Annotated in this window: 38 protein-coding genes, 1 pseudogene and 1 riboswitch; of the genes and pseudogenes, 24 read left to right on the plus strand and 15 right to left on the minus strand. The window is 62.6% G+C overall.

Annotated features, from left to right (window positions below; genetic code table 11):
* The 7 genes and pseudogenes from NCT04_RS24195 to NCT04_RS24230 all read right to left on the minus strand — a co-directional run.
* Window positions 1-188 (minus strand): annotated as a pseudogene (locus tag NCT04_RS24195) (hypothetical protein); the annotation flags it as partial.
* A 106-nt stretch (window positions 189-294) separates the two neighbouring features.
* Complete coding sequence (locus tag NCT04_RS24200) at window positions 295-1,245, minus strand: DUF4123 domain-containing protein (RefSeq protein WP_250468076.1); 951 nt, start codon at window positions 1,243-1,245, stop codon at window positions 295-297.
* Between the two features lie 43 nt (window positions 1,246-1,288).
* Window positions 1,289-3,598 (minus strand): type VI secretion system Vgr family protein, encoded by a 2,310-nt coding sequence (locus tag NCT04_RS24205; RefSeq protein ID WP_250468051.1) that lies wholly within the window; start codon window positions 3,596-3,598, stop codon window positions 1,289-1,291.
* Between the two features lie 439 nt (window positions 3,599-4,037).
* Window positions 4,038-5,069 carry an alpha/beta fold hydrolase gene (locus NCT04_RS24210; RefSeq protein WP_250468052.1) on the minus strand — a complete coding sequence of 344 codons (1,032 nt, stop codon included), beginning with the start codon at window positions 5,067-5,069 and terminating at the stop codon, window positions 4,038-4,040.
* A gap of 152 nt (window positions 5,070-5,221) precedes the next feature.
* A complete protein-coding gene (locus NCT04_RS24215; RefSeq protein WP_244831831.1) occupies window positions 5,222-6,472 on the minus strand; it encodes an acetamidase/formamidase family protein in 1,251 nt (416 codons plus the stop codon).
* Between the two features lie 24 nt (window positions 6,473-6,496).
* Window positions 6,497-8,071 (minus strand): amino acid ABC transporter permease/ATP-binding protein, encoded by a 1,575-nt coding sequence (locus NCT04_RS34495; RefSeq protein WP_284503553.1) that lies wholly within the window; start codon window positions 8,069-8,071, stop codon window positions 6,497-6,499.
* 19 nt (window positions 8,072-8,090) lie between these two features.
* The gene (locus tag NCT04_RS24230) at window positions 8,091-8,972 is read right to left on the minus strand and encodes an ABC transporter substrate-binding protein (protein WP_244831832.1); all 882 of its coding nucleotides are present in this window, start codon (window positions 8,970-8,972) and stop codon (window positions 8,091-8,093) included.
* 301 nt (window positions 8,973-9,273) lie between these two features.
* Between NCT04_RS24230 and NCT04_RS24235 the strand changes: the two genes are divergently transcribed.
* Window positions 9,274-11,634: an acetamidase/formamidase family protein gene (locus NCT04_RS24235; RefSeq protein ID WP_250468053.1), complete on the plus strand. Its 2,361-nt coding sequence runs from the start codon at window positions 9,274-9,276 to the stop codon at window positions 11,632-11,634.
* A 23-nt stretch (window positions 11,635-11,657) separates the two neighbouring features.
* On the opposite strand, the gene NCT04_RS24240 is transcribed toward NCT04_RS24235, so the two are convergent.
* On the minus strand, window positions 11,658-12,563 hold the full coding sequence (locus NCT04_RS24240; RefSeq protein WP_250468054.1) for a LysR family transcriptional regulator: 906 nt from the start codon (window positions 12,561-12,563) through the stop codon (window positions 11,658-11,660).
* A 128-nt stretch (window positions 12,564-12,691) separates the two neighbouring features.
* Here NCT04_RS24240 and NCT04_RS24245 point away from each other — a divergent pair, with 128 nt between their 5' ends.
* The 6 genes from NCT04_RS24245 to NCT04_RS24270 all read left to right on the plus strand — a co-directional run bounded on the left by NCT04_RS24245 (window position 12,692) and on the right by NCT04_RS24270 (window position 19,944).
* Window positions 12,692-14,113: a M20 family metallopeptidase gene (locus tag NCT04_RS24245; protein ID WP_250468055.1), complete on the plus strand. Its 1,422-nt coding sequence runs from the start codon at window positions 12,692-12,694 to the stop codon at window positions 14,111-14,113.
* Window positions 14,103-15,395: an MFS transporter gene (locus tag NCT04_RS24250; RefSeq protein WP_250468056.1), complete on the plus strand. Its 1,293-nt coding sequence runs from the start codon at window positions 14,103-14,105 to the stop codon at window positions 15,393-15,395. The genes NCT04_RS24245 and NCT04_RS24250 overlap by 11 nt, the downstream gene beginning before the upstream one ends.
* Window positions 15,396-15,418: 23 nt before the next feature.
* Window positions 15,419-16,474 (plus strand): serine hydrolase domain-containing protein, encoded by a 1,056-nt coding sequence (locus NCT04_RS24255; RefSeq protein WP_250468057.1) that lies wholly within the window; start codon window positions 15,419-15,421, stop codon window positions 16,472-16,474.
* A gap of 438 nt (window positions 16,475-16,912) precedes the next feature.
* Complete coding sequence (locus tag NCT04_RS24260; protein ID WP_250468058.1) at window positions 16,913-17,542, plus strand: SCO family protein; 630 nt, start codon at window positions 16,913-16,915, stop codon at window positions 17,540-17,542.
* Between the two features lie 30 nt (window positions 17,543-17,572).
* Window positions 17,573-19,537, plus strand: coding sequence for an RICIN domain-containing protein (locus NCT04_RS24265; protein ID WP_250468059.1), 1,965 nt, complete (start codon window positions 17,573-17,575; stop codon window positions 19,535-19,537).
* 260 nt (window positions 19,538-19,797) lie between these two features.
* Complete coding sequence (locus NCT04_RS24270) at window positions 19,798-19,944, plus strand: hypothetical protein (protein ID WP_250468060.1); 147 nt, start codon at window positions 19,798-19,800, stop codon at window positions 19,942-19,944.
* 103 nt (window positions 19,945-20,047) lie between these two features.
* Here the strand turns inward: NCT04_RS24270 and NCT04_RS24275 are convergent, their stop codons facing one another.
* On the minus strand, window positions 20,048-20,965 hold the full coding sequence (locus NCT04_RS24275) for a LysR substrate-binding domain-containing protein (RefSeq protein ID WP_250468061.1): 918 nt from the start codon (window positions 20,963-20,965) through the stop codon (window positions 20,048-20,050).
* Between the two features lie 157 nt (window positions 20,966-21,122).
* Here NCT04_RS24275 and NCT04_RS24280 point away from each other — a divergent pair, with 157 nt between their 5' ends.
* The 10 genes from NCT04_RS24280 to NCT04_RS24325 all read left to right on the plus strand — a co-directional run bounded on the left by NCT04_RS24280 (window position 21,123) and on the right by NCT04_RS24325 (window position 30,328).
* Entirely contained in the window at window positions 21,123-22,178 is a 1,056-nt protein-coding gene (locus tag NCT04_RS24280) for an ABC transporter substrate-binding protein (RefSeq protein ID WP_244831842.1), read from the plus strand.
* Window positions 22,179-22,208: 30 nt separating this feature from the next.
* A complete protein-coding gene (locus NCT04_RS24285; RefSeq protein WP_244831843.1) occupies window positions 22,209-23,288 on the plus strand; it encodes an ABC transporter ATP-binding protein in 1,080 nt (359 codons plus the stop codon).
* Window positions 23,275-24,147, plus strand: a complete 873-nt coding sequence (locus tag NCT04_RS24290) for an ABC transporter permease (protein ID WP_244831844.1) — start codon at window positions 23,275-23,277, stop codon at window positions 24,145-24,147. Before NCT04_RS24285 ends, NCT04_RS24290 begins: the two co-directional genes overlap by 14 nt.
* A 14-nt stretch (window positions 24,148-24,161) precedes the next feature.
* The gene (locus tag NCT04_RS24295; RefSeq protein ID WP_250468062.1) at window positions 24,162-24,959 is read left to right on the plus strand and encodes an ABC transporter permease; all 798 of its coding nucleotides are present in this window, start codon (window positions 24,162-24,164) and stop codon (window positions 24,957-24,959) included.
* Entirely contained in the window at window positions 24,956-26,098 is a 1,143-nt protein-coding gene (locus NCT04_RS24300; protein WP_244831845.1) for an NAD(P)/FAD-dependent oxidoreductase, read from the plus strand. The genes NCT04_RS24295 and NCT04_RS24300 overlap by 4 nt, the downstream gene beginning before the upstream one ends.
* Window positions 26,099-26,105: 7 nt before the next feature.
* The gene (locus tag NCT04_RS24305) at window positions 26,106-26,468 is read left to right on the plus strand and encodes a (2Fe-2S)-binding protein (protein WP_250468063.1); all 363 of its coding nucleotides are present in this window, start codon (window positions 26,106-26,108) and stop codon (window positions 26,466-26,468) included.
* Window positions 26,458-27,864 (plus strand): FAD-dependent oxidoreductase, encoded by a 1,407-nt coding sequence (locus NCT04_RS24310; RefSeq protein ID WP_250468064.1) that lies wholly within the window; start codon window positions 26,458-26,460, stop codon window positions 27,862-27,864. The genes NCT04_RS24305 and NCT04_RS24310 overlap by 11 nt, the downstream gene beginning before the upstream one ends.
* Window positions 27,857-29,032: an NAD(P)/FAD-dependent oxidoreductase gene (locus NCT04_RS24315; RefSeq protein ID WP_250468065.1), complete on the plus strand. Its 1,176-nt coding sequence runs from the start codon at window positions 27,857-27,859 to the stop codon at window positions 29,030-29,032. The genes NCT04_RS24310 and NCT04_RS24315 overlap by 8 nt, the downstream gene beginning before the upstream one ends.
* A gap of 59 nt (window positions 29,033-29,091) precedes the next feature.
* Window positions 29,092-29,445, plus strand: a complete 354-nt coding sequence (locus NCT04_RS24320; protein WP_250468066.1) for a RidA family protein — start codon at window positions 29,092-29,094, stop codon at window positions 29,443-29,445.
* Window positions 29,446-29,555: 110 nt separating this feature from the next.
* A riboswitch (FMN riboswitch) is annotated at window positions 29,556-29,724 on the plus strand.
* Between the two features lie 100 nt (window positions 29,725-29,824).
* Entirely contained in the window at window positions 29,825-30,328 is a 504-nt protein-coding gene (locus tag NCT04_RS24325) for a 6,7-dimethyl-8-ribityllumazine synthase (protein ID WP_250468067.1), read from the plus strand.
* 232 nt (window positions 30,329-30,560) lie between these two features.
* Here NCT04_RS24325 and NCT04_RS24330 read toward each other — a convergent pair whose 3' ends face one another.
* Window positions 30,561-30,743 (minus strand): hypothetical protein, encoded by a 183-nt coding sequence (locus NCT04_RS24330; protein ID WP_244831852.1) that lies wholly within the window; start codon window positions 30,741-30,743, stop codon window positions 30,561-30,563.
* A gap of 279 nt (window positions 30,744-31,022) precedes the next feature.
* The gene (locus NCT04_RS24335; RefSeq protein ID WP_244831853.1) at window positions 31,023-31,733 is read right to left on the minus strand and encodes a hypothetical protein; all 711 of its coding nucleotides are present in this window, start codon (window positions 31,731-31,733) and stop codon (window positions 31,023-31,025) included.
* 160 nt (window positions 31,734-31,893) lie between these two features.
* On the opposite strand from NCT04_RS24335, the gene NCT04_RS24340 reads away from it, so the two are divergent.
* From NCT04_RS24340 to NCT04_RS24355, 4 genes are read left to right on the plus strand one after another with little or no spacing between them, the layout of a single operon-like run.
* Entirely contained in the window at window positions 31,894-32,679 is a 786-nt protein-coding gene (locus NCT04_RS24340) for a type VI secretion lipoprotein TssJ (protein WP_244831854.1), read from the plus strand.
* 10 nt (window positions 32,680-32,689) lie between these two features.
* A complete protein-coding gene (gene tssK / locus NCT04_RS24345; RefSeq protein ID WP_350029341.1) occupies window positions 32,690-34,075 on the plus strand; it encodes a type VI secretion system baseplate subunit TssK in 1,386 nt (461 codons plus the stop codon).
* Between the two features lies 1 nt (window position 34,076).
* The gene (locus NCT04_RS24350) at window positions 34,077-35,051 is read left to right on the plus strand and encodes a DotU family type IV/VI secretion system protein (protein WP_250468068.1); all 975 of its coding nucleotides are present in this window, start codon (window positions 34,077-34,079) and stop codon (window positions 35,049-35,051) included.
* Window positions 35,048-39,115, plus strand: a complete 4,068-nt coding sequence (locus tag NCT04_RS24355; RefSeq protein WP_250468069.1) for a type VI secretion protein IcmF/TssM N-terminal domain-containing protein — start codon at window positions 35,048-35,050, stop codon at window positions 39,113-39,115. Before NCT04_RS24350 ends, NCT04_RS24355 begins: the two co-directional genes overlap by 4 nt.
* A 457-nt stretch (window positions 39,116-39,572) precedes the next feature.
* Here the strand turns inward: NCT04_RS24355 and NCT04_RS24360 are convergent, their stop codons facing one another.
* The gene (locus tag NCT04_RS24360; protein WP_250468070.1) at window positions 39,573-39,719 is read right to left on the minus strand and encodes a hypothetical protein; all 147 of its coding nucleotides are present in this window, start codon (window positions 39,717-39,719) and stop codon (window positions 39,573-39,575) included.
* A 74-nt stretch (window positions 39,720-39,793) separates the two neighbouring features.
* Between NCT04_RS24360 and NCT04_RS24365 the strand changes: the two genes are divergently transcribed.
* A complete protein-coding gene (locus tag NCT04_RS24365) occupies window positions 39,794-39,964 on the plus strand; it encodes a hypothetical protein (protein ID WP_250468071.1) in 171 nt (56 codons plus the stop codon).
* 356 nt (window positions 39,965-40,320) lie between these two features.
* Here the strand turns inward: NCT04_RS24365 and tssA are convergent, their stop codons facing one another.
* Genes tssA through NCT04_RS24380 form a run of 3 tightly spaced genes read right to left on the minus strand, consistent with a single transcriptional unit; the run spans window position 40,321 to window position 45,017 of the window.
* A complete protein-coding gene (tssA, locus tag NCT04_RS24370; RefSeq protein ID WP_250468072.1) occupies window positions 40,321-41,898 on the minus strand; it encodes a type VI secretion system protein TssA in 1,578 nt (525 codons plus the stop codon).
* Window positions 41,899-41,941: 43 nt separating this feature from the next.
* Window positions 41,942-42,682, minus strand: a complete 741-nt coding sequence (locus NCT04_RS24375; RefSeq protein ID WP_250468073.1) for a response regulator transcription factor — start codon at window positions 42,680-42,682, stop codon at window positions 41,942-41,944.
* Window positions 42,683-42,686: 4 nt separating this feature from the next.
* On the minus strand, window positions 42,687-45,017 hold the full coding sequence (locus tag NCT04_RS24380) for an ATP-binding protein (protein ID WP_250468074.1): 2,331 nt from the start codon (window positions 45,015-45,017) through the stop codon (window positions 42,687-42,689).
* A 255-nt stretch (window positions 45,018-45,272) separates the two neighbouring features.
* Between NCT04_RS24380 and NCT04_RS24385 the strand changes: the two genes are divergently transcribed.
* Together NCT04_RS24385 and tssB are read left to right on the plus strand one after the other, a co-directional pair.
* Window positions 45,273-45,761 carry an Hcp family type VI secretion system effector gene (locus NCT04_RS24385; protein WP_250468075.1) on the plus strand — a complete coding sequence of 163 codons (489 nt, stop codon included), beginning with the start codon at window positions 45,273-45,275 and terminating at the stop codon, window positions 45,759-45,761.
* A 470-nt stretch (window positions 45,762-46,231) separates the two neighbouring features.
* Window positions 46,232-46,726 (plus strand): type VI secretion system contractile sheath small subunit, encoded by a 495-nt coding sequence (tssB, locus tag NCT04_RS24390; protein WP_244831862.1) that lies wholly within the window; start codon window positions 46,232-46,234, stop codon window positions 46,724-46,726.
* Window positions 46,727-46,779: the final 53 nt, after the last annotated feature.

Genomic DNA, 46,779 nt, shown 5'->3' on the forward strand with positions numbered 1-46,779 from the left:
CCTCCACTGGCTCGATTCCCATATTTGTCACGGACCACAAACTCCGTCAGGTTGTACGGCGTGTAGTTCATACCCTCCGCGCTCAACCCACCATACACTGGCTCAGAAGAAAAAAAGTCGCAGCCCGCAAGAAAGACGGTTGCCAGGGCCAAAAAAAGGAAATGCCAGAACAACCTTGATAGGTTCATTCGTTTGTAGCCCATTGGCTTATCTCATCAATTCAGTGTACGTCGCGATGGCAAGCACGTATCAAGAACACTAGTCGAGGAATCCATACGGCAAACCCGTAACCGCTCAACTCTCCGCCACCTGTTTAATCACGTCAGGAGTAAGTCCGCTCAAAGCCTCCCGATGCGATATCTCGCCGTTTCGCGCTCGTTGCAGACGCTCCTGAATCACCGGATGCTCGTCGAAACGAGGCGAAAGCACGATGCCCTTCGAGACGTAATTCAGGAAGTCGTCTTTCTCTCTTAGACGATAGCGGCTGGCTCGTTCGAGTTGCTCGGTGACAAGCAGGTACAGCGCAAAATCGCTCTTCTCGTCGAGCCTCACGCCATACATTTCGCGCAATTGCATCGCGAGTTTGTCCGCATGGCCAAGCGCAAATAATCGCGCGTGCTGATCCGACGACAGAAGTAATGGCGCATCCGCTCGCGCTGGCTTCGAAGCCCCATCGCTCCGCCAGACGATCTCGCCTTGATCGCGATTTCGAAACCAGATTTCCCTGCAGGGCGCGATAAAACAATATGCCTGCTCGTCGGTCCAGACGCTTCGAATACGCGCAAGAATGCGGTTGTCGTAAAAGTGCAGAAAGTACTCGCGCTTGTCGGGTATCGCGTAACGCGTGTAGTGTTTCAAATGCTCATCCAGCTCTGTCAACGAAAGAGGTGACCAGATCCAGGTGAGCATGAATCCCGAGGCGCCTTCCATCCAGATGCGTCGAGCAAGTCGGCCCGCCAGCTCTTGCGGGTCGTGAAGCGCCAGGCGTTCGACATGAATCAAATACGGTGCGATATCCGTATAGGAGTCGAGCACGGAACCATGCCAAAGCGAAGTCCAAGCGAGGCCTTTTACTTTCGGAAATAGCTTGTCGATTCCCGGGCTGCCACGAGTATCCACGAGCAGATATAGATTGACGGATTGCTCGTGCATGAACGAATCGAATTGAGCCAGCAGCCGATGTCGCCATTGCTCCCAATCCATATCGGCATCTTGCGCGGAAGGTGTCGCGATCATGTTTTCCATCACGCCACCTCGGTCATTGCTTCGACGCCGCGGTGCGCATCCATCAGACACTGCTTGCACGGGCCAATCGGCATTTCGGGCATGGGGAGCGACAGATTGCCGGGGCCTGACAGTTGAAGCTGCCGCACTTGAGCAGAATGCTGCCTGGTGCGCCCAGTTCGATGTTGCCGCCTTCAATCTTGATATAAGCTCCGCCGCTCGTGAGCGTGAGCGCGCCTTTCGACTGTGCCGTAACAGCGCCGTCGATGCTGTTGAAGTGCATGTCCTTCGACGCGGACAGCTCCATGCCGCCTGTGCGTGCATGAACCACGATATCCTGCTTGGCAGCGGTCAGCCGCATGCCCTGAGACTGCGCAAAGAGTGACACCTGGCGACCTGCTGCCACCGTGAAATTGCGCATTACGCCGATATCGGCGTTGCCACCGGCAGTAGCAATCAAGTTTTGGTCTGCATTCAACTGCAGGTGTTCACCCGACGTGATCCCGATGCCCGAAGGGCCGCTCATGAGCACGACGGACTGTTTGAGCCCGTCGAGTGCGTCGCTAAAGAGCGCTTTCTGCTTCTGCAGGTCAGCGACTACGGCTTCGGCCGACTGCACAGCCTGGTTCAGCAACTCGATGCGCTCGATCGCGCGCTTCAACTGCTCTTGCGCCGCAGCCATGTCGAGTTGCGCGCCCGTAGCTTTCCTTTGCACTTCGGCCGTCAGCAGCAGACCCTTTCCGCCTCTCACCGCTATATGCTCATCCGAGCGTAACTCTGCGCCGCGACCGCGCTCCTTGCGCCCTTCGTCGACCATATGCCCGAGATTGAGCTCGCTGGTCTGATACGGCGTGGTCAGGTGGATATGCTCGACCCCCGCCTTGTCCTCCATGCGCAACTCATTCTCCGCAGCCGAGCGGATAATATTTCGCGTGTGATTGAGGTTATTGACGAGGTCCGGATTGAGGCTGTCATGCAACGCGCCTACGATGATTGGTCTGTTTGGATCTTGTGCCGTAAAAACCAGCGCCACCTCGGTTCCGTCGATCAGCGGCATGTGATGACCGTAGTTAGGTCCCGCATACGGCCGTGCCATCCGGATAGGGCGACTGCGTCCACCCGGACTCCACTCGTCCAAATCGAACGGCATCTTCGTGACGTACAGGCCCTTCTCCGTGAGATAGCTGTACTTGTACTTGCCTGGAGAATCTATCCGCGCGGGAAGAGTTCCTGCGATCTTCGGTCGCTCGATCTTGTCGATGCTCGTGCGCCATCTCCGATCTGCGGGAATCGCCCGGAAAGCGCACCAATACGACGTACCGCGTCCACCTCCGCAGCGTACCGACGTGACAAAGAGACCATGCGGCGCGTCCTTCGGATTCACGTCCAGACGCATTACCTCACCTGCCTCGAGGGAGAACGGATTGCCTCGACCTGAATAGCTGATCTGCTCCGCCAGATGCGCCTCATGACGAATCAGCGCAATCGTCTTGCCTTCTTCTTGCGTCTCATAGTGTTCGCCCCAATGGTTGTCCACGCCATCAGTGGTTTTATCGGCAGGCGCGGCATTGGACTCGACTAGCAATGAGACATCCGCTTGCCGATGGTTGTAATCGTCGAGCTGAATTGCTTCGGGCACGCGCCGGGTGATCGTTTTGAGCGAACGAAGCGATTCCGCACCCGCGCTTTCCAAACCGGAATGAAGACGATAAGGAACGACGCGCTGTTTGCGCGCGTAGGCATCGAGATCGTCGCCGAAAATCATGGCGGTACCATTGGACTTCTGCTCGAAGCGAAACCACAGCCCTTCCTCTGCGCAAAGTCGCTGAATGAAGGCGAACGTCGTCTCGTGATATTGAGTCACGTACTCGCGGCGCTTGTATTTGCCGCGAAGCTTCATAAAATCGAAATCCACGCCAAGGCGATAGCCGTAGTGGCGCAATGTATCGGTGATGATTTCCACGACGGATTGCATCTGGAACAGCCTGCTTTTGCGGGCGCGGGCGAGATCCGCGATCCTGGGGACGAGCACGACGCGGTAACGCGTCTCGTCGGCGGACATTCCGAGTTGCTCAAAGCGGCAGATCATCCCGTGCGTGACGTACGACTTCGGCATCTTGCTAAAGTCCTTCCAGCGCTCACCGAACATTCTTTGCAGATACCCTTGATCGGGATCAACAGGATCGATGGTAAATGTCGCTGGTCGGCCGACGACTTGGTCCATTGGAATATCGGCGACCGGGCTCGTGAAATCTATTTGATATTCATAGAGCTCACTGACGCTCGCTTTGCCGGAAAATCTAAGCACGGAGACGGGAAAGGACTGCGGCTTGAGTTGTAGCGTATAGGCCTGACTTGGCAATACCATCGACATCTAAATACATCTCCTATGAATCTCTTTTGATGCGCACGACATTTCGATCCAGCGTTTCGGCATCCTGATCGCACTGCGTAGTTCTTTGCCCTGAGATCGACGAATCGCTAGTCGAACTCAATTCAGGCCAGTAAGGAATTGTTGCCGAAAAAATCGCTGCTCGTGCGCAGCCAATCTCTCCGCAATGCGATGCTCGACTATAAGAATTTCTGCAGATTCATCGACTTAACAAGCCATTTGGATATCGATGCAGTATTCTATTTTTAGGAGTTTTCTGATGACCCAAAGGGCTTTCTCGCTGATACATCGGCCACATCTTTACCGAGGCTGCAGTCAGTCACGCGCCCAAAGAAGGCCGCCGTCAGAGCTTCCACCGACGGCGGTCATGTGACTTCCTAACGCGATCCTCGCACGCGCGCCAGAACAGGCAACACTCGTCTCACAACTTCGTCACCTGCAACATCGCATCAGCAAACTCCCTCGGCGCTTCCTGCGGAAAGTTGTGTCCGACACCCCCGCCCAGCGTGCGATGCACATACTTGCCCGTAAACTTCTTCGCATACGCAGCAGGTTCGGGATGCGGCGCGCCGTTGGCATCGCCTTCCAGCGTGATGGTGGGCACGGAGATGGTCGGGCCTGCCGCAAGACGCTGTTCGAGCGCGTCGTATTGCGCTTCGCCCTGTACAAGCCCGAGCCGCCAGCGATAGTTATGAATGACCACCGCGACATGGTCCGGGTTCTGGAACGATGCGGCCGAGCGTTCGTACGTGGCATCGTCGAAATTCCACTTCGGTGACGCAAGCTGCCAGATCAGCTTGTTGAAGGCATCGCGATTGGCCGCATAACCCAGCGCGCCACGCTCCGTCGAGAAATAGTACTGATACCACCACTGGAACTCCGCCTTGGGCGGCAGCGGCTTTTTGTTCGCCTCCTGACTGCCGATGAGATACCCGCTCACCGACACCAGCGCCTTCACGCGCTCCGGCCACAATGCAGCGATGCAATCTGCCGTGCGCGCACCCCAGTCGTAACCACCGAAGATGGCCTGCTCGATCTTGAGCGCATCCATGAGCGCGACGATATCCACCGCTGTCACGACCTGTTGACCGTTGCGCACGGTATCGGCGGAAAGGAAGCGCGTGGAGCCATAGCCACGCAGATACGGCACGATCACGCGATAACCGGCCGCGGCCAGAATAGGCGCAACCTCGGCATAGCTGTGGATGTCGTAAGGCCAGCCATGCAGCAGAAACACGACCGTGCCATTGGCGGGCCCGAGTTCCGCATAGCCGACGTTGAGCTTGCCCGCATCGATCTGCCTGATCGGGCCAAACGACGCGCCCGCGCTCGTCGCTCTAACAGTGGACGATTGCGCCTTCGCGAACGTGCTGAAGCCGAAGTCCGCAAGGGCGACGCTTGCAAGCGTCGTCCCAAGCATAAGACGACGCCGTTGATTGACGGGTTCTGACATGACCAGACCTCCTTATCGATTGGTTCGGGAATTTTCGTGGGTCCACTTGAAGAGTGGCCTCGACGGTTTTATATCCCAGCCGATCAGGAGCGATGTATCTCAGTGTATCCGTCCATTCAATCTACACATCGCGATTCAAAAGCGCGGAATACTCAGCGCTTTTTGTAGTTTGCAAACACCTCTTTGCGGATGGAGCCATGCACGCCCCAGTTCGCATCGACAACCTGCGTCACGCCGAAATCCGCCGCCACGGACATGAGCGCGATGGCCTCGTCTTCGCTCAGTCCATGAACCGTCATCAAGAAGCGCCGCAGTTTGCGAAAGGCATCGCGCATGGCACGGTCGAGGCTCGCGTGTTGGGCGACTTCGAGTTGCGCGTTGGCGCCGAGTTCGGCGAGATAGTTCGGAAACGTAAAGCCATACACGGACCATTGCTGATCCGTTTCGAGCAGCGGATGCGTCAGTCCTTCGAGCAACGTGCCTTCGAGATCCGCCTGCTTGTGCAGGATGAATTCGAAGTCACCCGTGAGCGACGTTTCAATGGCCGTGCCGCCGAGTTCGCTGTCGCCTTGCGCCGCGTGCGGATCGCCGACTGAAAACAGCGCGCCCGCAACGGCCACCGGGTAATACATCTTCGAACCCTTGCCGATACGCCAGTCGTCGATATTGCCGCCGGTATAGCTCGGAGGAATCGAGCTGACATAGTCCGCTTCGGCGGGCGCCACACCCATGGTGCCGAAATGCAGCCGCGCCGGCACGCGTATGTCGGGCAGGATGTTCTCGCGCTTCTTCACCAGCCGATGATCCACCTGCACGCCAGGATAATCGATGGTCGCATGCACGATGCCGTCCGGGTCGGTCTGCGGCGTCCACACATAGTTGTAGACGGCGCGCGCATACGGCTCGCCGGAAGTATCGAGTTCGAAGATCGTCACGACTTCGCGCGGCTTCGGCTCCTCGATCAGATCGTGATACTGAAAGCCCCACGACGCCGCCACGTTCGAGCCGAAGCATTTGCCCGCATGACACGCGTTGCAACTCGGGCGCGGCCGTACATCGAGGATGCGCACTTCGAGTACATCGCCGGGTTCGGCGCCTTCTATCTCGACAGGCCCGGTCAGCAGATGCACGCCGACGCCTTCGCCATCGCCCAGCTTGAAGGGACCTTCTGTCGGGCCAGCGCCGCGCCGCGATACGCCCTTGTGCTCGCGCGTCCATTCGAACACGCTCTGCGCGCCGGGGTCGCCCGCGACCATGCGCTCGTGGTCGTCGTTGGCATGATGCGTCAGCGTTTCGATGGTGGCGCGGTCGCCCGACTTGAGCGTGAGACGCGGCTCTACCCGTTTGCTGAAGTATCCCCAATGCACGGTGGATGATGAAACGGGCAGCGTGTAATGCTTCATTGAATCGTCCTCGGCTTTAGGGTTTTAATGCACCGTTTCGAGCGTGCTGCCCGCGCCCATCACGTTGAGAAAGCGCGCAGTCAGCGGATGATGCGGATGCGTCAACACCTGATGCGCCGGCCCTTCCTCGACCACCGTTCCGCCGCTCAAGAACACCACGCGGTCGGCCACTTCATCGGCGAAGCGCAACTGATGCGTCGAGATGATCATGGTGAGGCCGTCGTCGAGCGCGAGACGGCGGATCACTTCGAGCACTTCGCCGACCAGTTCGGGATCGAGCGCGGATGTCGGCTCGTCGAGCAGCAGCACGCGCGGGTTCGGCGCAAGCGCACGCGCTATGGCCACACGCTGTTGCTGGCCACCCGACAGATGACGCGGCAAGGCATCAGCGCGATGCACGAGGCCCACGCGTTCGAGCAAGGCATCGGCGCGACGGTTGGCATCGGCGAGCGTTGCGCCGTGCACCCATACGAGCGGCAAGGCAATGTTCTCGCGCGCCGTCAGATGACTGAACAGATTGAATTGCTGAAACACCATGGCGACGCCGAGACTCGCACGTTCTCGCGCCAGCTCGCGCGGATTCATTCGCCGCCCGTCATCGCGAAAGCCGAGACGCCGGCCGCCCACGCGTATCTCGCCTTCGCTCCATTGCTCCAGATGATTGATGCAGCGAAGCAGCGTGCTCTTGCCCGAACCGCTCGGCCCGAGCAACGCGACGACTTCGCCGGAGCGGATGTCGAGGTCGAAGCCATTCAGCACGGCCTGTTCGCCGTAACGCTTGTGAACGCCACTGATCTGCACGGCCACGCCGTTGCGGGCCAGCGTGTCGTAGCGGCGCGCGCGTTCGGCGGCCGTGATCGGCGCGAAGACGGGCGGCAAGTCGCCGGGACTCGCGGGTTTCGGTGCGGGCGCGGGTTTGCGTCGTCCCCAGAAACCGCCGCCCGTGCTCGCGCGATCCAGATCGAGCGCTCGTTCGATCATCAACTGAATCGCTGCGATGGCGCCCGTGAGACACAGATACAAAAGCCCCGACGCGAAGAAGATCGAAAAGAAGTCGAACGTAGACGATGCAAGCTGCGTGCTACGCAAGGTCAGTTCGCCGACCGAGATCACCGACGCCAGCGACGAGTTCTTCAGTGCGCTGACCGTTTCGTTGCCAAGCGCGGGGATCATCGAACGAATCGCCTGTGGCGCGATGATTCTGCGCATCAGCACGCCCGGCGTCATGCCGAGCGCCTGCCCCGCGAGTGTTTGTCCGCGATCCACGCCGAGCACGCCCGAGCGGAATATCTCGGCGATGAACGGCGCTTCGTTCGCGGCGAGCGCGAGGCCCGCCGCGCCGATCGCGCTCAGTTTGATGCCGATATGCGGCAAGGCATCGTAGGCGAACACCAGTTGCAGAATCAGCGGCGTGCCGCGAAAGATCACCGTGTAGCCGCGCGCGATCGCCGCGAGCGGCCCGATACGGCTCAGTTGCATGGCCGCGAGCACGAGTCCCAGCACGAGGCCGCCCGCGAGTCCTAGCAAGGTCACGGCGATCGTGAAGCGGATGCCGTCCAGAAGATACGGCAGGCCGAGATAGTGAAGGAACAGGTCCATGAGCCGATGCTTCCCGTGCTTACTTCGCGACGATCAATTGCGGCGCGGCTAGGTTCTCCACGCCGAGGCCCCACTTCTTGAGCAAGTCCGACTGTGCGCCGCTCTTCTGAATGGCGACGAGCGCGGCCATCACGGCATCGCGGAAATCAGGCTTGTCTTTCGGCACGCCGATACCCACGAAATACGGCAAGGTCACCGCCGTCGCTTTTTCGAGCTTGTCCGGATACGCCTTGACGGCCTGATCGACCGTGTTCACGTCGTTGATATACGTATCTGCGCGGCCGGCGAGAATGGCCTGGATGCAGTTGGCGTTGTTGTCGTAAAGCTGCACGGTGGCTTCCGGCTTGCCTGCCGCCTTGCATTGCGGCGCGAGCGCCTGAACCAGCGGCACTTCCACGTAGCCGGTGTTTTCAGCGGCGGTCGTGCCGCACATCGACGTGTTGATGCCGGTAATTTTCTTGGGGTTGCCCTTCGCGACGAGCACGCCGTCGAACACCTTCGAATACGTGATGAAATCGGCGGCTTTGGCGCGTTCCTCGGTTGCGTAGATGTCGGAGATGACGATGTCGGCCTGACCGCTCTGCAGCGTCGTGAGCAACGCGGCGAAGGTGACGGGCTTGTACGCCATCGTGAAGCCGAGACACTGCGCGATCATCTCGCCCAAGTCGATATCGAAGCCGACGTACTTGCTCGGATCGTTCGGATCGAGCGCTTCATAGCCCGGCGTGTGCGGATTGATCGCATTGGTGAGCGTCTTGCCCTTGAACTGTGGATACTTCGCCTGCAACGCGCTGCATTCGGCGGGCGATGCGGCGTGTGCTTGCCCCGCGAACGCGAACAGCGACGCGCACAAAGCGCCGAGCCACACGCGAGCTAAACGGCCCATGAGATTCCTTTGCATCGATACGCTCCTGGCGGCTCTTGACCGCTGATGACGATTGACTTGCGATGCCCCGAGCGTAGGCGACCGAAATCCCGCTAACTTGTCTGGCTGCGCACAACTGCTGGTCCTCACGTGCACGCTCGTCCAACAACCGCTTTCGCCGGTACCGCCGTGTCGCGCGCGAGTGCATGCATGCGCCGCGATGGCGCATGCATGCACTGTGGTTCGGCACGCCTTGCATCGCGTCGCCGCATGGCCGCGATGGCGCGGGAGTTGCTTTTCGAAAGCACGTCTTTGCTGCTATTCGTGGAGTTTTCGCTTGAACCTGTCGCGCTTCACCACCGAGTCGTATCCCGAGTTCGAACGTCGACATGAATGGAAAGCGGCGCTCGCGCGCCTGGGGTGGCACGGCAAGATAGAAGGCGGCGAACGCGGTCTTCAAGGCACGCTGACGTCGCGTGTATCGGCGGGCGGCATCGAGTTCACGACGATCGCCTCGGCCGCGCAGACGCTCGAACTGAGCGCCGATCAAAGCGGCAGTCTCATGCTCGTATTGCTGATCGATGGCGACGCCACGCTCGTCGCCGACGGCCTGCGCGAACGCGTGAGCCCGCATGACATCGTGTATGCGGCATCGGGACAAAGCGCGTCGCTGATCTTCGCGGGGCGCTTTCGCGCCTTTATCGTGCGTTCGCCGAAGAGCGCGATCAACGCGCGCTTGCTCTCGCCGCTTTCGTTGCGCGTGGCGCTGCTGCCGGGCGCAACGGGCATGGGCCATATCTTCTCGGGCTTCTTGCGCTCGGTGGTCGAGAGCCTCGAGACCTTGAGCGCCGATGAATTGCGTCCCACCGAACTCGCGCTCGCGGAAATGCTCGTCGCGTGTCTTGCGGGACAGGAACGCAAGGGCTCGTTCAACGGACTCACGCCATCGCAGGCGGCGCTGTTCTCGCGGCTATGCCGCTTCATCGAAGCGAATCTCGCCGAATCGACCTTGAGCGTCGCCACGCTTGCAAAGGACGAGCGCGTGTCGCCACGCTATGTGCAGAAGCTTTTCGAACTCGCCGGACAGAGCTTTTCGACCTATGTGCGCTCACGCCGTCTTGAGCGATGCCGCGCGGAACTGGCCGATCCGCTCTCCGAGAAAGTATCGATATCGGACATCTGCTTTCGCTGGGGCTTCAACGATCCCGCGCATTTCAGCCGCGTGTTTCGCGAACGTTACGGCGCGTCGCCGCGCACCTTCAGGCACGAGGCGAGCCTTGAAATAGCGCGTCATCTGGTGCGAAGTCTCTCGCGCGGCTTGCCGGTCAATGCGGCGAGCCTGATCGCGCAGGCGCGTCAGGATCATGCGGGCGATACGCTCGTCGCCGTGCGTGAAGAACTCGATGCCGTGCATATCGAACCTCGGCTCGGACGCGACAAGCCGCGCCATCATCTGCTGCGCGCAACGGCAAATACCGTGCATTGGGGCTATTTCAGCCACGATCTGAAGCCCGTGCTCGAAGTACAGAGCGGCGACACCGTGACCGTGGAAGCGCTCACGCAACATGCCGCGGATGATTGGGATCGTATGATCGCGGGCGATCCCGGCGCCGAGAGCGTGTTCCACTGGACCGCCGAGCGCAAGAACGTGGACCGGCGCGGCGCGGGACCGATGAACGCATCGATCTACGGACGCGGCGCGGGCGAAGGCTTCGGCGTGCATATCTGCACGGGACCGATTGCCGTCACGGGCGCGGAGCCGGGCGACGTGCTCGAAGTGCGGATCGTCGATATTCATCCGCGCCGCTGCGCGAACCCGAAATATCATGGCCGCGCATTTGGCAGCAACGCCGCCGCGTGGTGGGGCTTTCACTATCGCGAGCTCTTGACCGAGCCCAAGCCTCGCGAAGTCGTGACCATCTACGAGCTTCATACGGATACCGAACGCGTCGACGAGAGCGCCTATGCGCGCGCCGTCTACAACTATCGTTGGACGCCGCAACGCGATCCGTTCGGCGTGATGCATCCGATCATCGATTATCCCGGCGTGCCTGTCGATCATTCGACCGTCGTCGAAAATCACAACGTGCTGAAGAACGTCACCATTCCGGTGCGGCCGCATTTCGGCGTGATCGGCGTCGCGCCTCGCCAGAACGGTCTGATCGATTCGATCCCGCCTTCGGCCTTCGGCGGCAATCTCGACAACTGGCGCGTGGGACCGGGTGCAAGCGTGTTTCTGCCAGTGGGCGTGGCGGGCGCGCTGCTTTCCATCGGCGACCCGCATGCGTCGCAAGGAGACTCCGAGTTGTGCGGCACGGCTATCGAATGCTCGCTTACGGGCGACTTCGAACTGATCCTGCACAAGAAGCACACGCTCGGCTCACAGCCCTTTGCGGACCTCACGTATCCGCTTGTCGAAACCGCCGACGAATGGGTGCTGCACGGCTTCAGCCACGCCGACTATCTCGCGGAATTCGGCACCAGCGCGCAGAGCGAGGTCTATCAGAAGTCCACGCTCGATCAGGCCATGCGCGACGCCTTCATCAAGACGCGCCGCTTTCTCATGTCGACCAAGGGACTGAGCGAAGACGAAGCCATCTCGTTGATGTCGGTGGCCGTGGACTTCGGCGTGACGCAAGTGGTCGATGGCAACTGGGGCGTGCACGCGATCATCCGCAAGGCGCTTTTCACGGATTAGCGCTTATACATGGAGCGCCATCGTTACTGAACCGCCTCGGGCTCCTCGATCGCCCGCGTCAACAATTCGACGAACGCCACCACCGCTTGCGGCAAGGTGCGTCCCGCCATCGTCTGAATCTGCAAGGTGCGCTGATGCAGTTCGGGATTGCTGATGGGCACGGCCGCCATATCGTCACGCTGCAAACGGCTGCGCACGGTGAGGTAGCCGGTCAGCGTGATGGCGTCGGTGCGTTGCACGAAACTCTGCAAGGCCATGTGATAGTTCGCGATGAACACCGGCTCGAAGACGAGCCCTTCGAGACTGCACGAGATATCGAATAACTGACGCAGCGTCACGCCCTGGTTATGCATGGCCATCGGCCATTCGTGGAGATCGGCGAGCGAAACCGACTCGCGTGTCGCCAGCGGATGACCACCGCGCATCAATGCGAACACCGGCGCGCGCTGCGCATAATGCACGTGCACGTCCTTCTCGGGCGCGACGCTGAAGCACACCGCGACATCGTGCGTGCCTTCTCGCACGCGCTGTGTGGCGACCGATGGCGGCGAGACATCGAGTTGAAACTGCGCACGCGGATGCGTCTCCAGAAACCGCGCAAAGGCTTGCGGCAAGAAATCCGGCGCCACGCCTTCGGACGCGGCGACGCGTATCGTCACGCGGCCGCCCGCGCTCAAATCGCGTATTTCATCGATCACGCGCTCGTTTTCCAGATGACTGCGGCGCGCATGATTGGCGAGCAAGCGCCCGGCATCGGTCAAGACCATGCCGCGCGGACGCCGTTCGAATAGCGGTGTGCCCATCTGCTCTTCGAGCTTCGCCATCTGCCTGCTCAATGCCGACACCGCCACGAACAGCCGCTCCGATGCCTTGCTAAGCGAGCCGCTTCGCGCGATTTCGAGGAAGTAACGCAACGCCGTCTCGTCCATTTCCGCCTTCTCGTTCCGCTTCGGGATAACCCTCGATTTGCCTTTTAGGCAAGGGTTCTTGAGAAATATTGTAATTGTCCAGAAATATCGGCGGCGGCAGCATGAGTCACGATTAAAGGGAGAACGACGTGACCCGCGATACCGCCATCCAGCTTGCCACTCAGCGTTATGAGTCCGGCGCGTTCCTCGAAGACCTGCAGCGACGCGTCGGTCTGCGCACCGATAGTCAGGAAGCCGACAGCGGCGCGCGCCTCTTCGCTTACCTCGAAGAAGAACTCACGCCCACGCTCGAGGAATGGGGCTTCGAGTGCCGCATCGTCGAGAATCCGGTGGCGGGCGCGGGGCCATTCCTCATCGCGCATCGCCATGAAGCCGCGGACTTGCCGACGGTGCTTGGCTACGGTCACGGCGATGTCGTACGCGGCTACGACGCGCAATGGTCCGAAGGCCGGTCGCCGTGGCGCGTGACGGTGGAAGGCGAACGCTGGTACGGCCGCGGCACCGCCGACAACAAGGGCCAGCACAGCATCAATCTCGCGGCGCTGAAGGCCGTGCTCGACGCGCGCGAGGGCAAGCTCGGCTTCAATCTGAAGCTGCTGTTCGAGACCGGCGAGGAAGTCGGTTCACCCGGCCTGCATGCGGTGTGTCTCAAGTTGCGCGATGAACTCGCGGCGGACGTGTTGATTGCATCCGACGGACCGCGCCTCGCCGCCAACCGCCCGACGCTCTTTCTCGGATCGCGCGGCGTCATCAATTTCCGTCTCGATGTGAAGCTGCGCGATGGCGCGCATCATTCGGGCAACTGGGGCGGCCTCTTGCGCAATCCGGCCGTGGTGCTGGCAAACGCCATTGCATCCATGGTCGATGAGAACGGCAAGATCGTCATCGAAGGATTGCGGCCGCCGCCGGTGCCGGAATCGGTGCGGCGCGCGCTGGAGGGGATCGTCGTGGGCGGCAATCCCGGCGAACCGGAAGTCGATGCCGACTATGGCGAGCCGGGTCTCACGCCCGCCGAGCGCGTGTTCGGCTGGAACAATATCGAAGTGCTGGCGTTTCGCGCGGGCAATCCCGAGAAGCCCGTCAACGCCATTCCGCCGCATGCGTTCGCGCACATGCAGATTCGCTTCGTCGTCGGCACGAACTGGCGCGAGCTTGCCAGGATCGTGCGCGACCATCTCGATGCGCACGGTTTCACCATGGTCGATATCGAAGTGGAACGCGGCATGCCCGCCACGCGCGTCGATCCTGACAACGCGTGGGTGCAGTGGTCGATCCGTTCGCTGACGCAGACGACTGGCAGCGCGCCCGTGCTCTTGCCGAACCTCGGCGGCACGCTCCCCAACGACGTATTCGCCGATGTGCTCGGCATGCCGACCATCTGGGTGCCGCATTCGTATCCCGGATGCTCGCAGCATGCGCCGGACGAACACATGCTCGCGCCGGTGGTGCGCGAAGGCTTGCGCATCATGGCGGGTCTTTACTGGGACCTCGGCGCGCGCGATGGCAACGTAGCGCCTCGATCGAACGGAGAAGCACGCCATGAGCACTGATTCCGTCACGATATCCCCCGCGCGCGATGAGCCGGCGAAGCATCGCAACGTGGCGCGTCTGATCGTCGCCACGTCTATAGGCAATGCGCTCGAGTTTTACGATCTCGTCGTCTATGGCTACTTCGCAGGCGTATTGTCGAAGCTGTTTTTTCCCACGCAGGATCACACCGTCTCGCTGCTGCTCACCCTCGGCACCTTCGCGCTGTCGTATCTCGCGCGGCCCGTCGGTGCGCTCGTGCTCGGCTCGTATAGCGACCGGCATGGCCGCAAGGCGTCGCTTACGCTGTCCATCGCGATGATGACCGTCGGCACGGCCATGGTCGCGCTCATGCCTTCGTATGCAAGCATCGGCATTGCGGCGCCCATTCTGATCTTCTTGTCGCGTTTGTTGCAGGGCTTTTCGGCGGGCGGCGAGTTCGGCAGTTCGACGGCATTTCTCGTCGAACATGCGCCCGAGCGCAGCGGCTTCATGTCGAGCTGGCAGTTTTCGAGTCAAGGCGCGAGCACGCTGCTCGCGTCGCTCTTTGGTGCCGTGCTGACGAGCACGCTCACGCCTGCGCAGCTCGAAGGCTGGGGATGGCGCATTCCGTTTCTCTTCGGCGTGTTGATCGGACCGATCGGGCTGTATATTCGCCGACGCATGGACGAAACGCCGGAGTTCGAGCAGGCCGAGAAACTGGCGTCGCCCGTGCGCGAGTTGCTCAAGACGCAGAAGGAACGCTTGCTCATCTCCATTGGCTCGCTTGTGCTCACGACCACGGCCAACTACATGCTGCTTTATATGCCGACGTACGCGACGCGGCAGTTGGGCTTGTCGCCGTCGTCGGGCTTCATCGCCACGTTGACGGCGGGCTTCATCATGATGGTGCTCGTGCCGGTGGTGGGACACCTGTCGGACAAATTCGGGCGCATTCGCATCATGCAGGTGACGGGCGTCGTGTTCTTTCTGACCGTTTATCCGGCGTTCATGCTCATGAATGCCCATCCTTCGCTGCCGACCTTGCTCGCCGCGGTGATCTGGGTCGCGTTACTCAAGGCCACCTACTTCGCGCCGATTCCGGCATTGATGGCCGAACTCTTTCCGACCGCCACGCGCACCACGGGCATGGCCTTCGGCTACAACCTCGGCACGACCATTTTCGGCGGCTTCACGCCGCTCGCGGTGGCTTCGTTGATCGCGGTCACGGGCAACAACCTTGCGCCGGGACTGTATCTGATGATCGCTGCGGTCGTGAGCCTCTTTACGCTCGTGTGGGCGCGCATGCGGATCAAGTTGCGCTAAAGCCTTTGCCAGGAACTTTGAAAATGAACGAGACATTGAAACGTGCGATTCAGTTTTCCATCGATCATGAATCGAAGTGGGACCGGAACGTCGATGGCAACTGGGGCGTGCATATCAACGATCCCGCGCCGTGGAACAAGCTGCTTGGACCGGTACATGATCGTGGTCCGGTGTCGGGCGCGATTGCGCTCGATGGCCACGTGATCACCACGTGGGGCGAGCCGGATCGCGCGGACCTTACCTTCAGCATTGCGAAGACGTACCTCGCCTTGCTTGCGGGCGTGGCGCACGACCGTGGCTTGCTGCCCGATGTCGATGAACCCGTGCGCGAGCGCGTGCCCGGTATCGGCTTCGACGACGCGCATAACGCCCCGGTTACGTGGGCGCAACTGCTGCAGCAGACGAGCGAATGGCAAGGCGAGTGCTTCGGGCTTTCGGATCAGGCGGATCATTATCGCGCGGTGACATTTGGCGAGCCGCCCGCAGGCAAGAAAGGCGACTTGCGGCCGTTGCAGACGCCTGGCACCTTCTGGGAATACAACGACGTGCGGATCAACCAGTTATCGCTTGCGTTGATGCATCTGTTTCGTCAGCCACTCCCCGAAGTGTTTCGTGAAGCGATTGCCGAGCCCTGCGGCATGAGCGATGGTTGGCAATGGGTGGGTTACGACCATGCGTGGACCGAGATCGATGGACGGCGCATGCAGTCCGTTCCCGGTGGGACGCATTGGGGCGGCGGCATGTCGGTCAGTGCGAACGACCAGTTGAAGATCGCGCGGATGTTGCTGGACGAAGGTCTGGTTTCCGGGCGGCGGGTGCTGTCCCGCGAGTGGATCGAGAAAATGCGCACGCCTTGTGATATCGCGCCGTTTTATGGGTTTCTTGTCTGGCTCAATACGGGGCGGAAGATGTTTCCCTCGGTGCCGGAGTCGAGCTATTTTGGCGTGGGCGCGGGAAGTTCGTTCATGTGGATCGAACCTTCCACGCGGCTGGCGGTTATCGTGAGGTGGCTGGATTCGGCGTTTGCCGGGGAGTTTTTTGGGTTGGTGTTCGATGGCGTCAAGGGAATGACGCGTTGAAAGCTTGCGCTTCTTTCCGGCCGACACGACAAGTTGGCCGTCCTCTCATTTCGGGCTTTCGATAAATCTCCCAAGCGCGTACCTAGCGTGCACTAAAAAGGCCCCTGAATCGCCTCTGCTAAATGCCCCACATCGCAACATCAGCAATTCCGACCGAGTAGAACTTCCCGCAATTTCGACCCTTTATTTAAGCGCTCAAACGCAATGTGTCCGAGTACACATACGCGAGTATTTCCATTCGTGCGATGAACGTTCGACGCTGATTTGACCTGCTAAGCTTTGTTTCAATGGCATGACCAATACGCGAACGCGAAGCGGCTCGATCACGCTTCCCGGCACGTACGTCATTGGCCATTCGAACGGCGGGTCAGAGCCATAGAGCTCGATACGGGGATCATCAAAGTGTGGACAAGGTCAAGTTCGGCAGGTCACGAAACGATGCCCGATCGTGTGCGTTCCGGCATTCGTGCATGCACCCCGTCGCTGACTCGTCGCGCCCTGCTCGGTGAGATTGCGGCGCTCGCTCTCGGCGCAGCGTCCCCCTTCGCCTTCGCTCAACATGATGCGGTGGGACTCGTCACGCCGCCGCTTCGCCTCGACGATATCGTGCTTGTCGATCAGACCGGCAAGACGCGTCGCTTGAACGAAGTGTTGCGTCACGGCGTGACTGCGTTGCAGACGGTCTACACCGGTTGCGGCACGGTATGTCCTTTGCAGGGCGCGCTATTCAGCGCGGTACAGAAACGCATAACGGGCATCCGTACTCGTCATGCGGTGCAGTTGCTATCGATTGGAATCAATCCGCTTTCCGATTCACCTCAGGCATTGCACGCATGGCTCGCCCAGTTCGAGGCGGGTCCTTCGTGGATCGCAGCGACTCCGACGCTTGCGGATGTCGACAAGATGCGCGTGGCGCTGTCGGGCAGCAAGGCATCGGCAAGTGACATCGCAGACCATTCGACGCAGGTCTATTGCTTCGATGCCAATGCGATGTTGCGCTGGAGAAGCGCCGATCTTCCACGCGTGAACGATGTCTGCGATGTGCTCGGCGCGCTTGCACTGACATAGCTATTCGACTTATCCACGGGGAGCAGGACCATGCCACGAATCCTTTCGGCCGGGAGCGTGTTGCTTGACGTTGCCCGCCATGCGCGCGTCGTCTTGCTGCTGGCGTTGGCGCTAACGTTAGCGAGTGTGTCGCACCAAGTCCGCGCGCAGACATCGGCGCCCATCACGCTAAGCGGCACCAGCATGTGCGCCGACGTGAGCGGCGAATCCAAAACACCGAACGCGCCAGTCATTACATGGCCCTGCACCGGCGGCGCGAATCAGCAATGGAAGCCGGTTGCTACAGGCACGCGCTACAACCTCATCAATCTCAATAGCGGTCTATGCATGGACGTGTCGGGTCAAAGTCCCGATCCCGGCGGTCCTATCATTCAATGGACCTGTAGTGGCGGCACGAATCAGGCGTTTTCGTTGATCCCGCAAGGCGGAGGTTACGCGATCGTCGCGGGACACAGCGGCTTGTGCGTGACCGCGTCGAGTACGACCTCACAAGGCGTGCAACTGACGCAGCAGGTGTGTAACGCAAGCGCCACGCAGACATGGAAAGTCAGCGGCTTGCCCGCGCCGCAAGCTGCATTGCCTTCGAAATGGACGGCGCCCATCACGTTGCCGCTCGTGCCGCTCCAAGCCGCGAATCTTCCCGATGGAACCGTGCTGGTCTGGTCGGCCGACAGCGCCCTCAACTTCACCTCTGGCGAAGTCACGCCGGGCAAGACGTACACGGCGATCTTCAATCCATCGACCGGCACGAGCAAACAAATGATCGTGACCAACACCGGGCACGACATGTTCTGTCCGGGTATCGCCAATCTTCCCGATGGCCGCATCTTCGTGACGGGCGGATCGAGCACGAAAAAGACCAGCATCTATTCGCCTACGACCGGCACATGGACGTCGAGCAATCAGATGAACATTTCGCGCGGCTATCAGGGCAGCGTGACCTTGAGCAACGGTAACGTGTTTCTAGTGGGCGGCTCGTGGAATGGCGGGCTCGGTGGAAAGACGGGCGAAACGTGGACCTCGGGCTCGGGCTGGCAAGTCAACGGCGCCATTCTCGACGACTACATCCTGACGAACGACGCTGCGGGCGTGTTCCGCGCTGACAACCACGCCTGGCTCTTCGCGGTCGCCAACGGACGCGTGTTTCATGCGGGCCCGAGCCGCGCCATGCACTGGTTCGACACGGCAGGCAACGGCAGCGTCACCGCAGCCGGCAACCGGGGCAGCGACAATGACGCGATGAACGGCAACGCGGTCATGTACGACGTCGGCAAGATACTTGCCGTGGGTGGCGCGCCGAGCTACGACCAATCGACGGCCACCTCCAATGCGACGCTGATCGACATCAGCAGCGGAACGGCGATCACGCGCACCATCGCACCGATGAGCTATCAGCGCGCGTTCAACAACAGCGTCGTGTTGCCGAATGGGCAGGTCGTCGTGATCGGCGGTCAGACCTTCGCCGTGCCGTTTTCGGACGACAACGCGATCCTCACGCCCGAGTTGTGGGACCCGACCACGAATGCGTTTTCGCGGCTCGCGCCACAAGCCGTACCGCGCACTTATCACAGCATGGCGCTGCTGCTGAACGATGGACGCGTGCTCAGCGGCGGCGGCGGATTGTGCGGCTCGTGCGCCACGAATCACACGAATGTCGAAATATTGACGCCGCCTTATCTTCTCAACGCGGACGGGTCCGCCGCAACCAGACCGACCATGAGTTCCGCGCCGACCGATGCGTTGCTCGGCACGACCATCGTCGTATCGGCGACCAAGGGCATGACAGCATTTGCGCTGATGCGCTCATCGTCGGCCACGCATTCGGTGAACAACGAACAGCGACGCGTGCCGCTGACGTTTACGGTGGGCACCGCTGGCGAGTACAAGTTGAAGATTCCGTCCGATCCGGGCATCGTCGTGCCCGGCTATTACATGCTTTTTGCGCTGAACGCGAAGGGCGTGCCGAGCCTCTCGCGTACCATGCGCGTGCATTGATGGCGCAGCGCTTGGTCGGCCTCGCGCTCGTTGCGATGGTAACGGTTGCCCATGCCGCATGTGAACCGCGCGACCTGGGCTGCGCGATTTTCGACGGAGAGCATCCGCTGTCCGCGCATTTGCGTGATGACGATCGCACGTTGCCTGCGTGGACGACTCGTTGCGTCAATTGCCATGTGGGCACATCGAAAGCGGCGGCCTTTGCGCCGCCGCTGACTCGCGAGTCCTTGCTTGGCGAAACGCGTCGTCGCGGAGGGCCGATGAGCCATTACGATCCCATCGCTTTTTGCCGCGCGATCAAGGATGGCGTCGATCCAGCGGACATCGTGCTTCGTCGGGCGATGCCGCGTTACAAGATTGCTGACGCACAGTGCGCCGCGCTCTGGCAATTCGTCATGAGCCGATGAGCGCGCGCATTCGTCGATGCGTCTTGAACGACGCAGCCGGTTCGAGCGGTCACGAGCACGGCACGGCGGCATGAGTGAATCGGTTGATTGTTGCTTGAAAGACTCAAGCCACCTTCGCCCCCTTCACCACCTCCCCCAGCAACTCCGCATGCAGCCCCTTCAGCACCTTCACGAACTCCGATGCCAATCTCTCCCTCGGCCGATGCGGCGGAAACAGCAAATAAGTCGGAAACAACGTAGCCGGCAAAAATGGCTTGATGACAATTCCAGGACCCGCGAAATCCCGCGCGACGATCGGATGCGCGAGCGTCACGCCCATCCCATGACGCACCATCTCGCAGCACATTGCCGTGTACTGCGCCTCGATGGCAAGCACGCGCTCCACGCCCGCACGCTGAAACACCTCGTCCATCAGCGTGCGCGTGCCGTCGCCGTGACACAGCGAGATGAACGACTCGCCTTCGAGATCCTGCGGCTTGATGCTGCGTTTCGACGCCAGCCGATGCCCCTCCGGCATAACACACACCGCCGCCACGTTCGACAACTGCTCGACCTCGCAATCCGACGCCTCGCTCACATACACGGCCACGCCGAGATCGCAGAACTGCGACGCCGTCCAGTGATTGACCGTACCCGATGTGTTCACGTGCAACGACACGGTCACCGTCGGATATAACTCGACGAAGCGCTTGATCGCATGCGGCACGAGAGTCATGCCCGCCGATGGCATCGCCGCTATGCGCAAACGTCCGCTGCCGAGATTGCGTATCTGCGCCGCCGCGTTCGCCAGTCCCTGCAAGCCGACGAACGCACGTTCGACCTCGCGGAAGAACGCGGTGCCCTCGCTCGTGGGTATCAACCGCACGCCGCTGCGCTGAAATAGCTGCAAGCCGGTTTCGCGTTCGAGCTGCGAAATCAGCCGGCTCACGTTCGGCTGCGAGGTAAAGAGCGCCTTGGCCGCCGCGGTCATCGACCCCGAGACCATGACCGCCCGAAACGCCTCGATGTGCTTCAGATTCATGCGTGATCTCCCTCTCCGGGTGAACCCCGATCCATATCATCCATGCATAGGTAGGTATTTTATTCGTATTGGACGATATGGTCCGGCGGCGCGAAACTGCATTTCAACGACGGGTCATGAAGCCCGCCCCCACACCCCGGATCTGGAGATCGTCGTCATGAAAAGAGCGTTGCATCGCCGTCTGTCCGTCCCCGCTTGTACCGCCTTCGCGGCTCTTTCTTTCGCCGCTCCGCTTCTCGCTCACGCCGAAACCACGCTCTATGTCGCCAATGTGGGCGGCTCGAACGAGCAGTTGTATCGCCAGAAAATCATCCCGCCGTTCGAAAAAGCGCATGACGTCAAGATCGTCTACGTTGCGGGCAATTCCAGCGATACCCTCGCCAAGTTGCAAGCGCAAAAAGGCCATCAGCAGATCAACGTCGCCGTGATGGACGACGGGCCCATGTATCAGGCGATGCAGCTCAATCTCTGCGCCAAGCTCGACGAAGCGCCCGTGATGAAGGACGTCTATCCGCTTGCGCGTCTCGGCGCGACGTCGATCGGCGTCGGCATGGTGGCGACAGGCATCGGCTACAACGAGGAAGCGTTCAAGAAGGCCGGTCTGCCGCCGCCCGATTCGTGGAAGGTGCTCACCGACAAACGCATCAAGGGCAAGCTCGGCGTGCCGCCGATCACCAACACGTATGGTCTGCATACGCTCGTCATGCTCGCGCGTCTGAACGGCGGCGGCGAGAAGAATATCGAGCCGGGCTTCGCGGCGATGACCAAGGATGTCGCGCCGAACGTGCTGTCCTGGGCGCCCACGCCCGGCGAAATGGACGGTCAGATGCAATCCGGCGACGTGGTGCTTGCGCCCTACGGCAGCGGTCGCGCGGTTGCGCTGCAGAACACGGGCTTTCCGCTCAAGTTCGTCTACCCGAAGGAAGGCGCGGTCGCGTTGCAGGTGGCGGCATGTGCCATCGCCGAGAACGCGCAGCCGCAGTTGTCGCAGCAGTTCGTCCAGTATCTGCTGAGCCCGGAAGTGCAGGCGTTGCAGGCGCAAGGCATCGGTCTCGGTCCGGTCAACAAGACGGTCAAGCTGACGCCGGAAATCGCCGCGCGCGTGCCTTACGGTCCCGACCAGATCGCGAAACTGACCGCGATGGACTGGACCACGATCAACCAGCATCGCACCGAGTGGACGGAGCGCTGGAACCGTTCGGTCGAGCGTTGAACCCCACACCGGCATGAAGGAGCGAGGCGCATGGCCTTCCTGACTCTGCAAGGTATCTCGAAACGCTACGGCGATTTCACGGCGATCGAACAACTCGATCTCGATGTCGAACGCGGCGAACTTCTCGCGCTGCTCGGACCTTCGGGTTGCGGCAAGACGACCACGCTGCAAATGGTGGCGGGGTTCGTCACGCCGACCACGGGCCGCATTCTGCTCGATGGCCGCGACATCACGCACGAACGTCCGGAGAAACGCGGCATCGGCGTGGTGTTTCAAAGCTATGCGCTCTTTCCGCACATGACGGTGGCGGGCAACGTCGGCTTCGGTCTGGAAATGCGCAAGGTCAAGCGCCGCGAACGCGAAGAGCGCGTGGAAGAAGCACTCGCGCTCGTGCGTCTAAAGGGACTCGGGCATCGCTATCCGAAGGAATTGTCGGGCGGCCAGCGGCAGCGCGTGGCCATTGCACGCGCCATCGCCATGCAGCCCGAACTGCTCTTGCTCGACGAACCGATGTCCAATCTCGACGCCAAGTTGCGCGAGGAAATGCATATCGAATTGCGGGCGATTCAAAAGCGCCTCGGCATAACGACGATCCTCGTCACGCACGATCAGGTCGAAGCCATGACCATGAGCGATCGCATTGCGGTGATGCATCGCGGAACCATCGCTCAATTGAGCACGCCATACGACGCTTACGAGCGTCCCGCCACGCCGTTCGCATCGACCTTTCTCGGGCGCACCAATACGTTTTCCGGCGAAGTCCTGCGGCGCAATCCGCGTTGCGCCGAAGTCGATGTACTCGGCACCACGCTGCACGTGCCGCACGAAGGCCGTCATGTGAACGGCGCGGTCAACGTTTATATCCGCCCGGAGAAGGTGCATATCGCCAATGGCGCAGCGCGCGTGCGCGGACGTATTGCAACGCGCGTGTTCGTCGGCAATCAGTGGCTGCTCGAAGTGGAAACGGAACTCGGCAAGCTGCGTGTCGCGCAGCCGAATCACGGTGCGCCGCCGCCCGAGGAAGGTCACGAAGTCGGCCTCGCCTGGACCGACGACGATCTGCGCGTGCTCACGCAAGATGCTCCGGAGGGTGCTCATGGCCACGCTTGACGACGACCGTCCCGGCGCCGCGCCGTGGCTCCTGTCCGGCCCCGCGCTGCTGCTTTTTGTCGGATTGCTGCTGGCGCCGCTCGCGCTCACGCTCGTGCTGTCGTTTCGCGTTTTCAGCGACACGGCCGGCGTCACCGCCGCCTACACGCTCACGAACTATTGGGAAGTAGTGAGCGACCCGTACTACCACACCATCTTTCTGCGCACTGCCGGCCTCGCCTTCGCGGTCACGCTGCTCTCCATCGTGCTTGGCGTGCCGGAAACTATCGTGCTCGCGCGCATGAAGAAGCCGTGGCAGTCGCTGTGTCTTCTCGTCGTGCTCGGCCCGCTCCTGATCTCGGTCGTGGTGCGCACGCTTGGCTGGCAGATTCTGCTCGGCAACAACGGCGTGCTCAACAACGTGCTGCAAGCGCTGAAAATCACCGATGAACCCATCCGCCTCGTCTTCACGATGACCGGCATGATCATCGCGCTCACGCACGTTCTGGTGCCCTTCATGGTGATGTCCGTGTGGGCCACCATGCAAAAGCTCGACCCGCAAGTGGAATGGGCCGGACGCTCGCTCGGCGGCTCGTCGTTCGCGGTGTTCCGCCGCGTGGTGCTGCCGCAGATCATGCCGGGCGTGCTGTCGGGATCGATCATCGTGTTCGCGCTGTCGGCATCCGCGTTCGCCACGCCCGCGCTGATCGGCGGACGGCGCCTGAAGGTCGTCGCCACCGCTGCCTACGACGAGTTTCTCGGCACGCTCAACTGGCCGCTCGGCGCGAGTATCGCCGTGTTGTTGCTGATCGCGAACGTGGCAATCGTCATGGGTTGCAGCCGCCTCGCCGAACGCCGGTTCCGGCATATCTTCGACTAACGCGGACGACGATCATGAAACAGAACGGCATTCTCGGGCTCGTCTACAACGCGTTCTTCCTGACCTTCATCATGGCGCCGCTCGTGGTCGTGATGCTCGTCGCCTTCACCGACAAAGGCTTCATCTCGATGCCTTTCGATGGCGCGTCGCTGCGCTGGTTCCGCGCGATCGTCGAGAACGGCGACATCGTTTCGGCGTTCTGGCTGTCGATCCGCCTCGCGTTCGCGGCGGCGACCATCGGCGTGCTGCTCGCGGTGCCCGCGGCGCTGGCCATCGCGCGTTATCGCTTTCCCGGCCGCGCCGCGCTCACGAGCTTTTTCCTCTCGCCGATGATGATCCCCGCCGTCGTGCTCGGCATCGCGTTCCTGCGCTTTCTGTCGCTGCTGCATCTGTCGGGATCGTTCTGGTCGCTGGTATGCGCGCACGTCATCATCGTCTTGCCGTATGCATTGCGGCTTGCGCTTTCGTCCGCCGTCGGCCTGGATCGCGATGCCGAACGCGCCGCGCTTTCATGTGGCGCGAGCCGCTTCACCGCATTTCGCCGCGTGGTCCTGCCGATGATCCGCACCGGCGTGGCAGGCGGCTGGGTGCTCTCGTTCATCCAGAGTTTCGACGAACTCACGATGACCATTTTCGTCGCGACGCCCGGCACGACCACGCTGCCCGTCGCCATGTACAACCAGATCGCGCAGACGATCGATCCGCTGGTCGCCTCGGTCTCGGCGGTGCTGATCGTCGGCACGGTGTTGCTGATGATCCTGCTCGACCGCATGGTCGGACTGGACCGCATTCTGATCGGAGAAGCGCGATGACACTTTCAACCTCCGCCAGCCCCGACGTGCTCGTGCTCGGCGGCGGCCTGGTCGGTTCCGCCGTGGCTTACGGTCTTGCCCGCGAAGGCGCGCGCGTGACCGTGCTCGACGAAGACGACGGCGGCTTTCGCGCCTCGCGCGGCAACTTCGGCCTCGTATGGATTCAAGGCAAGGGCTATGGCCTCTCGCCTTACGCACGCTGGTCGCGCAGTTCGGCCACGCGCTGGCCCGGACTCGCCGAGAGCCTCTTGAACGAAACGGGCATCGACGTGGCCTTGCGCCAGCCGGGCGGCTTCCACTTTTGCTTCAACGACGACGAACTCGCCGACCGCGAGAAGCGTCTCTCGACGCTCAAGGCCGAGATCGGCGACTACCCGTATCAGATGCTCGATGCCGCCGAGATTCGCGAGCGCATTCCGCAGATCGGCCCGCAAGTGATCGGCGCGAGCTACACGCCGATGGACGGCCATGTGAACCCGCTCAAGCTCTTGCGCGCGCTTCATTCGGCGATGCAGGCGCGCGGCGTGAAGCTCGTCTCGGGCGAACGCGCGGAACGCATCGAACCGGACGCGAACGGCCAAGGCTTCGTCGTGCATGGCAAGCGCGGAACGTATCGCGCGGGGCGTGTCGTGCTTGCGGCTGGCCTCGGAAACCGCATGCTCGCGCCGTTCGTCGGATTGAACGCGCCGGTCGCGCCGAATCGCGGGCAGGTGCTGGTGAGCGAACGCGTCGCGCCGTTTCTCGACTATCCGACGCTCAACGTGCGCCAGACCGACGAAGGCAGCGTGCAATTCGGCGATTCGATGGAAGAAGTCGGCTTCAACGATTTCACGACCACGCATGTGCTCGCCGATATCGCGCGGCGCGGCGTGCGCGCGTTCCCGATGTTGCAGCACGTGCGGCTTGTGCGGATGTGGGCCGCGCTGCGCGTCTACAGCGCGGACGGCTTTCCGATCTACGACCGGTCGGAAGCGCATCCCGGCGCGTTCGTCGTCACTTGCCATAGCGGCGTGACGCTCGCCGCCGCACATGCCATGCGCGTGGCGCCGTGGATCACCGGTGCACCCGTGCCCGAGGAATTGCCGACCTTCTCCGCACGCCGCTTCGAGAACGCTCAAGAACCGATTCCCGCACACTGAATTCGACATGACTTCCCAATCGACTCACACGCTGTTCAAGCCGCTGCCGGGGGAATCCGCCGCGGCCATCGAGATCTTCTTCAACGACCAGCCTTTGTCCGTGCCGGGCGGCCGTTCCGTCGCGGCCGCGCTGCTCGCGGCGGGCGTCTCGCGCTTTCGTGCGACGCCGGTGTCGGGTGCGCCGCGCGCGCCGTATTGCATGATGGGCGCGTGCTTCGAATGCCTCGTCGAAATCGACGGCATTCCGAGCCGTCAGAGTTGCATGGTCGAAGTGCAGGCGGGCATGCGTATCTGCTCGCAGGAAGGCGCGCGCGATCTGCCGCCCATGACACTCGCCGATACCCCGCTGGAGAACGCGCATGGCCGCTGATTTCGCCTCCGAAGCCGTCGATGTGGTCGTGATCGGCGCTGGTCCGGCCGGCATGAGCGCGGCCACGCGCGCCGCCCGCGCGGGCCTCAAAACCGTCTTGATCGATGAACAGGACGCCGTGGGCGGCCAGATTTATCGTGGCATCGCTCACGCCGATGCGCGTCGCAAGGAGATACTTGGCCCCGACTACGCGGCGGGCGCGGAGATCGCCCGCGCGTTCGCGGCATCGGGCGCGCGTCACGTGACCAATGCGAGCGTCTGGCAAGTCACGCGCGAGCGCGGCATCAACTATCTGAAGGACGGCAAGATCGGCAGCTTCGACGCGCAACGCGTGATTCTCGCAAGCGGCGCGCTGGAGCGGCCCTTTCCGATTCCTGGCTGGACGCTGCCCGGCGTGCTGACGGCGGGTGCCGCGCAGATTCTCCTGAAGAGCGCGGGCGAAGTGCCTGCCGCGCCACCGGTTCTCGCGGGCTGCGGGCCGTTGCTGTATCTGCTTGGCTGGCAATATGTGCGCGCCGGTGTGCCGATTCGCGCGCTCGTCGACACCACGCGTCACGAAGACCGCTGGCGCGCGAAGCGTCACATGCTGTCCGCATTGCGCGCGTGGCCGTTCCTGAGCAAGGGCCTGCAACTGATCCGCACCTTGCGCGACGCCGGCGTGCCGATCTTCGAAGCGGCCGACGATCTGCGCGTGGAAGGGCGCATCGGCGCGGATAACGTCGAGCATGCGGCCGCGCTTCACTTCACGACGCAAGGCGCGGCGCATCGCCTTGAAGCGGACGTGATCCTGCTGCATCAGGGCGTCGTGCCGAATACGCAGTTCACGCAGGCTTTGCGGGCGTCGCATCGCTGGGACGACGCGCAGCTTTGCTTCACGCCCAAAGTCGATGCGTGGGGCGAGCTGGATGTGCCCGGCATCTTCGTCGCGGGCGACGGCGCGGGTATCGGCGGCGCGCAGGCGGCGGCCTTGCAGGGCTCGCTCGCGGGCCTCGCGGTCGCGGCGCAACTCGGCGCGCTGAACGCCGCAACGCGCGACGCCAAAGCGGCCGGGCAGCGCCGCGCGCTGGCGGGCGTGCTGCGCATCCGGCCATTTCTCGACAGCCTTTATCGTCCGCGCGATATCAACCGCATTCCGCGCAACGAGACTATCGTGTGCCGCTGCGAGGAAGTCACGGCGGGCGAATTGCGCAAATTCGTCGAGATGGGTTGCGTCGGACCGAATCAGGCGAAGTCGTTTGGACGTTGCGGCATGGGTCCGTGTCAGGGCCGCATGTGCGGTCTCACGGTGACCGAAGTCATCGCGGATGCGCGGCGTGTCTCGCCCGCCGAAGTCGGCTACTACCGCATTCGTCCGCCGATCAAGCCGCTCACGCTCGGAGAACTCGCCGGTGAATGACGCAACCGACGTTCAGGAAGCCGATGTGCTCGTGGTTGGCGGCGGACTGCACGGCACGAGCAGCGCGTTCCACATGGCGCGGCGCGGCGCGAAGGTGATCGTGCTCGAAGCCGATTACGTCGCGCGTCATTCGTCCGGCGTGAATGCAGGCGGCGTACGCACGCTCGGACGCGCGCTGCCCGAGATTCCGCTCGCGCTGATGTCGCGTGAAATCTGGCACGGCATGCGCGATCTGATTGGCGAGGATAGCGGCTTCGTGCCATCGGGCCAGCTCAAGATAGCCGAGACGGACGATGAGCTCGAAGCATGCCGCGAGCGCGTCGCCCTGCTCGAATCGCATGGCTTCACGCACGAGAAAGTGATCGACCGAGAGGCCGTGCTCGAACTCGAACCCGCGCTGGCTCGGCATGTCACGGGCGGCATCTGGGTCGAGCGCGATGGCTTCGCGCTGCCGTATCGCACGACCACGGTCTTCCGGCTCGCCGCGCAAAAACTCGGCGCGCGCTTTCTGGAAGGCACGCCGGTGCGTCGTATCGAGCAACGCGGCGCGCGCTGGTTCGCCTACACGCCGCACGGCACGTTCAGCGCGGAAAAGCTGCTCGTCACGGCGGGCGCGTGGTCCGGCGAACTCGCGAAACAGGTAGGCGAGCCGGTGCCGGTGCATCCCGAAGGTCTGATGCTGATGGTCACGCATCGCGTCGCGCCCTTCTGTCGCGCGACACTCGGCGCAACGGGACGGCCGCTGTCCTTCAAGCAGTTCGATAACGGCACGGTGGTGATCGGCGGCAAGCTGATCGGCATTGCGGACCTGCTTGCGCGTCATGGCGAAGTGGATTTCGTGCGCCTCGTGCGCAGCGCGAAAACCGTCACCGATCTGTTCCCGCATCTGCGCCATCTGGGCGTCAATCGCGCGTGGGCCGGTGTCGAGGCATTCACCGAGGATGAGCTTCCAGTGATCTCGGCAAGCCGCAAGGCATCGAATCTCTATTACTCGTTCGGCTATTGCGGCAGCGGTTTTCAGCTCGGACCGGGCTGCGGCAAGCTCGTCTCCGAACTCATGCTCGATGGCGCGCCGTCCATTTCACTCGATGCATTCGCCATCGATCGCTTCGGGCGCGCGGCCGCTTCTTCTTCGGATGCGAATACCGCGCGTCTCGTCGCGCATTGAATGCCGCGCGTTTTCGCGCGGCGACTTCGTTTCAATCTCAACGTTCAAGGAAAAAAATCATGGGCGATATCGTTCGCATCGACACCAATCAGCGGATGAGCCGCGTCGTCAAGGCAGCGGGTCTCGTGTTTATCGGCGGCCAGACTTCCGCCGATCATTCGCCGGATATCAAACTGCAAACCGCCAAGGTGCTCGAAAAGATCGACGGCTTTCTGGAGAAAGCGGGCATCGACAAGACGCGTCTCGTGTCGGCACAAGTGTGGCTTGCGGATATCTCCCGCGATTTCAGCGGCATGAACGAAGTGTGGGATGCGTGGGTGCCGCAAGGGCATGCGCCGACCCGCGCGACGGTGCAAGCGCAATTGGCAACGCCCGAGCTGCTGGTGGAGATCGCGGTGGTGGCGTTGGCGTGAACGGGCTGCTGCCGCTTATCGCTTTTCGTGATTTGAATGTGCGAAACGCACCGCACAAAAAGCCACGTTTCATGGTAACTTCCAGCCTGTTCATCGCACGGTTGCGATGAGCGAGTTCTCGGGGCGGGGTGAGATTCCCCACCGGCGGTAATCGTTTCCCGATGTTTTCACGAAAGGGACGTAGCCCGCGAGCGCTCTCCGGCTTTCACGGTCGGAGAGGTCAGCAGACCCGGTTTGATTCCGGGGCCGACGGTATAGTCCGGATGAAAGAGAACAGGACAGTCAGTGTGCTTCGTCACGCTTCGTTCGCGCTTATTTTGTCGCGTGCGAAGGCCATTGGCCGTCCTTCGCCCTGTTCACACCAAACAGGCTGATGTCCATGAACTTTTCCAATTCGAACGAAACCCAAGCAGTATCGGCCGCAGGCTCCACTCGTGCGCGCGTCGCTTTCGTGCAGGCTTGCTGGCATCGCGATATCGTCGATCAATGCAAGACCTCGTTCATCGAAGCCATGCAGAAGCGCGGTTACACAGCGGACGATATCGATCTTTACGAAGTCGCTGGCGCATTCGAGATTCCGCTGCACGCCAAACGTCTTGCACTAAGCGGCCAATACGCGGGCATTGTCGCGGCGGGACTGGTGGTCGATGGCGGAATTTATCGGCACGAGTTCGTCGCGACGGCCGTCATCAACGGCTTGATGCAGGTGCAACTCGAAACCGGCACGCCGGTGTTTTCGGCCGTGCTTACGCCGCATCATTTTCATCATGGCGAAGAGCATATCGGCTTCTTCAAGGAGCACTTTCTCGTGAAGGGTGCGGAAGCGGCGCATGCTTGCGCGGATACGATCGCCAAGTTGAGTGCGTTGCCGGTGGCGGGTTGAGCATTCGAAGCAGATGAGCGGGCCTTTCGACGAAGGCCCGCTTCAATCGCAAAGCGACGTGCTTTGATCGCCGACCGCGAACAGCCGTCGATCCCACACCACGATATCGGTTCCGGAACCACGATCCGCGCGGCATCGGGATGAGCGGGATTGACGACGGCATTGAACTCCGTGCGCGCAATCACGGACGGAACCAGCAACACGGCGCACTTTGCGTTACGCCGCGATCCACTCAACTTGCCGAATCCCCCGGCTTCACCGCGCGCATGGAATCCAGCGCCTGCAACACTTCTCCATCCGACGACACCACGCAGAACCCCGCCGACGGTAAATCGTCATTGCCGACCGTCGCGAAGCCCGCTATTAGCAACGCCGCCAGCACCACACCCGCCACCCATCCCAGACGCTTTTTCATGATGTTCCCCGCTCATGCTTCCCGAATGACTCCATGAAGCGCACTTTGCGCCAGCAGAGTTACACGAGCGTTAGCAAAAAGAAGCACGGGGGTTTCATCTGAAACATGGCTCCGTTACACGCCCATCAAGGCTGCAACGCCGCAACGTCACGCCGATTTCCGCCAAAAATCAAGCGAAACGCGTGTTACACTCGGTTCGCTTTTTTAAGACAATTCCTCTTGCCCGATCCGCCAAATCGTCTTTAGGGAGTACTGGCATCCGGTCACGGAATCAGGGAATCAAGGAATCGGCAAGTTGCGCACGACCGGCTGGCCATCGGGATACACCGCGAGCGTGTTGCCCGGGTCGTATGGCAGATCGGCGGACATCGGCTTGCCGTCGAGCATGAAATCAACCTTGTAGAGATCGCCGCCGCGAAAGCGGGCGTGCTGGACATCGCCGCATTGGTCGTTCGTCACGAAGTGCTCCACCGGCACGTCGACGGGCGAATCGGGCGTGGCCGGCTTCGGCGGGGGAATCAGGAAATGCCAGAGCGCCATGCCGATCAGGCCGCCCGCCACGCCGCCGGCGACCGTCACCGATATCTTGTGCGTCAGCGCGTGCCCAAGCACGCCGCCGCCCGCACCCAGCAGGATGCCGAACGGTCCGACCACCCAGCCCACGGCGCCGCCCGCGAGCGCGGCCGGCAAAATCCAAATGCGCTCCGCCAGAAAATGCGCCGCGAGCCACGCCGCGCCCGCCGCCCCGAGCGGAGCGCCAGTCAGACCTTCGATATGCCGCACGAACCACGGGCGCGCATTCGCCTGCGCCACCTCGAACTCGCGCACGGTGGTGAGCGTCGGGCGGCACTCGTGCTGACTGGCGAGCGTGGTCGTGGTGAGCGTGCTGACGGAAACGACCGGCACGGTGACGGGCAGGCCCGTGTGCGCAACTTCGGTCGATTGCACCTCAGGTTGAGCGGTGTCGCTGCCGTTAACCGTGTTAGCCATATCGGCGGCCCTGCATCCGGGCGCGGTGGCCGAAAGCATCGCGAAAGTCATCAAGCATGCGCCCGCGACGGCAAGACGGCGCAAGCCCGGCTTCGGCGGCAAGGATCGCTTGGCCAGACCATGACTACGACTACGATTACGACGGGAAAGATCGAGGGACATGAGTAGACCGACTCTCAGGCAAGCCGAATTTGCCGCAAGCGTAGCAGAGCAGACGATCCGCGTCGCCCCCACGTTGCGACGCGCGGCGCAACGCGTACTCACCGTCTGCGCGCTCGCCTTCGGCTTGGTACTCGCGGGCTGCTCCATGTTCAGCGGCACGAGCGCGAAGCAGGCCGTCGCGGCCGTCGACTGGAGCGCGGCGGGCGACGCCATCCTCGTGCAGCTCGACGCCGACGATCTACTCAACGAATACAACAACGAGCCGCATACGCTCCTGCTCGGCGTGGTGCAGACCGCCGACGCCGATTCGTTTCGCAAACTGTCGGCCGATGCCGGCACGCTCGCCTCGACGCTCGGCGAAGCGGCGCCGAATCCCGCGATCCTTCAGCTCACGCGCTACGTCGTTCAGCCGGGCGGTCACACGATCCTCTCGATCGATCGCGCCGCGAAAGCGAAGATGGTCGGGCTGATCGCGGGCTTCTACACGATGGACCCGGCGTCCAGCGCGCGTCTCTTCGAGATTCCGCTCGCCATATCGAATCAGGCGTTCGTCGGCCACGATTATGCGGCGCAACCGCAAACGCTTGCGTTGCGCCTGTCGCTCGGACGTGATGCGATCAGCGACGCCGCGCGTCTGAATCCGGAACCGCCGCAGATCGTCGCCGCGCAAAAACGCGCACAGGCGAAGCAGCAGATCGTGCCGCTCGACGGCGGCGGCAAGGAAGTGCCGCTCACGCCATCGAACGGCGCAGCCGATACCGCCACCATCAAACTCCCCAACTGACGAGCCCGACGTGGAACACAAGCAAGCCGTCTACTGGCATCAGGGAATGTTTCTGCAGCCGCAGCATTTTCAGCTCGCGGATCAGCACAGCCGTTTCACGCAGACGCCGCTTTACGAAGCCGGCGTGCCGCATTTCTGGGGCGTCGGCGCGCTCGAACTGTCGAGAAGCGCCATCGCGAATCGCACCATCGACGTGCAGCGCGCGCGTCTTCTGTTCCGCGATCATCACTATGCCGAGTATCCCGAGAACGCGGTGATCGCGCCGCGCACCTTCGAGGCAAGCTGGGTGCAGGGCGACCGTCCGCTCAACGTCTATCTCGGCGTGCGCCGCGCGAGCGAGCAGGAAAAGAACGTCACCGAAGTCGGCACGCTCGCCGACGCCGCGAACGTCGCCACACGCTTCGCCACGGTGATGTCCGTTCCCGAGACGCCCGATCTCTATTCCGAAGGCCCCGACGCGCCGCTGCAAACGCTGCGCTATGTGCTGAAGGTGTTCTTCGAATCGGAGCTGGATCATCTGGATCAGTACGAGCTGATTCCCATTGCGCGGCTGGTGCGCGATGGCGACACCGTCGTGCTCGCCGACCGCTTCATCCCGCCGAGTTACGCGCTCGCCGGTTCCGATGCGCTGCGCACGATGCTGCGCGAGATCCGCGACGAGCTTGCAGGACGCGCCCGCCAGTTGCAGGAGTACAAGAATCCGCGCGAGATGCAGAAGGCCGAGTTCGACGCGTCGTACATGCTGTTCCTGCTCGCGTTGCGATCGCTCAATCGCTTTTCGCCGAGCCTGTTCCATCTGATCGAGAGCGAACAGGTGCATCCGTGGCTCGCATACGGCGTGTTGCGGCAACTCGTCGGCGAACTGAGCTCGTTCTCCGAGCGCTTCACCATGCTCGGCGAGATGGACGGCGGCGCCGGTCTGCCCGCTTACGATCACCTCGACCTCGACGGCTGCTTCGGGCGCGCGCGCGTGACCATCGGGCATCTGCTCAACGAGATCACGGTCGGGCCGGAGTTTCTGGTCGTGCTGGAGCCACGCGACGGCGTCTATCACGGACAAGTGCCGCGCAGCGTGTTCGGCAACCGCAACCGCTTTTATCTCGTCGTGCGGACGCAGGAAGATCCGCAATGGGTGGTGGATGGCATCGTCAACGGCGCGCGTTTGTCCGCGCTCGGCGAGATTCCGACGCTCGTGCGCCATGCCCTGCCCGGCCTCGAACTGATTCATATGCCGCACGCGCCGCAGGGTTTGCCGCGTCGCGCGCATTCGTTCTACTTCCGTATCGAACAGGTGAGCGAGCAGTGGGAACTCGTCGAGCGCGAAGGCGATATCGCTCTTCACTGGCTCGACGCCCCCGCCGATCTGCGCGCCGAGATCGTGATCCTGCGGAGATGACGTGCATCTGACCGACACTTTGATCCCCGTCATCGCGCTGGTGCGGCAGACGATCGATACGGCCGCCGCCCCGGCCTTCTTGCGGCCGTCGACGGCGGCGCCTGCCGTTCCAAGGCCCTTGCCCGCCGCGCCGCGTCCGGTTGCATTGCAGCCTGCTTCCGCTGGCGGTTCGCCGTTTGCGCCGCAGCCTATCGGCGAGATGGCCGCCAATGGCAATGCAAGCGCTAACGCTAACGCCAACGCCAACGCCGTCGCCATCGCCGATGCCCCGCCGGCGCCCGCGCCGCTTCCTTCGCTCGCGCCACGGGCGAGTGTATCGAACGCATCGAGCGGCACGCCCGCCGAGGACGCCGCGCGCGCACGCGCACTCGCCGAAGCGATCGACGAAGCCATCGACCAGGCGCGGCACGACGCGCGCATCCACAATTTCGTGCCATCGGATTTCGACAACGCGCTTTTCGCCGTGCTCGCCTGGGCCGACGAAGTGCTGATCTCATCCGAATGGGCTGGCGCGCCGCACTGGCAGCGCCATCTGATGCAGCGCCGCCACTTCAACACGACGACCGCCGGCGTCTCGTTCTACGCGCGTCTCGACGACCTGCGCGACGATCAGGCCGATGTGCGCGAAGTCTTTGCGCTGTGTCTCGCGCTCGGCTTCAAGGGTCGCTATGCGCAAGAGCGCAGCTCGCGTCAGCTCGACGAACGCCGCCGCGTCACGCTTCAGAAAGTGCTCGACGAAGGCGGCGTTCCGGCCGCCACCGGCGCGGTGCTTTTTCCGCAAGCGTATGTCAGCGAGGAATCGGCGCGCGCGGCGCAAACCGGCGTCGAACCGGCGGCGCGCCGAGTGCGCTGGCGGCTTCGCCGGCAGACGCTCATCGGCTTCGGCTTGCCCGTGGTCGTGCTCGCCGTGCTCTACGGCACCTATCACCTGATCATCGTGCAGATGGTGAACGCTCTTCTTCCGCTCATCCAATGAAAGTCCTGCGCACCGTTCTGCTGTGGCTCCTTGCGCTCGTCGTGCTGGCGCTCGTCAGCTGGGGGCTGACGCTGTATCTCGAATGGCCGTTGTGGGCGTCCGCCGCGATTTTCTTCGGCGCGCTCGGCATGTTCTTCATGTTGATCTTCCTGCGGCGCCTGACGCTTGCGTATCGTTCCCGCAGCATCATCGCGCGGCAGCGGCGTGCCGAACAGGAAGCCGCGCAGCGCGGGTCGCGCACGGGCGCCTTGCGCCGCAAGTTCCGCGATGCCGCGGCGCTCCTGCGCGGTTCGAGCCTGAAGCGTCTCGGCAATCCGCTCTACGTGCTGCCCTGGTACATGGTGATCGGCAGACCAGGCGCGGGCAAGACCACGGCGCTCGCGCGCTCGCGGCTGTCCACTTCGCTGCAGGATCACACGCAACGAGGCGCGCCGGTCCCGCAAACCGAAAATTGCGACTGGTGGTACTTCGACCGCTCCATCGTGCTCGACTGCGCGGGCCGTTATGTCGATGCCGACAACGAAGACGCCGACCGCCGCGAGTGGAACCTGGTGCTGGACCTTCTGTCGCGCTATCGCGGACGCGAAGGCATCAACGGACTCGTGCTCGCCATCTCCGCCGACCGGCTCGTCACGCCGGACCGCGAGGCGATCGATCAGGAAGCGCGCGTGATCCGTGCGCGCATAGAACAGTTGATCCGCCTTTTCGGGCGGCGCTTTCCGGTGTACGTGCTCGTCACCAAGTGCGATCAGCTCTATGGCTTCGAAAGCTGGAGCACGCTCTTGCCTGAGACCGCGTTGAATCAGGCGATGGGTCATCTCGCGCCCGCCACCGCCGACGATCCGCCGACCGAGCGCTTCCTCTCACTGGCCTTCGATGCCATCGTCGAACGACTACGCGCGATGCGGGTTGCGCTGGTTGCGCGGCATCCGCAATCGGCGGTGGAACTGCTGCTGTTTCCGAACGAACTCGACCGCCTGCGCGCGGGCACCGAACTCTTCGTGAAGGCGTGCCTTGGTAACAGCCCGTATCTGGAATCGCCGTTCTTGCGCGGACTGTTCTTTTCGAGCGGCCTGCAGGCCGGCGGCGCGCGCTCTGCGGTGCTGCCGGAGACGCTGCGCCCGATGCCGCCGCACGAACCCTCGACGACCGGCGTGTTCCTGCACGATCTCTTCGGCCGCATCCTGCCGCAAGACCGCAACGTCGGCAAACCTGCCGCGCTTGTCAATCGCTGGTTCGCCGCGACCCAACATCTAGGCATGCTCGCGTGGGTGATGTTGGCCGTTGCGTTCGGCTTGCTGATCACGATGTCGTTCATCCGCAACGTCAACACGCTGACGCAGATCGAGCGCAGCTATCCGTTTCATCAGCGCTTCGACGGCTTGCTCGTCGATGACGCCGCTACCCTCACGCGCAGCAACACCGCGCTGCGCGAGATCGATCGCCGCAACCGCAACTGGCGTTCGCGCTGGATGATCTCCGGCCATATCGATCGCTTGCAGGAACGGCTGCGCCAGCAATACACGCAGCAATATCTGCAGTACATCCGACCAGCCGTCGAACGCGATTTCGATCTGGATTTGCGGCGCGATCTCGTCAACGATACCGACGGCACGCTGCCGCTCAGCATCCTCAACGAAGTGCGCGTGACGAATCTGCTGCGCGCGAAAGTGGCGGGCGCGGATCGTCCGGAACTTGCCGCGATGCCTCAGCCGCTTTATAGCGACATGGCGCCGTGGTCGTCGCAACTCTTCGACCAGATCAACGACTTGCGCATTTCCTATATCGCGTGGTCGGCGACGAATGCGCGCGACATCGTGACGCGCGTGGCGCAACAGCAGGCGACGCTTGCCCAGGCGCTGTACCAGAACCGCATGCACTGGCTCACGCAGCTTGCGCCGATCGACCCGCATCTGCACGATGTCTCGCTCGCCGACTTCTGGCTCGACGCGAACTCGGCGCGCGCGCAATCCCTGCGTCTGGCAAACGTGGATGCTCCGGTTGCGGGCAATGTCGCGGGCGGGCGCATCACGGCGGCGTCGAGCCGTGCAACGGCGCCGGATTCGAAGGCTGTGGAAGCCGCGCGCACCGACGCGCAACTCGCCGAAGCGAACCGGCTCGCGGAGATCAAGGTGCCGGCCGCGTACACGCGCGCGGGACGGGTGGATATCGACGGCTATCTGAAGGAGATTCACCAGGCGGTCGTCGACGATGCGCAACTCATGCAGCAACAGGCGTTCTTCGACCACGACTATCAGATCGAGCGCTTTCAGGCGTGGCAGAGCTTCGTGCAAACCGTGCCGCAGGGCGAACGCATGCTACCGGGCCGCGACGCCTGGCGCGGACGGCTCGCGACCATCACGCACAACGCGAGCCCTTATCTGCGCGCGCTCGATCGCGTCAACGACGAGTTCGAAGGCGTGGCCGACGCCCAGTTGCCCGACTGGCTGCAGACCGCTCGACGCATGGGCCGCCTGCGGCGCGATGCCACCGGCGCGCTGATCGCGAGCCGTGCGGGTGGCATCGTGCAAAGCATCAACTCGTTCGGCGGCCAGGCGATCCGCGACAGCATCGCGAGCAGTCCGCTGGCGGGCGCGGCGGCGGTGCGCGTCAATGCGCGGGCGGCATCCGCCATGCGCGACTATTTTCAGGACATCGATCAGATCGCGGCCACCGTCACCGATGGCACCGCAAAGGCATATGGCGTATCGGCTGCGTTTCATGGCTTTGGCGTCGATCCGGCGGTGAAGACATCGCCTGTACACGATGCCGCGCGCGCCCTTCTGCGCCTGCGTGACGAAGTCGATTCCAACGGCGCGGCTGATCAGGCCATCTGGCATCTGATCGGCGGGCCGCTGCATTTCGTGCTGGCTTATACGGAAGAAGAGACTTCGTGCGCGTTGCAATCGGATTGGGACAGCAAGGTGTATTGGCCGTTGCAGGCGGCGACCAGCATGACGCAGGTCGTCGATCAGTTGTACGGTCCGCAGGGTTCGGTGTGGAGTTTTGTCGATGGGCCGGCCAAGCCGTTCCTGACGCATTCGGCGAGCGCGATTTCTGAAGTGCAGACGGCCGATTACAGCGTGCCCTTCACCACCGCGTTCCTGCCGACGCTCAATTCGGCGGTCGGCAAGCGCACCGCGCAGCTGATGGAAGCACAGCGCGCCAAGTCCCGCGCCGAAGCCGACGCAGCGCAGGCGCAGGCGGCGCAAGAGCAGGCCAAGCAGCAGCAGGCCAATGCGGAGCAGACCATTGCGAGTGTGAAGCAGCAGATTGCGGCGGCGCAGGCGAAGGCGTATCCGTTGACGATCACGGCGCAGCCTATCGACGTGAATCCTTCAGCGCGCATGCGGCCATTCGCGACTGTGCTGACGGTGCAGTGTGCGGCGGGCGCGCGCACGTTGACCAACTTCAACTTCCCGGTGAGCGACACTTTCAACTGGACACTCGGCCAGTGTGGCGAGGTGAGTTTGCTGATTCGTTTCGATGGCCTGACGCTCTCCAAGCGTTATCGCGGCGATGCGGGCGTGGTCAGTTTCCTGCGCGATTTCCGCGATGGGCACCGATTGTTCACGCCGCAGGATTTTCCGTCGTCGGCGGCGGCGCTCGCGCAGCGCGGCATCGACCAGATAACGGTGCGTTACGAGTTCCGTGGCGAGGACGCGATCATCGATGGCGCGACGCAGCTGGCGCAATTGCAGGACGCGCAGCAGAAAGAGACGCAGCTGCGCCAGCAAGCGATCGATACGCTTGCGGCGCAGACGCAGCAGTTGTTGCTGATCAAGCTGGCGGGTAATGGTGGCGGGACGACGCCGCAGCCGCTACGCGTGTCGTTGCCGCAGCAGATCGGGACGTGCTGGAATGCGCCGGCTTCTCCGGCTGGAACGCAGACGCTGCAGGCGCGTTTCGATAGTCTGCTGGAAGCGCGCGGCCCGCTGGTGACGGCGGCGGCGCCTTCGTTTGCACCGATTCAGTCAGGACCGATGACGGCGCCGGACGTGCCGCCGTTGCCGGTCTTGCCGGTTTTGCCGACAGTGCCGGGGTTGTCGGGGGCGGGGTCTTGAGTTCGGTGTTTGGTATCTGGGCGGGGCTTGGATGAGGCAACGGGCCGGCTATTCTTATTGCTGAATACACTATGACACCGGCAACGACGCTGGTTCTTCGTTCTTCCCTTCTTGCTCGCGCATCATCTCGCGCTCTCGCCATTCAAGCGGCACGGAGTAAACTTCCGTGCCGCCTTATCTAGCTATTTCCGCTCTGCTACATCTTCTCAAGGATACTGCCGCCAATGCGCGGGCTTATCCTGATCCTGCAAATGCCGCTCTCGTGCAACGTGTACCGAGTAGTTCATTGACAGTGCCCAATCCGCTGCCTCTTTCTGCGTTTTAGTTTCCTTTACCTCTTTTCGGTCAACGATTACCACGTGATGCGTCGTGCCCTTACCCTTTTCATTTGATAACGGCCTATGCGCAACATAAGCGTGCTTTTTCACAATAAATTCCTCGACTAAATTAATGGAAACTAAGTTCTTACTGCCGCATAGACATCAGGCTGTCCGCTAATTTTTTCAATGCCAGTATTTTCTGAATATTTTGAATGCGCGTCCTTGTCTGCTTCGGCATTCTTCGTCGCTAAGAGCGAAGCGGCGGTATCGCCATGAAGTGCCATGCCTCGCTATCGGGCTCGGCGTTAATTTAGATGCGCTAATTTCTGATGAAGGCGAGCGCAGCCCCGATGATGTCGTGCGTTGTCAGTTCGAAACCATTGCGCGCATGCCCGAGCAGGATCAGCAACTCGTGCGCGGCGTGCTCGATGCGTTGATCTTCAAGAATCAGGCGGGCGCAATGACGCGCGTGGCCGAGAGTGAGAAGCAGCTCGCGCGTAAAGCGCGTAAAGACAGTAAAAAGGGGTAGGGACCACAGCGGTAAATGGAGCGCGGGCTGGGAGTTAGCACTCGCGGCCCGTTGACCAGTTCACTTGAAGGCCTGAATATGGCTAACGCCGATCCTAAAGCACGTTCGCCTGTCGCGGAACGGGTGCTGACAGTGCAGCAGCTCTCCTGCGAGCACAACCAACTGGCATAAGCAGTATCACAGCAGCTTCGAACGGCGGCCTGCGCCCAAGTCTTCAACCTATGTCCCCCGGATTCGCCTCACTGGACGATGGCTTGAATAGGCGGGCCACCGGAACCGTGGGTGGCGCGCGTTGAGCAAGCGAACGAGGCGTTGTCAGGCGGCCGTCGTCACGCGTCGCGCGCGACCGCCTTCCCCTACACGCCCCCCAACGCCAACTTCACCGCCGCAGCCGCATCGATCTTCGCAATGCGCGCCACCAGTGCAATCGCTTCGGCATGCGCATCGTTTTGCTGATACAGCGCGTGCGCCGCGCTCAACGCCTCCAGCGCGAGTTGCGGCGTCCAGCGGTCGAGCTCATGCCGATCCACTTCGCCGACGATCATCTGCGCGAACGGCCGCAGCGGCGCGTTCGGCCGATGCGCCAGCATCAATTCGCTCAAGTGGATGGTCGCGCGCAGGCGTTGTTCCGGATTCGTGCCCAACGTCGCGCCCTGGAGCGCCACTGCCGCCGCTTCGAGGTCGCCCGCCGCGGCGAGCGAGCGCGCCGTGCCGAGCGCGACCGCGAGCGCATCCGGCGCCGCGCCGCCGCCCGAACCCGTCGCCGCATTGCGTTGCAGGCTCGTGATCCATTCGAGCGTCGCGCCATCCGCGAAAGGCTTGCCATCCGCGAAAGTCAGATTCGGCAACTCCGGGGCTCGGCGCAACAGTTGCAGCGTCGCCGCGTTCACTTCGGCGAGCGCGTCCGCGAACGGCTCGCCAAGATTCGCAAGCGCCTGCGCGCTCGCGCGATTCAAATCCATCCAGAACGGAAACGCCGGCAAGTTCGCCTCTGCGAACGTGAGCGTGTCCTCGGGCGCATCGCCGGATTGCAGGCGGTCCAAGGCAATCGCCAGTTCCGCGATCGGCCCCGGAATGCGCGTCTGGCCACGCTCGGCAAGCGGCGCGGTTTCGATCGCGCCCCACGCCGCAAGCCGATTCAGCCGATACGCCTGCGCATCGCTCGCCCGATTGCCACGCCGGAAGCCCGCCAGCGTCACCAGCCGCTCGGCGATCTGCTCGAAGGCGCGGTCGGCATCGGCATCGGACACAATGGCCGCGCTCGAAAGCGGCGCGACGGCAAGCGATGCGGCAGCGGCCGGCGCAGAAGGACGCGAGATTTGTGCTGGTCGTGTTTCCGCCGACGCGACAGGCGCGTCTACAGCAGGCACGGGCTCGGGCACAACTTCCCGAACCGGCAACGTGCGAATCTGATTGAGCAACGGCCGCACGCTCGGCGCGTCCGGGTCTTTCTCGGCAAGACGCGTATCGATGGCTTCGAGGCGCGTCTGCAACGCATCGATCAATGCGCGCTCCTGCTGCGTATCGCGGTCCACCTTGTCCACGACGAACTGAACCGCCCGCTCGAAAATCCACGACAACGCGTTGCGCCGCGCCCGCAAGCGCGAGAGGCCCGGATGCAGCGTTTCCCAGTAATTCGCGAGCAGATCGTCGATGACCGTCAAGCCGCTCGCAAGGCCTTCGAGGCCGGAACGGCGCATGAGCGCGCCCGCGAGATAACACGCGACGAGCAAGTCCTTGCCGCGTTCGGCGAGCAGCACGGTGGCAGCGCGCTGCACCACGTCCCAGTCCGTGCCGGCCGCCGCGCTCGGGCTGTTGAGTTTGTCGATCTCGGTCTGCAGGCGATCGAAGTCGGGATCGTCGCGGACATCGCCGCCAGCGGGGTTGTCCGGCGTAATGGGCGCGGAACCGAGCGTATCGAAAGGAGGACTCATGGCTTATTCGTCGAGGATAAATCGGGAAACACGCAAAGTTCGATCACCATACTTCCTCGATTTCCGCATTCAGGTAGTAGCCCGCGCCGCGTTCCGTGCACAGCAGCTTGGGCGCGCGCGCATCTTCCTCGATCTTGCGACGCAGCCGCAAAATCTGGACGTCGATGGCGCGGTCATAGACATCGTCGAACGCGCGGGTGCGCTCGATCATGTGTTCGCGCGACACCACGCGATTAGGCGCGCCGAGCAGCACGACCAGCAAATTGAACTCGGCGTTGGTGAGGGTAACGGTCTCGTCGTCCTGCGACTTGAGGCGGCGCGTGTTCAGATTCAGCGTCCAGCCGCCGAAGCGATACGCGCGCGGCAGCTTTCCGCGCGTGATCGGCGCGCCCTGCGCCGCGCCCGCGCCCGTGCGCCGCAGCACGGCGCGCACACGGGCGAGCACTTCGCGCGGCGAAAACGGCTTGGTGACGTAATCGTCCGCGCCGAGTTCGAGGCCCATCACGCGGTCGGCTTCCTCGGTGCGGCCCGTGAGGCAGATGATCGGCATGGCACCGCCCTCGCCGCCCGCGCGCCATTCGCGCGCGAGTTCGAGGCCGTCGCCGTCGGGCAGGCCGAGGTCGAGCAACACGAGATTGAAGGTATCGGCGGCGAGGCATTCGCGCGCTTCGGCGGCGGATGCCGCGCCTTCGGTCGTCATGCCGTGTCCGGCTAGATATTCGACGAGCAGAACACGCAAGGAATGGTCATCGTCGACGATCAATATGCGGGGTGAACTCGGCATGGCGTTAGCGCGTGGCTTCGTGTGAGTGATAAAGCGCCTGCACCGCGCGCGAAAAATCGGCGCGGCCAAACGGTTTGGCGAGGAACGGCACGCTCACGCCCGCGGCGATATGCGCGCCCTGCCGCGCCCCGCTGATCAAGAGCGCGGGCAGCGCGGGACTGCGTTCGCGCGCGGCGACGATGAGTTCGTCGCCGCGCAGGTCATCCATTTCGATGTCGCTGACGAGGAACGCGAAGCCGTGCGGATCGGCTTGCAATGCGTCGAGCGCGCTGGCGGGCGACGCGTAGCTCGCAGGCTCGAAGCCGGATTCGGCGAGCCAGTCTTCGAGGAGCGCGCGGAGGGTGTCGTCGTCTTCGACAAGGAGGACGGGCTCGCCTTGGCCGATGGGAGCGTTGGGCTCGGTGCAGGGCGTGCCCGGCGCGTGAGCCGCATCCATCGCTCGCGACATGGACGCAATGCTCGGCGCTGTCGCCAAATAATTTACGTTAGCCTTTTCTCCATCCGACGGCGACGCATCGATTCCGATAGTCGACCGCGGCGGCGTCACATAAGCCGCATCCGCATCACTAGCCTCATGCATTCCCCCGTCGCCCAGGCCACCGCGCGGCCCCGTCGCCACACCCTTTATGCGCTTCGCCGGCAACAACACCCGAAACATCGCCCCACCCAGCGGCCCGTTTCCGACCGTAATCCCGCCGTCGTGATCCGCGACGATTCCCGCCGCGATCGACAATCCCAACCCATGCCCGCTCTGCTTGCGCTTGGTCGAAAAGAACGGGTCGAAAATCCGCGACGCGATATCCGGCGCAATTCCGGGTCCATCGTCGTGCACTTCTAGAATCACCGCGGTGCGCTCCGGCACGCGCCCGACATCCGCGATTTCCTCGCGCGGCACGCCCGCCGACACGCGCAAGATCACCCAGCTGCGCGCCGCCTGCGCCGCGTTGCGCAGCAGGTTCAAAAGCACCCGCACGAGCTGCGCATGATCGCCCGCGACAGGCCACGCATCGATACCGCTCGTGCCCAGGCGAACGTCGTCGTATTCCACGGCAATCGTCACCGGCCCGCGATGATCCGCCGTCGCCAAACCCACCGCCTCGTCGATGACCACGCGCATCGACACCGGTTCGCTACGTCGCGGACTGCCGCGTCCGACCGCGAGCAGCATCTGCTCGGTCATCGCGGTGCCGCTTCTGACTGCCGCCAGCACGTGTTGCAGCGGACGGCGCGCATCGGCATCGGCGGGAAGAAGTTCATCGGCGTATTCGGCGTGGCCGCGCACGGCGCCCAGCACATTGTTGAAATCGTGTGCAATGCCGCTCACCAAAAGGCCGAGCGATTCGAGCTTTTGCACGCGTTGCAGACGCGCCTCGTAACCACGCCGTTCGAGCAGCGCGACCGCCACGTAAAACACCAGCGTGCACAGCACGGCGAGGTCGATCTGCAACTGCCGCACGCCGACGATGCCGTTTTGATGGTACGAACCATTGCCCGTCACCGTGAGCGCCACGCCCGTCGTCACGATGACGAAAGCCGCGAGCGTCGCCGCACGGATCGACCCGGCGACCGCCGCCCAGACGAGCAGCAGAATCAGCAGCAAATGCTCGGTCTCGTCAGGAAGCTGGATGCGGAACGCCTCGATCATCAGCGCCGCGCCGCACAGCGCCGGCACGACGACGACCCACGCGCGCACCGGCCGCGCATCCGGATCGGGCGGCGTAGTCCACGCGAGCAGACCGGGCACGAGGACGAGCATCGCCAGACCGTTGCTGCCCATGATGGTGCGCCAGACATCGATGAGATCGCGACCGCCGATCGCATGCGATAGCGCGCTACCCGCGAGCGCCATCGCGAAAACGGTGCCAAACGGCAGCAATAGCAGGAAGCGTGTGAAGCGCGCGGTGGTATCGAGACGCGCGCGGCGGCTCACGAAGCGCCAAGCAAGCCCGACGCCCACGCCCACGCCGAGCACGTTGACGAGCGCGAAGGACGCATCGACCCAAAGCGGGAACACGTCGAACTGACCGACGATGACCATCGCGATGAAGATCGCGACGAGCGCGGCCGGCCATTCGCCGAGCGGCCGACGCCAGAGATAGGCCACCGCCATCGCCGGGGCGGGCCACACCACCGCCGCCAACGCCGAACCGGTGCCGAGCGTGTCGAGCGGTGTCGAAAGGACGCCGTAAAGCACGCCCAAAGACAGGGCGCGCCGCAAGCCCGCCACATGGTGACGCGCGCCGGTAGCGGGCAGACCGTGCGGCGCGGCGGCGGCCGCACGAACGTCATTGGTCACAGTGGCCCCCGGTTGAGCGAGCGCATCGGCGATAAGCATTCCGATACGACCTGAGATTTATCTTAGAAATGGTCGCAAGTGTAATGCGGGCTAAAGCAACGCACAACGCAGCGCACAAATCGCGCAACAGGCGACCGAACGTTCGCGAACCCAGGCAGTTGCGCGTTCGTTACGGATGAAACATGCGGCGCCCTTGGCGCAACACGGCTGCAACGGCGCCCGCCGACACTACAAACATGCGCCGGACCTGAAGAGAACGGCGCTCCAACCCGAACAACCTAGAAGAGGTGAATCATGCCGATGCCGTGCTATCTGACCGTCGAAGGTCAAAACCAGGGAAAAATCGAAGGCGCCACGAAGGTGCAAGGTCACGAAGGCAAGATCCTCGTGCAAGCCGTGGATCACACCATCGAACTTCCGAAAAGCCCGCAGACCGGACTGCCCACCGGCAAGCGCGTGCATGGCGCGATGACGGTGAGCAAGGAGATCGACAAGTCGAGCCCGAAGCTTTATCAGGCGTTGACGTCCGGCGAACAGTTGAAGACCGTCACGCTCGAGTTCTATCGCATCTCGCCGAAAGGCACGGAGGAAAAGTACTACACCGCCAAGCTCGAGAACGCGATCCTGACCAACATGAAGTCATGGACACCGAACTGCCTCGATCCGAACAACCGGCAGATCGGACACATGGAGGACCTCGCGTTCACCTACGAAAAGATTACCTGGACCTACGAGCCGGACGGTATCGAAGCCGAGGATTCATGGCTCGCGCCGAAGGCCTGAGCCACATGGACAGCCGCTGGACATACGCTCGAAAGCCTTGTCGCACAAGGGTTTTCGAGCGCTGAAGCCGCGTCTTCGGAGGCCGCCGTATACGGCTTGTCGAGGACGATCTTTAGAGCATATGAACTGATAAAAATGCGTTGGGTTTTTGAGATACGTCTGTTTATAATGGCTCGCACTCAATTCCGGGACAGGCACTCACGCCTCAAGGACCGTTTCCCATCCGGACTCGCCGATCCTTTCGCTCAATCGCGGGCAGAGCATCCGACAGTCTGAAGCGGCTCACATCCGCCCCGCGCCGCACCCCGCATTCCGTATCACGCAATTTCGTTAGTTATCCCGTGCTCAGGCGATGGCTGCCCGCCCGAGCGTATGCAGTGGCGGCGGCCCGCGTCAGTCGCACGGTGCGCGAGACGCGTTTTCATCGATGTCCGCACTGCCAGCGCGGCGCCGTGAATCTGGAGATGGAAATGGCAAATGATGGTTCGGTTGCTCCGAAGGAACGCGTCAATATCGTCTATCGCCCGGCCACGGGAGACGCGCAGGCAGAAGTGGAACTGCCGCTCAAGTTGCTCGTGCTCGGCGACTTCACGTTGCGTCAGGACGACGTACCGATCGAAGACATGAAGCCGATCAACGTCGACAAGGACAACTTCAACGAAGTGCTGAAAGGCCAAAAGCTCGGCCTGCAACTCTCGGTGCCGAACAAGCTCGACGAGAAAGCCGGTCCCGACGACGTGCTCTCGCTCGACCTGAAGTTCGACTCGATCAACGACTTCACGCCCGATGCGCTCGCGGAACGCATTCCCGAACTGCGTCAGATGCTCGAACTGCGCGACGCCCTGAAGGCGCTGAAAAGCCCGATCGGCAATCTGCCCGACTTCCGCAAGCGTCTGCAAGAGCTGATCCAGGACGAAGGCGTGCGCGCGCGGCTGCTCGGCGAACTCGGCGCACAAGACAAGTAACGCGGAACCAGCACTTCGTAGATGAAGGAGATTGAATTGAGCGACGAACAACA

Source organism: Caballeronia sp. GAFFF2 (assembly GCF_023631485.1).
Classification (GTDB): domain Bacteria; phylum Pseudomonadota; class Gammaproteobacteria; order Burkholderiales; family Burkholderiaceae; genus Caballeronia.

Bases quoted from the DNA above. Each gene is read 5' to 3' on its own strand.
- NCT04_RS24200 (WP_250468076.1), bottom strand. From the start codon at position 1,245: ATGGAAAACATGATCGCGACACCTTCCGCGCAAGATGCCGATATGGAT.
- NCT04_RS24205 (WP_250468051.1), bottom strand. From the start codon at position 3,598: ATGTCGATGGTATTGCCAAGTCAGGCCTATACGCTACAACTCAAGCCG.
- NCT04_RS24210 (WP_250468052.1), bottom strand. From the start codon at position 5,069: ATGTCAGAACCCGTCAATCAACGGCGTCGTCTTATGCTTGGGACGACG.
- NCT04_RS24215 (WP_244831831.1), bottom strand. From the start codon at position 6,472: ATGAAGCATTACACGCTGCCCGTTTCATCATCCACCGTGCATTGGGGA.
- NCT04_RS34495 (WP_284503553.1), bottom strand. From the start codon at position 8,071: ATGGACCTGTTCCTTCACTATCTCGGCCTGCCGTATCTTCTGGACGGC.
- NCT04_RS24230 (WP_244831832.1), bottom strand. From the start codon at position 8,972: ATGCAAAGGAATCTCATGGGCCGTTTAGCTCGCGTGTGGCTCGGCGCT.
- NCT04_RS24240 (WP_250468054.1), bottom strand. From the start codon at position 12,563: ATGGACGAGACGGCGTTGCGTTACTTCCTCGAAATCGCGCGAAGCGGC.
- NCT04_RS24250 (WP_250468056.1), top strand. From the start codon at position 14,103: ATGAGCACTGATTCCGTCACGATATCCCCCGCGCGCGATGAGCCGGCG.
- NCT04_RS24255 (WP_250468057.1), top strand. From the start codon at position 15,419: ATGAACGAGACATTGAAACGTGCGATTCAGTTTTCCATCGATCATGAA.
- NCT04_RS24260 (WP_250468058.1), top strand. From the start codon at position 16,913: ATGCCCGATCGTGTGCGTTCCGGCATTCGTGCATGCACCCCGTCGCTG.
- NCT04_RS24265 (WP_250468059.1), top strand. From the start codon at position 17,573: ATGCCACGAATCCTTTCGGCCGGGAGCGTGTTGCTTGACGTTGCCCGC.
- NCT04_RS24270 (WP_250468060.1), top strand. From the start codon at position 19,798: ATGAGCCATTACGATCCCATCGCTTTTTGCCGCGCGATCAAGGATGGC.
- NCT04_RS24275 (WP_250468061.1), bottom strand. From the start codon at position 20,965: ATGAATCTGAAGCACATCGAGGCGTTTCGGGCGGTCATGGTCTCGGGG.
- NCT04_RS24280 (WP_244831842.1), top strand. From the start codon at position 21,123: ATGAAAAGAGCGTTGCATCGCCGTCTGTCCGTCCCCGCTTGTACCGCC.
- NCT04_RS24285 (WP_244831843.1), top strand. From the start codon at position 22,209: ATGGCCTTCCTGACTCTGCAAGGTATCTCGAAACGCTACGGCGATTTC.
- NCT04_RS24290 (WP_244831844.1), top strand. From the start codon at position 23,275: ATGGCCACGCTTGACGACGACCGTCCCGGCGCCGCGCCGTGGCTCCTG.
- NCT04_RS24295 (WP_250468062.1), top strand. From the start codon at position 24,162: ATGAAACAGAACGGCATTCTCGGGCTCGTCTACAACGCGTTCTTCCTG.
- NCT04_RS24300 (WP_244831845.1), top strand. From the start codon at position 24,956: ATGACACTTTCAACCTCCGCCAGCCCCGACGTGCTCGTGCTCGGCGGC.
- NCT04_RS24305 (WP_250468063.1), top strand. From the start codon at position 26,106: ATGACTTCCCAATCGACTCACACGCTGTTCAAGCCGCTGCCGGGGGAA.
- NCT04_RS24310 (WP_250468064.1), top strand. From the start codon at position 26,458: ATGGCCGCTGATTTCGCCTCCGAAGCCGTCGATGTGGTCGTGATCGGC.
- NCT04_RS24320 (WP_250468066.1), top strand. From the start codon at position 29,092: ATGGGCGATATCGTTCGCATCGACACCAATCAGCGGATGAGCCGCGTC.
- NCT04_RS24325 (WP_250468067.1), top strand. From the start codon at position 29,825: ATGAACTTTTCCAATTCGAACGAAACCCAAGCAGTATCGGCCGCAGGC.
- NCT04_RS24330 (WP_244831852.1), bottom strand. From the start codon at position 30,743: ATGAAAAAGCGTCTGGGATGGGTGGCGGGTGTGGTGCTGGCGGCGTTG.
- NCT04_RS24335 (WP_244831853.1), bottom strand. From the start codon at position 31,733: ATGGCTAACACGGTTAACGGCAGCGACACCGCTCAACCTGAGGTGCAA.
- NCT04_RS24340 (WP_244831854.1), top strand. From the start codon at position 31,894: ATGAGTAGACCGACTCTCAGGCAAGCCGAATTTGCCGCAAGCGTAGCA.
- NCT04_RS24355 (WP_250468069.1), top strand. From the start codon at position 35,048: ATGAAAGTCCTGCGCACCGTTCTGCTGTGGCTCCTTGCGCTCGTCGTG.
- NCT04_RS24360 (WP_250468070.1), bottom strand. From the start codon at position 39,719: ATGGCACTTCATGGCGATACCGCCGCTTCGCTCTTAGCGACGAAGAAT.
- tssA (WP_250468072.1), bottom strand. From the start codon at position 41,898: ATGAGTCCTCCTTTCGATACGCTCGGTTCCGCGCCCATTACGCCGGAC.
- NCT04_RS24375 (WP_250468073.1), bottom strand. From the start codon at position 42,682: ATGCCGAGTTCACCCCGCATATTGATCGTCGACGATGACCATTCCTTG.
- NCT04_RS24380 (WP_250468074.1), bottom strand. From the start codon at position 45,017: ATGCTTATCGCCGATGCGCTCGCTCAACCGGGGGCCACTGTGACCAAT.
- NCT04_RS24385 (WP_250468075.1), top strand. From the start codon at position 45,273: ATGCCGATGCCGTGCTATCTGACCGTCGAAGGTCAAAACCAGGGAAAA.
- tssB (WP_244831862.1), top strand. From the start codon at position 46,232: ATGGCAAATGATGGTTCGGTTGCTCCGAAGGAACGCGTCAATATCGTC.